Here is a 52,973-nt window from a genome sequence, read left to right on the forward strand (position 1 = left end):
CGTCTCCGGACCGCCTGTGGCCGGACATAAGCCGCCCACGATCGCGGCACGCTTCTCCCGTCTCAGCGTCTCCGGACCGTCTGTGGCCGGACATAAGCCGCCACCGGCCACCACGTGCTCCTGCCGTCCCAGCGTCCCCGGACCGTCTGTGGCCGGACATAAGCCACCACCGGCCACCACGTGCTCCTGCCGTCCCAGCGTCCCCGGACCGTCTGTGGCCGGACATAAGCCACCACCGGCCACCACGTGCTCCTGCCGTCCCAGCGTCCCCGGGTCGCCTGGGGCCGGACATAGGCCGCCCACGATCGCGGCGCGCTTCTCCCGTCTCAGCGACCACCACCCGTCTGTGGCCACCAAATGGCGCCCACATACGGGCAATTCGGGCGGCGTGCGCAGGCTTTGAGGTCTTGGTGGTCGCCTGTCGGGCTCTGACTTCCATCTCCCCGTCATTCAGCCGCCAAGACCACCCCGACCCGCCCCGAATCAGTGGCGTTCTATGCCCAACCTCGGTCGGTTCATCAGTCCCATAGACGAGAGGAGCCTGTTGTGGCCGGTGGCGGTCTACGTCCGGGCCCGACCGGTCGTCGGTCGCCGAGACGACAGGAGCGTGGGTGGCCGGTGGCGGTCTATGTCCAACCACAGGCGGTCGGTCTGCCGCCTGACGGCCTGCACTCGTGATGGCCGGTGGGCGGCCTATGTCCGGCCACAGACGGGACGGGGACGCTTGGCCGGGAGAAGCGCGTAGCGATCCGGTGCGCCCGGTCGTCCGGTCCTGCTGCCCGGGTCTGGTTTCGGGGAAGTGGAGCTGTCCGCCCGAAGGGCGGCCGGTCGGGCGGCAGCCGCCGCCCGACCTCCCGAGCATGGCCGCATGGGGTCCTGTCCCCCTGCCCTTCTTTCGGGGCTTCCCGTCAGTCCTTGTCTTTCCGGGGCCGGCCGACCTGTCAAGGGTGGAGCGCAGCGACATCGCGAAGCGACGCGACCGGAGGGAGCGCCCTTGACAGGGCGGACGGACACGGAATGACACTGGGACTGCCGGGAAGGCCCCCCGCCTGCTCCTTCGATTCCGTCCAGGCGAAGCCCTGGCCGTCCCCTGGCCCCGCCCAACCGACCAGCCCGGCCCGGTAGGGCCCGCCCCGGCCAGCCGACGCCCGGCAGTTGAGCGGGGTCGCGGCCCTGGCCCGCAACCCAACCCCCGCCGGGGCTGGAGAGCGAGGTCTCGGCCCGGCCCCGCAGCCGACCCCGCCGAGGCTGGAGAGCGGGGTCTCGGCTCGGCCCCGCGGCCCACCCCCGCTGAGGGGAAAAGCGGGGCTCCGCCCGGGCGGGGGGGCGGTACCGCACAGCCGGCCAGCGGGCCGGGCCGTGCGCCACGCAGCCCCGGCCCGCGTCCGGACTCCCGGCTGGGCGAAGCCCCCAGGGGTGGGTGGCACACCCCCGCCCGGGCCCGGCCCCGAGCGGGGGGCAAAGAAGTGCGCCCGCGCCATGCGCCCGTATCCCCCGTCGGGGCGGGAAGCGGGCCCGCGCCAGGCGCTGCGTACCCCCGGCACGAGGTCAGCGGGCCTTAGTGGTCCCTTCCGGTCCGGTACAGCACTTCGATCTCCGCTGCGTAGCGTTCTGCCACGGCCTTTCGGCGCAGTTTGAGGGTGGGAGTGAGTTCCCCTCCTGCGATCGTGAAGTCTCCGTCCAGGAGGTGGAACGCGCGGATGCGGGCCGGGCGGGAGACCTTCTCGTTCGCCTCCGCCACCGCCTGTTCGACGAGCGCGCGGACCTGCGGGTGGGATGCCGGGGACGGGCCCGGGTCGATGCCCTCACGGCTCGCCCATCCCGCCACCTCCTCCGCATCCAGGGTGATCAGTGCGACCGGGTGCGGGCGGCGGTCGCCGATCATGACGGCGCGGGACACGTACCGGCTGTGCTGGATGGCGAATTCGACCTCTGACGGGGTGATGTTCTTTCCCGCCGAGGTGATGATCAGATCTTTCTTCCGTCCGGTGATGGTGAGGTAGCCGTCCGCGTCGAGCGCGCCCAGGTCGCCGGTGTGCAGCCAGCCGTCCCCGTCCACCGTCTCCGCCGTCGCCGCGTCGTTCGCGTGGTAGCCGGGGAAGACCATCGGCCCGCGGGCCAGGACCTCCCCGTCGTCCGCGATGCGGACCTCGCAGCCCGCGATGGGCCGGCCGACCGTCCCGTGGCGGACGGCCCCCGGGTGGTTGAGGGAGATGACTCCGCCGGATTCGGTCATGCCGTACCCCTCGAACACCGCGATCCCGCAGGCCCGCAGGAAGTCCAGGGTGGCGGGGGCGATCGGGGCGCCGCCGGTGAGGGCCCAGCGGAGCCGGCCGCCGAGGGCGGCGCGGACCGGGGCGTAGAGGGATGCCTCCGCCGCCTCCCACGCGGCCCGCTCGGCCTCCGGAAGCCTGCCTTCCGACGCCAGTACGCCGAGCCGGACCGCCTCTTCGAAGCGCTCCCGGCCGCCCTCCGCCGATTCCGCCAGTGAAAGGACCATCGAGTGGATCTTCTCGAAGAGGCGGGGTACGGAGGGCAGGTGGGTGGGCCGGGCCTCCGCCAGTTCCGCGACCACGTCCTCGATCCGGCCGCCGAAGTAGCACAGTTCGCCGCCCTCCAGCAGGGTGGTGAACTGGATCAGCTGCGCGAGGAGGTGGGCCAGCGGCAGGTAGAGGTAGGTGGAGTCGCCGGGGCCGCCGGAGATCAGCGGCAGGGTCGCGTCCTGGATCGCGCCCAGGTTGCCGTGGGTCAGCCGGCAGCCCTTGGGCAGGCCGGTGGTGCCGGAGGTGTAGACGATCGCCGCGTCGTGGGAAGGGCGGACGGTGGCCGCACGGGCCTCGATCTTCCCCGCCGGGTCTGGAAGGGTGCAGCCGTCTTCGTGCTGTTGGGTGCACAGGTCGTCCATCTGGGCCAGCGCGCGTAGTTTGGGGAGTTGGTCCCGTAGGTTCGCCACCCGCGCGGCCTGCGCCGCGTCGTCGCACACGACGAGCACCGCCTCCGAGTCGGACAGCACCCAGGCGATCTCCTCCTCCCCCGCGGTCGGGTACACCGGGACGATCACCGCGCCCGCCGCGAGCACCCCGAAGTGGGTGTACGTCCACTCCGGGCGGGTCTCGGCCAGTACGGCGACCCGCTCGCCCGCCGCCACCCCCAGCCCGAGCAGGGCCGAGCCGACGGACCGTACCGCCGCGGCCAGTTGGTCGTACGTACGGGTCTCCCACGGGTCGTCGGCCGAACCGTCCCGACTGCCCGGACGGCCCGCGGCGCCCCGGCCGCCGCGGCGGTACCGGAGGGCGGTGCCCTGCCCGTACCGTTCCGCCGCCCATTGCGTGAACACCGCCAGCGTCTCCGGCCGGACGGCCCCCACCTGCCGTACGACGTCGTCGTCGCCCATCGCGTGCCTCCCTGAGTCGGGTGTCCCACGACGCTAGGCATCCGGCGGCGTCCGGCGGCATGACCGGAAGCGTCACCACCGCTGACCTCAGCGCTCATTCCGGCTACCGTCACAGGCATGGGGAGGCGGACGATCACCGTGCACCATGTGCGCGCCGTGCTCGCGGGGGCGCGGCGCAGCGGCATCGACACCGTGCCGCTGTTGCAGGCGGCGCAGATTCCGCCGCTGCTGCTCGGGGACGACCGGGCGCGGATCACCCCGGCCCAGTTCGCCCGCCTGTTCCGGGCCCTGTACCGGACCACCCAGGACGAGTTCCTGGGGCTCGGCAGCGGTCCGCCGAGCCGGCCCGGCACCTTCGCGATGATGTGTTACGCCTCCCTGGGCTGCCGGGACCTGGGCGCGGCGATCCGGCGCGGGGTGGCTTTCTACGGGCTGTTCCCGGGCGGCCCGGACCTGGCGCTGGAGGTGAGCGGGGACGAGGCGCGGTTCACCGTCCGCAATGACCTCGCCCTGGACGAGGAGCGGTTCCTGACGGAGTGCCTGCTGGCCATCTGGCACCGGCTGTGCAGTTGGCTGATCGGGCGGCGCATCCCCCTCGCGTACACCGATTTCGCGTATCCGCCGCCGCCGCACAAGGACGAGTACGCGGTGCTGTTCGACTGCCCGGTCCGGTTCGGGGAGGGCCGGACCGGCGCGGTCTTCGACGCGCACTGGCTGGCCGCGCCGCTGGTCCGCGACGAGCCGGCGCTCGATGCGATGCTGCGCCGGGCCCCGTTCGACCTGCTCTCCCGCCCGGAGTACGGAACCACGGTCGCGGAGCAGGTACGCCGGGCCCTGGCGCAGGAGTTGCGCGTCTCGCCGCGGCTGCCGGTGCTGGGGGAGGTGGCGGCCCGGCTGGCGGTGTCGCCGGCCACGCTGCGCCGTCGGCTTCAGCAGGAGGGGACGTCGTTCCAGCAGCTCAAGGACCATGTGCGGCGGGATGCGGCGATCGCCGGGCTGGCCGAGGGCGGGGAGCCGATCGCGGAGCTGGCGGCGCGGCTGGGGTTCTCCGAGGACACCGCGTTCCACCGGGCGTTCCGGCGGTGGACGGGGACGACTCCGGGGGCGTACCGGCTCCGCAGTCAGTAAAGGTGAGCTGCCCGGTCAGCGACCTTCCGACCGGTCGGTCACTACCTTCTCCTCACCTACCCCCGCACGGACCGTTGGGAGAGCCGCCCCATGCGCATCCGCAATACAGCCCTGGCCGCCGTGGCCACGCTGGCCGTCTCGGCCGCGATCCCCGCCGCCACCGCCACCGCCACCACCGCCACCGCCGGAACCGCCGGAACCGCCACCGCCGAGACCGGTACGACCGCCGCCGGTACGACCGCCGGTACGACCGCCGCCGCCTCGCCCGGCGACATCGTCGACTCCGCCCCGTCCGCCTTCCACCCGCTGCCCGGCCAGCCGACCAACACCAAGGCCTGGAAGATCCGCTACCGCTCCACCACCGCCGACGGCGCCCCCAACGTCGTCTCCGGCACGGTGATCGTCCCGCAGGACGGCCGGACCGGACCGCGCCCGCTGATCACCTACGCGGTGGGAACCGTCGGGCTCGGCGACTCCTGCGCGCCCAGCAACAACTTCCCGCACGGCACCGCCATGGAGGCCAATCTCATCCAGCAGCTGACCTGGCGCGGCTGGGCCGTGGTGGTCACCGACTACGAGGGCCTCGGCACCCCCGGCACGCACACCTACACCGTCGGCCGGTCGGCCGGCCACGCCATGCTCGACGCGGCGCGGGCCGCCCAGCGCCTGCCGGAGGCCGGGCTGTCGGCGGACGGTCCGGTCGGCATCATGGGCTACTCGCAGGGCGGGCAGGCGAGCAGCTGGGCCGCCGAGCTACAGGGCGGCTACGCACCGGAGCTGAAGGTGAAGGGCACGGCGACCGGCGGGGTCCCGGGCGACCTGCTGCGAGTGGCGGACTTCAACAACGGTTCGTACGGCTCCGGGCTGATCTTCATGGCGGCGGCCGGACAGGACGCGGCATTCCCCGAGTTGGACCTGGACTCGTACCTGAACCCGGCCGGCAAGGTGCTGGTCGACTTCATGCGGAACAACTGCGTGGCGATCGACGCGACGGTCGGATCGTTCAAGCGGATCTCCGACCTCACCACCTCCAACCCGCTGGACCGGCCGGACTGGCAGGCCCGGCTGAACCAGTCCAGGCTCGGGCGGACCGCCCCGGCCGCGCCGGTGTACCAGTACCACGCGCTCGCCGACGAGCTGATCCCGTACGGGGTGGGCAGGCAGCTGCGCAACGACTGGTGCGCGCGGGGCGCGAACGTGACGTGGGAGACCATCTGGGTCGGCGAGCACGTCAGCGGTGTGATCACGGAGGCCTTCGAGGCGCAGAACTGGCTGGCGGACCGGTTCGCGGGCCGCCCGACGGGCGGCAACTGCTGAGGCCACGGCTCCGGTTCGCCCGGGACCCCGCCGGCGCTCACTCGTCGGCGGGGCAGGACCGTGTTCCGTTCGGCAGCGTGCCGTCGACCAGGAAGGCGTTCACCCACTCGCGGACGCAGGCCGAGCTGGAGTAGGCGGTGTGGCCGTCGCCCTTGTAGTCCAGGACCACCGCCGAGCCCAGCCGTCGGGCGGTCTCCTCGGTCCACTGGTACGGCGTCGCCGGGTCGCCGCGGGTGCCGACGAGCAGCATGCGCGGGGCGCCGGGCCGGTCGATCTTCCGGATGAAGTCGGTGCCGGCCGGGCGGCCGTAGCAGGCGAGCACGGTCATCAGCTGGGCCGGGCCGAAGATCCGCGAGACCTTGCGGAACTCGCCTTCCAGGCTCTCGATCTCCCGCTCCACGACCGCCGGGCTCGCCTTGTCGTTGCCGCGGTCGGGGTCGTCGGCGCAGTTCACGGCGACCAGGGCGGCTTCGGGGTTGTCGGCGGGCACCGGCTCCGGGTCCGCCGGATCCGGCGGCTCGGGGTCGGCCGGGCCGCCGATCTCGAGGAGGCCGGCCGGGTCGCCTTCGCGTTCGGCCATGCCGAGCCCGCGGTTGAGACCCGGCCACCTGGCTTTGGAGTAGAGGGCGGCGGATATCGCCCCCACCGCGTCCTGGCCGGTGAAGTCCGAGCCGTCCTGGCCGATCAGCGGACCGGCGTCGAGCCGGGTCACCAGGGCGTCCACCTTCTCCTTCGCGGTGCGGGTGTTGGTCCCGTACACGCAGTCCTCCTGGTGGGCGCACCAGGACAGGAAGTTGTCCAGGGCCTGCTGCTGGCCCTTGGCAGAGACCAGGGCCTGCTCGGCGAGCGGCTCGCTGAGGGTGTCGACCCCGTCGAGGACCATCCGGCCGGTCCGCTGCGGGAACTGTGCCGCGTACACGGCGCCGATCCGGGTGCCGTACGAGAAGCCGAGGTAGTCGAGCTTCTTCTCGCCGAGGGCCTGCCGGATCAGATCCAGGTCGCGGGCGACGTGGATGGTGCCGACGTACGGGAGGACCGGGCCGGAGTTGCGGGCGCAGCGCTCGGCCACCGCGCGCAGGGCGGCCAGCTGGGACGCGGCGTCGCCCGCCGGGGCGGGTTCGTCCGGGCCGGTTGCGTCCGGCTGGAGCGAGCCGCCACAGCTGACCGGCTGGCTGTGGCCGACCCCGCGCGGGTCGAAGGCGACCAGGTCGTAGGACTCGGCGAGGTCGGCGAACTCGCGGGAGACGCCGGCGAGGGTGGCGATGCCGGGGGCGCCCGGCCCCCCGAAGTTGAGCAGCAGCGAGCCGCGCCGGTGGTGGCCGGTGGCGGGGATCTTGGCGAGGGCCAGCTCGAGGGTGCCCTTGGCGGGGGCGGCGTGGTCGATGGGGACGGTGAGGGTGCCGCAGCGCAGGCCGGCCGGGACGGGCCGCTCGGGGCAGTCGTCGCTCCAGCGGATCTGCGGGGCGGGGGTGGGCTCCGGTTGCGGGGCCGCGGCCCCGGCGCCCGGCGCGGGCGCGGACAGGGCGACCACGGCGGCTATCCCGGCCATTGCGGCCGCCGCAGACTTGCGTCGGGATCGGCTCACGGAGCCTCCTCGCAGGTGCCCCCCGGCCTCGAACCACGATAGACCCGCACCCACCACCACGCCCCTCGGGCCGAGGGCCGGGGCCGGGGCCCCCGCGCGGGGCCTCTCCCCCGCACCGGCGGCCGCGCCCGTCGCGCCGGGTGCCGGGCTCGGGGCTCGCTGCGAGGCGCCTTTCCCCGCACCCGCGGCCACGCCCCTCGAGGGCCGGTGAGCCGGGGCCGAGGGCCGGGCCGAGGGCCGGGAGCCGGGCCGGGGGGCCGGGGCCGCGGGGGCCGGCAGCCGGGCCGGGGGCCCCTGCGCGGGGCTTTCCCGCCCCGCCCCCCGCCCCTTCCCGCCGTACCCGATATGCGGCTTCGCCGCATGGGGGGGGACGCGCCCCGGATCCCCTCGGGGGCTCGCCCCGGGCTCCCGGGACGGCGCGCTTCGCGCCCGTCCGGGCGAAGCCCGGTGCACGGGCTTCGCGCCCGTTCGGGCGAGGTCCGTGCATCCAGGGGGTGCACGGGCCCGGCCCCGCTCATGCCCCGGTTACGGCCGGCCGGGGCGGTACAGGGCTTCTATGTCCTTCTCGTGGTCGCGGGCGATCGCCGCCCGCCTGAGCTTGAGCGACGGTGTCAGATGACCCCGCTCCTCGGTGAAATCCCCCGGCAGGACCGCGAACCGGCGGATCGATTCCGCGCGCGAGACCAACCTGTTGGCCTCGTCGACGGCCCGTTGGAGGTCGGCGCGCAGCTCCTCGTCGTGGACGAGTTCGGCGATCGGGACGCGCTCCTTCTTCCGCATCTGCCGCCAGTGCGCGAGCCCGTCCGGTTCGAGGGTGACGAGCGCGGTGATGTAGGGGCGGTTGTCGCCGATGACCAGGCACTGGCCGACCAGCGGGTGGGCGCGCAGCCAGTCCTCCAGGGGGGCCGGGGCGACGTTCTTCCCCGCCGAGGTGATGATCAGGTCCTTCTTCCGCCCGGTGATGGTGAGGTAGCCGTCGGCGTCGAGCTCGCCGATGTCGCCGGTGGCGAACCAGTGCCCCGGGGGCATGGGGTGGGGGTCGTTCCAGTACCCGGCGAAGACGTGCCGGCCGTACAGCAGGACCTCCCCGTCGTCGGCGATCCGTACGGCGCTGCCGGGCAGCGGCCAGCCGACGGTGCCGAGGCGGGGGCGGAGCGGCGGGGTGACGGTGGTGGCGCCGGTGGTCTCGGTCAGCCCGTAGCCCTCGAAGACCTCGATGCCGGCCCCGGTGTAGAAGGCGGCGAGGCGCCGCCCCAGCGGGGACCCGCCGCTGATCACGTACCGGACGCGGCCGCCGAGTGCGGCGCGTATGCGGCGGTACACGAGCGGGTCGTACAGGGCGCGGGCGGCCCGGACCCCGAGGCCCGGGGTGCGGCCCTCCGCCATCTCGCCGACCCGCCGGGCGATGCGGGCGGCCCGGTCGAAGGAGGCGGCCCGGCCCATCTTCTCTGCGGTGGCGCGGGCGGTGTTGTAGACCTTCTCCAGGACGTACGGGATGGCCAGCAGGAAGGTCGGCCGGAATCCGGCCAGGTCCTCCAGCAGGTCCTCGGTCCGGATGCTGGGCGCGTGCCCGAGCTTCACCCGGGCGCGCAGGCAGCCGACGGCGACCATGCGCCCGAAGACGTGCGACAGCGGCAGGAAGAGCAGGGTGGAGGCCGGGTCCTTGCTGACCGCCTTGAAGACGGGGTGCAGCAGTTCGGTGGCGTTGTCCACTTCGGCGAAGAAGTTGCCGTGGGTGAGGACGCAGCCCTTGGGCCGGCCGGTGGTGCCGGAGGTGTAGACGAGGGTGGCGACGGATTCGGGGGTCCGGTTGCGGCGGCGCTCGTGCACCAGCGCGTCGGGCACCCGGGCGCCGGCCTTCACCAGCCTGCCGACGGCCCCGGTGTCGAATTCCCACAGGTGGGCGAGGCCGGGCAGGTGGGCGCGTTCGGCGCTGATGATGCGCGCCTGGACCTTTTCCTCGACGGCGCAGGCCACGGCGCCGGAGTCCTGGATGATCCAGCGCGCCTGGAGCGCGGAGGAGGTCGGGTAGATGGGTACGGTGACCAGCCCGGCGGCCCAGCCGGCGAAGTCGAGCAGGGTCCACTCGTAGGAGGTGCGGGCCATGATGGCGAGCCGGTCGCCGGGCTGCAGGCCCTCGGCGATCAGGCCCTTGGCGACGGCAAGCACTTCGGCCGCGAACTCGGCGGCGGTGACGTCCCGCCAGCTGCCGTCCGGCTGCTTGCGGGCGAGCACGGCCTCGCCGGGTGCCCGCTCGGCGTTCTCGAAGGGGATGTCGCCGAGCGATCCGGTCACCGGTACGGAGGCCAGCGCGGGGACGGCCACCTCCCGTACCGCCCCGTCCTGCACGGTCTTGACGGGCTGCACCAGCTGCGGACCGGCTTCCACGGTGACCTCCTCGCCCACGACGTCGAGTTACCGCCGGTAATCTACGCACGGGCCGGCCCGCCTGGCCACCCTCCGAACCGAACCCTCACGAACACACCACAGCCCCCGCCCGGACGGGGGCGGGGGCTGTGACGAGCCGAAGGGCGTCGCGGATCGGAGCCGGATCAGGCGGTGGCGGCGGCCGGGGCCGGAGTCCGCTCGTCCAGCGGGGAGCCGGAGGCCGAGTCGTACGCCTCCTTGTCCAGGATCCCCTCACGGGCGGCGACCACGACCGGCACCAGGGCCTGGCCGGCCACGTTGGTGGCAGTGCGGACCATGTCCAGGATCGGGTCGATCGCCATCAGCAGGCCGACACCGGCCAGCGGCAGGCCCAGTGTGGACAGGGTCAGGGTCAGCATGACCGTGGCGCCGGTGAGGCCGGCGGTGGCGGCGGAGCCGACCACCGAGACGAACGCGATGAGCAGGTACTCCTTGATGCCGAGCTGCACGTCGAAGATGTTCGCGATGAAGATCGCGGCGAGTGCCGGGTAGATCGCGGCGCAGCCGTCCATCTTGGTGGTCGCGCCGAACGGCACGGCGAAGGAGGCGTACTCCTTCGGGACGCCGAGGCGCTCGGTGACCTTCTGGGTGACCGGCATGGTGCCGACCGAGGAGCGGGAGACGAAGGCCAGCTGGATGGCGGGCCAGGCGCCCTTGAAGAACTGCAGCGGGTTGACCTTGGCGACGGTCGCGAGCAGCAGCGGGTAGACGCCGAACATCACGAGCGCCGAGCCGATGTACACGTCGGCGGTGAAGGTCGCGTACTTGCCTATCAGGTCCCAGCCGTAGGAGGCGATGGCGGTGCCGATGAGGCCGACCGTACCGATCGGGGCGAGGCGGATGACCCACCACAGGGCCTTCTGGAGCAGCTCCAGGATGGACTGGGCGAGGGTGAGGACCGGCTGGGCCTTCTCGCCGAGCTGCAGGGCGGCGATGCCGGCGACGGCGGCCATGAAGACGATCTGCAGGACGTTCAGTTCGGTGAACGGGGTGATGACGTCCGTCGGCACGATGCCGGTCAGGAAGTCGATCCAGGAGCCTTCGCGCTTGGGCAGCTTGCCGTCGGCCGGGGTGAGGCCGGTGCCGGCGCCCGGGTTGGTGAGCAGGCCGATGGCGAGGCCGATGGCCACCGCGATCAGTGAGGTGATCATGAACCAGAGCAGCGTGCGGGTGGCCAGCCGGGCGGCGTTGTTGACCTTCCGCAGGTTGGTGATCGACACCAGGATCGCGAAGAAGACGAGCGGGGCGACGGCGAGCTTCAGCAGCTGGACGAAGATGTCGCCGACGTGCCCGAGCGTGGTGGTGAGCCAGCTGATGTCCTGGGCGCGGGCGAGCCAGCCGAGCAGGACGCCGAGCACCAGACCGGTGACGATCTGGGCCCAGAAGGGGAACTTGAACGAGGTTTTCGGGTTCGTGGTCGCGGTCGCGGACACGGGCACACTCCGGGGGTGGCGCACAAGAGGGGGGACGTTTCTGCGGGCTACTGCGAAGTGCTTACGGACAGCAACGGGCCGCGGACCCGCGGCGGCAGAAATCGACGTGCAGGCGCACCACGAGCGGGAGGCTCGTGGCCATGGGAGGCGCAACTGGCGTCAACATGTTTAAGACGCTAACACTTCTGCTTTGAGATTCTCAAAGGCTTACTTTGAGCCGGACCGACACCGGGTCCCCGCGGAAACGCCGCCGCCCCAGCGCCCGGGCGGAATCCCGGTGCTGGGGCGGTTGGGTGTGTGAGGAAGCTAACTGGGTGCAGGGGCCCCTAGGAGCCGGCGCGGGCGACGTCGTCGGCCGCGTCCTCCTGGTTGCGATTCGCGGCGAGCCGCTCCTTCGCACCCTCGACGCGTCCGGCGATCTGCTGGGACATGTCCTCGCGCTGCTTGCGGAGCAGTACGAAGGACAGCGGCGCCGACAGCACCAGCGCGAGCAGTACGACCCAGGCGAGGTTCGCGTCCCCGAGCCCGGCGGGCACCCACCGGAGCCTGACGAGGGCGAAGACGACGAGGAAGCACCCGACGAAGATGCCCAGCCGCATCGCGGTGTACCGGATGGCTGCGTTCGACTTCCCGGTCACGGTGACCCCTTCTCTCTGCGTCGGTCCTGCCGGTCCAGTGAAGCACGTCCGGGTCCGGATCAGTTCAGCGGGAGGAGGAGGGTGATGTCGTCGCGGTCCTCGCCGGGGGCCACGCGGATGGCGTCCGGGACGCGGCCGACCTCCTTGTAGCCGCAGGACTCGTAGAAGCGCTCCAGGCCGAGGCCGCCGCGGCAGCCGAGGCGGACCGCCTCGATGCCGTCGATGGTGCGGGCCGCGTCGGCCACGGCTGCCATCAGGTCGCGGCCGTGGCCGCGGCCTTGGAGGTCGGGGTGGACCATGACCGTGTACGCCCACAGCCAGTGCGTCATCAGGCGGTGGGTGTTGAGGGTGAGGAAGGCGGTGGCGGCGACCCGGCCCGTGTCGTCGCGGCCGACGAGCAGGCGGCTACCGCCGTCCGCGACGGCGGTGAGCTGCTTGATTAGCGCCGGACGGATGTCGTCCCGTACGACCGGCGGGACGAAGCCCACGGCGCCGCCGGCGTTGGAGACGTCCGTCCACAGGTCGAGGATGCCCTCGTGCAGGGCGGGGTCGATCGACGGATCCAGGGTGAACGTAAGGGTCATTGGCCGAGAGTATCCATTACGGCTGTGGCGGCGCCAGCAAAAACGCCCCGGTCCGGCATGCGGACCAGGGCGCTCGGGGCACAGCGGGGGTGAGGGTGTCAGAGGCGCATCGGCTGCGGCGACTCCCGCAGCGAGGCGTCCGGACCCGGGTACTCGCGAATGATCTCGTACCGCGTGTTCCGCTCGACCGGGCGGAAGCCGGCCTCGCGGATCAGCTCCAGGAGGTCGTCCCGGGTGAGCTTGTTGGGGGTGCCGTAGTTGTCGGCGTCGTGCGTGATCTTGTACTCGACCACCGAGCCGTCCATGTCGTCCGCACCGTGCTGCAGCGCCAGCTGGGCGGTCTGCACGCCGTGCATCACCCAGAAGACCTTCACGTGCGGGACGTTGTCGAAGAGGAGGCGGGAGACCGCGAAGGTCTTCAGCGCCTCGGCCCCGGTGGCCATGGTCGTGCGGGCCTGCAGCCTGTTGCGGACCTTGCCGTCCTTCATGTCCACGAAGTCGTGCTGGTAGCGCAGCGGGATGAAGACCTGGAAGCCGCCCGTCTCGTCCTGGAGCTCGCGCAGCCGCAGTACGTGGTCCACGCGGTGGCGCGGCTCCTCGATGTGGCCGTAGAGCATCGTCGACGGGGTCTTGAGGCCCTTCTCGTGCGCGAGGCGGTGGATGCGGGACCAGTCTTCCCAGTGGGTGCGGTGGTCGACGATGTGCTGCCGGACCTCCCAGTCGAAGATCTCCGCGCCGCCGCCGGTCAGCGACTCCAGGCCCGCCTCGATCAGCTCGTCCAGGATGTCGGACGCCGAGAGGCCGGAGATGGTTTCGAAGTGGTGGATCTCGGTGGCCGTGAAGGCCTTCAGCGAGACGTTCGGCAGCGCCTTCTTCAGCTCGGAGAGCGAGCGCGGGTAGTAGCGCCACGGCAGGTTCGGGTGCAGACCGTTGACGATGTGCAGCTCGGTGAGGTTCTCGTTCTCCATGGCCTTGGCCAGGCGGACGGCCTCCTCGATGCGCATCGTGTACGCGTCCTTCTCGCCCGGCTTCCGCTGGAACGAGCAGTACGCGCAGGACGCGGTGCACACGTTCGTCATGTTGAGGTGGCGGTTGACGTTGAAGTGGACGACGTCACCGTTCTTGCGCGTGCGCACCTCGTGGGCGAGGCCGCCGAGCCAGGCCAGATCGTCCGACGCGTAGAGGGCGATGCCGTCCTCGCGCGTCAGCCGCTCGCCGGAGCGGACCTTCTCCTCCAGCTCACGCTTGAGCCCAGCATCCATGCGCCGGTCGCCTCCTGTCGTCATGTCCTGCAACCCTGCCCCACCGTACGCCTAACCCTCTTCGGGCAGTTCCCCGACCCGGTTCTCCCACTTGGTGGAGAGCACGATGGTGGTACGGGTCCGGGAGACGCCCTTGGTGCCGGACAGCTTGCGGATGATCTTCTCCAGGCCGTCCACGTCGCTGGCGCGCACCTTGAGCATGAAGGAGTCGTCGCCGGCGATGAACCAGCAGTCCTCGATCTCGGCGAGGTCGCGCAGCCTGCGGGCCACGTCCTCGTGGTCGGCGGCGTCGGAGAGCGAGATGCCGATGAGTGCCGTGACGCCGAGGCCGAGCGAGGCCGAGTCGACGGTTGCGCGATAGCCGGTGATCACACCGGCCGTCTCCAGCCGGTTGATCCGGTCGGTGACGCTGGGGCCGGAGAGGCCCACGAGCCGGCCCAGCTCCGCGTACGAGGCACGTCCGTTTTCCCGGAGTGCCTGGATGAGCTGCCTGTCCACCGCGTCCATGTATCTGGACCCTTCTATTATTCGGCGATCCTGCAAGTTTACGTATAGAATCGAAGGCGCACAGGGTCGACACCCTGTGAATCTTTCAACAGATCAATGACGATCTTCAGGAGTGGTTCACCGTGTACACGATCGAGATGGCCTACGCCCAGATGCGACAGCTTCAGGAGCAGGCCAACCGATCCCGTGCCCACCAGCGACTCGTTGCCGCGCAGCGCGCCGACAAGGCCGCCAAGCCGCGCAACGCCAAGAAGCGCTAGCCCCGACGCCGGCACTAGACCTGGGTGCGAGAGCCCCCAAGCTCTCCCTCCCAACGGCGGTACAGCCGGTGCGGCACCCCTGCCGCGTCCAGCACCCGCCCCGCGACGAAGTCCACCAGATCCTGGATGTGCGTCGCACCCGCATAGAACGCCGGAGAGGCGGGCAGCACCACGGCGCCCGCCTCGTCCAGCGCCACCAGATGCTTCAGCGTCTGACCGTTCAGCGGGGTCTCCCGCACCGCGACCACCAGCCGGCGCCGCTCCTTGAGCGTCACGCTCGCCGCCCGCTGCAGCAGGTCCTTCGACAGGCCGAGCGCCACCCCCGCCACACAGGCCGTACTGGCCGGCACGATCAGCATCCCCTTGACGGCGTACGAGCCCGAACTCGGTCCGGCGGCCAGGTCCCCCGCACCCCAGTACCGCACCCCGTCGAGCGGCACGTCCCGGAAGGTACCGGGCTTCCCGTCGGCCCCCCGGCCCAGCCACTCGGCGAGATCCCCGCGCCAGTGGGCGTCCCGGAAGGCGATGCCGGTCTCGTCCAGCAGGGTCAGCCGCGATGCCCGGCTGACCACCAGGTCCACGCTCTCCCCGGCCGCGAGCAGCCCACGGAGCACCGCCGCCGCGTACGGAGTCCCCGAAGCCCCGGAAACCCCGACCACCCACGGGGTGCGCTTGCGCTCAGTCATGCCTCCGAGACTATCCGGCCACCCCGTGCGGGCACTCGCCACGGTGTGCCGTACGTTCTCCCGCTACGGGACCCGAGCGCAGGGGGCAGCGATGAACCCGAGGAACATCCGGCACACCCGCAATGCCCGGAACACCGGGACCGGACCGATGACCGACGGCGAACGCGCCAGGACCGCCGGCTTCCTGATGCTCGGCTGGGTGGCCCTGCTCTGGCTGCTCGAAGCGGTCGACGCGGCCACCGGCCATGCGCTCGACGCGTACGGGATCACCGCGCGGGAGGTCGGCGACCTGCCGTCGGTGCTGTCCGCACCGTTCATCCACTTCGGCTGGGAGCACGTGGCCGGGAACAGCCTCCCGCTGCTGGTCCTCGGCTTCCTCACCGCGCTGGGCGGCATACGCCGCTTCCTGCTCGTCTGCGCCGTGGTCATCGTCGCGGACGGGCTCGGGGTGTGGCTGCTCTCCCCCGCCGACAGCAATACGGCGGGCGCCTCGGGCCTGGTCTTCGGCCTGTTCGGCTATCTGGTGGTCCGCGGCTTCGTGGAGCGCCGCCCCACCGGCATCATCGTGGGCCTGCTCGTCGCCGCCATCTGGGGCAGCACCATCCTGGCCGGCCTGGGCCCGACGGACTCCTCGGTCAGCTGGCAGGGCCACCTGATCGGCCTGACGGCGGGCGCGGCCACCGCCTTCCTGCTGCCGAAGGCCCCGGCCGGCCGCGCCGGGGTCTACGGCTGAGCCCGCGGCCGCCCGGAAAGCACCGCCTCGAGCCGTTACCGTCCCAGACCGCGCACGAGGAGATCGGCCAGCGCGAAGACGAAGAGGCAGATGCCGATCGCCCCGTTCACCGTGAAGAACGCACGGTTCAGGCGGGACAGGTCGTGCGGCCGCACGATCGTGTGCTCGTACACGAACGCGGCCGCGACCACCGCGAGGCCCAGCCAGAACAGCACACCGGCGTCGGTGGCCAGGGCGTACCAGGCCAGCAGCACCGTGGTGACGGCATGGCAGGAGCGGGCGCCCCGGATGGCCGCCGGGATGCCGAAGCGGGCGGGGACCGACTTCACGCCCTCGGCACGGTCCGACTCCACGTCCTGGCAGGCGTAGATCAGGTCGAAGCCGCCGATCCAGATGCCGATGGCCAGACCGAGGATCACCGCGTCCCAGGACCAGGCCCCGGTGACCGCGAGCCAGGCGCCGACCGGGCCCATCGCCTGGGCCAGGCCCAGGATGGCCTGCGGGAAGTTCGTGAACCGCTTGCCGTACGGGTAGACCACCATCGGGACCACCGCGACCGGCGCGAGCGCCAGGCACAGCGGGTTGAGCAGGGCCGCGGCGCCCAGGAACACGGCGAGGGCGATCCCGGCTCCGGTCCAGGCGGACCGGACCGACACGGCGCCGGTCACCAGCTCGCGGCCGGCGGTGCGCGGGTTCCGCGCGTCGAGCTCCCGGTCGATGATCCGGTTGGCGGCCATCGCGAAGGTCCGCAGCCCCACCATGCAGACGGTGACCAGCAGCAGCTCCACCCAGTGGATGCTCGCGGTCTCCTGGAACATGGCCGTGAGCGCGGCGATGTAGGCGAAGGGCAGCGCGAAGACCGAGTGCTCGATCATCACCAGCCGCAGGAAGGCCTTGACCTTGTTGGTGGCCTCGGGCGCGGGCCCGGGTCCGATCACGCCGTCGGCGGTGGTCATCATGCGAGGCCCCTCCGGAACTCCTCCGCGTCGGCGCGGAGCTCCGCGACCGGCAGCGTGCCGAGCTCGACGTCCAGCGGCTCGGTCTCGTCGGCGCCGGCGCCGGCGTCGGCGGGCGGCACGACCCGCGCGGCCAGCGAGACCCGGTCGTCGCCGGCGGTCCGGCCGGTCACGGCGAGCGCGCCCCCGGCCAGGTCCAGCTCGAAGTCGGTGCCGGCGTCCAGGGCGGCGAGCAGTGCGGCCGCGAACGCAGCCGCTTCCGCGTCGGCGAGCTCCGGCAGTTCGAAGCCGCGGCCCTCCCCGTCCGTACGGTCGGCGAACACCTGCCAGGTGCCGGAGGTCCCGGCGAACTCCTGCGGGGTGACCCCGGCCTGTTCGGCGGCGAACCGCAGCCCGGGGTCGGTCGGGTCGAGTTCGGGGCGGATCAGCGCCACGCAGGGGGTGTCGGCCCCGAGGAAGAGGGCGGAACCGCCCATGGCAAGGGGGCTCACAGCCCGTACTCCTTCCAGCGGCGGTCCACCAGGGCCGCCGTCGCCGGGTCGGACTCCACCATGTCGGGCCAGCCGCCGTCGCGGGTGTAGCCCTCCTCGGGAAGCTTCTTCGTCGCGTCGATGCCCGCCTTGCCGCCCCAGAACTGCTGGTAGGAGGCGTGGTCCAGGTGGTCCACCGGGCCCTCGACGACGGTGAGGTCGCGGGAGTAGTCGGTGTTGCCCAGGGCCCGCCAGGACACCTCGTGCAGGTCGTGGACGTCGCAGTCCTTGTCCACCACGATGATCAGCTTGGTCAGGGACATCATGTGCGCGCCCCAGATGGCGTGCATGACCTTCTGCGCGTGCTTGGGGTACTTCTTGTCGATCGAGACGATCGCGCAGTTGTGGAACCCGCCCGACTCGGGCAGGTGGTAGTCCACGATGTCCGGGACGATGATCTTCAGCAGCGGCAGGAAGAAGCGTTCCGTCGCGCGGCCCAGCGGCCCGTCCTCGGTCGGCGGCCGGCCGACCACGATCGACTGGAGCAGCGGACGCCTGCGCATCGTGATGCAGTCGATCTTCAGCGCGGGGAAGGGCTCCTGCGGAGTGTAGAAGCCGGTGTGGTCGCCGAACGGGCCCTCGGGGAGCATCTCGCCCGGCTCCAGCCAGCCCTCGACCACGACCTCCGCGTTCGCCGGGACCTGAAGCGGGACGGTCTTGCAGTCGACCATCTCGATCCGCTTGCCCGCGACGAAGCCGGCGAAGAGGTACTCGTCGATGTCTCCCGGCAGCGGGGCGGTCGAGGCGTACGTGACGGCGGGCGGGCAGCCGAAGGCGATGGCGACGGGCAGCCGCTCGCCGCGGGCCGCAGCCACGGCGTAGTGGTTGCGGCTGTCCTTGTGGATCTGCCAGTGCATGCCGATGGTGCGCTTGTCGTGGCGCTGCAGCCGGTAGAGGCCGAGGTTGCGGACGCCCGTCTCCGGGTGCTTGGTGTGGGTGAGCCCCAGGTTGAAGAAGGAGCCGCCGTCCTTCGGCCAGGTGAACAGCGCGGGCAGCCGGTCGAGGTCCACGTCCTCGCCGGTCAGCACGACCTCCTGGACGGGTGCGGCATCGCCCTTCACCTTCTTCGGCGGGACGTGCACCATCGAGCCGAGCTTGCCGAAGGCCTCGCGTACGCCGATGAAGCCCTGCGGGAGCTCCGGCTTCAGCAGCCCGCCGATCTTCTCGCTGATCTCGCCGTACGACTTCAGGCCCAGCGCCTTGAGCAGGCGGCGGTCGGTACCGAAGACGTTCATGGCGAGGGGCATGTCCGAGCCCTTGACGTTCTCGAAGAGAAGCGCCGGCCCGCCCGCCTTGTTCACTCTGTCGACGATCTCCCCGACCTCGAGGTACGGGTCAACTTCGGCCTTGATGCGCTTGAGGTCGCCCTCCCGCTCCAGAGCCCGGAGCAGCGAGCGGAGATCGTCGTAAGCCATACGGGCAAGTATCCGCCACGGACTACCCTGGAAGCGTCACCGGGGCCCGTCGGGGCCCGCCGCGAACGCCTGGGGGTCGGTCCCACACCGTGCTGCGCTATCTGCCGTTCCTGCTGCTCATCGGGCTGACCATCTATGCCTTCATCGACTGCCTGAACACGCCCGAGGAAGAGGTCAAGCACCTCCCCAAGGTGGTGTGGGTGATCATCATCCTGCTGTTCTCGATCGTCGGCCCGGTGGTGTGGCTGTTCACCGGGAAGAAGCGCTCCGCGGCAGGTGGCGGCCGGTCCGGCGGCCGGCGCACCCAGTGGGTGGCACCCGACGACAACCCGGACTTCCTCAACCGGCTCCGCGACGAGCAGGACCGCAGGCGCCAGGATCCGAAGCCGGACCCGAAGCAGGACCCGAAGCAGGACCCGGACGCCGACAAGAGCGACTCCTGAGCCGCTGGCCGGTTCCGTCCGTAGACGGCTGACCGGCGGGCCGGGCACGGTGTGCCGCGGCGCCCCCACAGGCAATCCCTGGGGGCGCCGTCACGTGTCCGACCACAAGCAACGGAGTGAGCCGTGAAGAAGTCCGTCGGGGCGGCCGGAGCCCTGTTCTGTTCCGTCGCCCTCGCCGTGGGCCTGGCGACGCCCGCGGCCGCCGACAACCCGTCGAACGGCCGGTACAACACCATCCGGGCGACGCACACCGGCATGTGCGCAGCCGTCGGCAACAACTCGACCAGCGCCGGCGCCGGGCTGATCCAGTTCCCGTGCGACTACAAGTACAACAAGCAGTTCCTCGCCCAGGGGGCCGGCACGGACGCCTACTTCCTGCGCGTACGGTCCACCAACATGTGTGTGACCCCGCAGAGCGGCGCCGAGCACGCCATCCTCGTCCAGGCGCCGTGCGTCAACGTGGACTCGCAGGTGTGGGTGGCCGAGTACGCCGGCAGCGACAGCTGGCGGCTGCGGAACCGGGCCACGGGCTTCTGCATGGGAGTCGCCTGGGGCACCACCAACAGCGGCCAGCCGCTGGACCAGTCGACCTGCGGCGCGTTCAACGGCCAGACCTGGCGGTTCATCGTGGCGTAGCGACCCGCGCCCGCGGCCGACCGGCACGCTCCCGGCGCTACCGGGGGGCGTCGCCGGCGGCACCGGCAGGACCGGCGGCACCGGCGGCTGCACCGGCCGCGACGCGTTCCGCCGCCCGCGCGAAGGCCCGTACCGCGCCCGTGTTGTCGGCGGCCCGCCAGACCAGGCCGTAGCCGACCGGCGCCGCGTCCTCGAAGGGCACGTACACCACGCCCGGGCGGGAGTAGTACGTCGCGGTGTGGGCCGCCGACAGCAGCGCGCCCCGGCCGGCCGCCACCAGCATCAGCGCCTCCTGAAGGTTCGTGACCTCGGGTCCGCGCGCGATGGGGCGGCCGCCCGGGGTCCGGGCCGGGGTCTGGCGCTCGCGCCGGTACGGGGGGAGGGCGCCGGCGATGGACAGCAGCGGTACGTCGGCCAGGTCCTCCAGGCTCAGCGAGGTGCGGCCGGCCAGCGGGTGGCCGGCGGCGACGGCGAGCACCCGGTCCTCGGTGAGGAGTTCGGGTCCCTCGCCCAGGTCGGCCTCGCGGACCGGGAACTCGGCGAAGGCGAGGTCGAAATCGCCGCTGCGGAGCTGCCCGTACGGGTCGGACAGCGGGACCTCGCAGACCTCCACGGCCAGGCCGGGATGGCTGGCACGCAGCGCGGCCGCGGTCTTGAGGACGAGTTCCCCGGCGGGCGGGGTGGAGAAGCCGACGTGCAGCACTCCGTCGGCGGCCCGGGCGGTGGCGGCGGCCCGGTCCAGGGCGGCCTCGATGCCGCGGTGGTGGGGTTCGAGGTCCTCGCGCAGTTGCCGGCCCAGCGCGGTGAGGGCCACGCGGCGGCTGGTCCGCAGGAAGAGGGGGGCTCCGACGCGGCGCTCCAGACGCTGCGTCAGCTGGCTGATCCGGGCGCGGGAGAGGAGCATCCGCTCGGCGGTGCGGCCGAAGTGCAGTTCCTCGGCCAGGATCAGGAAGCACTCCAGTTCATCGCGATCGGTAAGCATGGCTGAACGAACGTTGCGTTCTTCGGCGTTGTTCCCGCGGGACGGGCGGACGAGGGTGGTCGAGCCGGCAATCGACCCCTTGACCCTTCGCCCGAGATGCGGATTCCCATGGAAACGGACAACACGATTCGCGGACGCCAGTGGGGCGTCCTGCTCGTCCTCTGCGGCGCGATCTTCCTGGAAGGCATCGACGTCGCGATGCTGAATGTGGCCCTGCCGTCCATCCGGGCGGACCTCGGCCTGTCCACCGGGGAGCTCCAGTGGGTGATGAGCGCCTACGTCCTCGGCTACGGCGGGTTCATGCTGCTGGGCGGCCGGGCCGCCGACCTGTTCGGGCGCCGGCAGATGTTCACCGGCTGGCTGGCCGTCTTCCTGCTCTTCTCCGGGCTCGGCGGGCTCGCCACCGAGGGCTGGATGCTGATCACCGCCCGCTTCGTCACCGGAGTCGCCGCGGCCTTCATGACCCCGGCCGGCCTGTCGGTCATCACCACCGGGTTCGCGGAGGGGCCGCAGCGGGACAAGGCCCTGCTCGTCTACTCCGGCACCGCGGCCGGCGGGTTCTCCATCGGCCTGGTCGTCGGCGGACTGCTGACCTCCGTGGGCTGGCGCTGGGTGTTCTTCGCGCCGGTGGCGCTGTCCGCGCTGATCCTGGTGGCCGCACTGGCCCTCGTACCGAAGTCGCCGCGGCCCGAGCGGGCGCCCGGGGAGCGGATCGACCTCGCGGGCGGCGTCACCGTCACCGCCGCGATCGTGCTGCTGGTGCTCGGGGTGGAGCGGGCGGCGCATGCGGCGGCCGGCTGGACCGCGGCGACGGTCGGGGCCGGGCTGGCGCTGCTGCTGGTCTTCGCGGCCGTCGAGCGGCGGGCCGCCGTCCCGCTGGTGAAGCCGGGCGTCCTGCGCTCGGGCTCGCTGCTGCGCACCAATGTCGCGGCGCTGCTCTTCTCCGGCGGCTTCTTCGGCTTCCAGTTCCTGGTGGTGCTCTACCTGCAGGAACTGCGCGGCTGGTCCACGCTCCAGACCAGCTTCGCGATGATCGTCATCGGCATCGACGCGATCCTCTCCCCCACCCTGGTGCCGAAGCTGGTGGCCCGGTTCGGCAACCCCCGGCTGATCTTCGGCGGGCTGCTGCTGGCCGCACTGTCCTACGGGCTGTTCCTGCCGCTGGGCGCGGACTGGTCGTACGCGGTGATGCTGCCCGGCCTGGTGCTGCTGGGGCTGGCCTTCGCGCTGGTCTACGGCCCGCTGACGATCGTGGCCACGGAGGGCGTCGCGGAGGAGGACCAGGGCCTGGCCGGCGGGCTGCTCTACACCTCCTTCCAGTTCGGCGCGGCGCTCGGCCTGTCCGCGGTCACCGCGGTGTCCGCCGCCGTGTCCGGCTCGACGCTGGACGGCTACCGGGCGGCGCTGTTCGTCCCCTTCGCGGCGGTCCTGGTGGCGGCGGCGGTCGGCGCGGCCGGGCTGCGCTCCCGGGCCGGCCGGGTGGTGGCCGCGGGGGAGCCGGCCCCGGCGGAACAGCCGGCCCGGGCCTGAGCGCCTGAGCCCGGCCTGGCAGAGCCCCCGGCCCGGGCCCGGGCCGGGGCCCGGAGGGGTCAGGCCGGGGCGTGGGCCGCGTACTGCGCGCGGAGGGTGGACCAGCGGGTGTCCGTCCAGGCGGGCCAGTCCGCCGGGGTGCCGGACAGGTACGACTCCAGCAGGAGGAAGTGCTCGTGCCAGCCCGCCAGGCAGTCCAGCCGGTCGGCCTCGGAGCCGTGCCGCTCGTTCAGGAAGCGGATCAGGGTGGAGTCGGTGCCGAGCGGCTCCAGGTGGAAGCGGATCCGGCCGTGTTCCGTGACCGTGTACTCGGCGACCCGCTCCACGTCCCAGGCGGTGACGTGCCCGGTGACGGCGGTCCCCGGCCCGTTCAGCCAGCGCAGGGCGACCGCCCCGCCCAGGTGGCGTTCCAGGACCTCCGCCTCGGCCAGCCAGCCGCGCAGCCCGTCCGCCGTGGTCAGGGCCGGCCAGACCGCTTCGTACGCATGGGCGAGGTGCGGTGCGAAGTGCAGCCGCCAGGTGTCGCCGTCGCGCCGTTCGCTGGTGCCATGGCTCACAGGAGACATGGCACCAGCGTCCCACTCCGGGCGGTCAGACGCCCGCGTAGGAGTGCTTGCCGTTGAGCAGGATGTTCACGCCGTAGTAGTTCCAGATCCAGCAGGCGAAGGCGAAGAGCGCCAGATAGGCCGCCTTGCGGCCCTTCCAGCCCGCGGTGGCCCGCGCGTGCAGGTAGCAGGCGTACGCCACCCAGGTCACGAAGGACCAGACCTCCTTGGGGTCCCAGCCCCAGAACCGGCCCCAGGCGTCGCCCGCCCAGATCGCTCCGGCCACGATCGTGAAGGTCCACAGCGGGAACACGGCCGCGTTGATCCGGTACGAGAACTTGTCCAGCGAGGCCGCGGAGGGGAAGCGCTCCAGGACCGAGGAGGCGAAGCCGCCCGGCTTGCCGCCGCGCGCGAGCTTGGCCTCGTACGCGTCGCGGAACAGGTACAGGACCGTGCCGGCCGCGCCGATGTAGAAGACCGCGCCGCAGAAGATCGCGGTGGAGACGTGGATCCACAGCCAGTACGAGTCCAGGGCGGGCACCAGCTGGTCGCTGTCGGTGTAGAGCCACTTGGTGGCGATGCCCAGGTCCAGCAGGACCGTGGTGACCAGGATCAGGCCGAGCCAGCGCACGTTCTTCTTGGCCGCCAGCAGGATCAGGTACGCGCCGACCGCCACCGTGGAGAAGGTGAGCGAGAACTCGTACATGTTGCCCCAGGGGGCCCGCTCCACCGATAGTGCGCGGGTGACGACGCCGGCCGCCTCGACGAGGAAGCCGAGCACGGTCAGCGACACCGCGATCCGCCCGTACAGGTCGCCCTGCTCGGTGCCGCCGGCCGCGCCGGGGCCGTCCGGGACCTCCCGGCTGCCGGCCGCCGCGCGGGTGACCACCTTCGGCCGGTCGAGGACGGCGGTACCGCCGCTCTTCGTCCGGACCTGTACCGCGGGCGCCTGGGCGCCGCCGGTGAGCGCGGACGCCGTACGGCCGACCTTGCTGCGGCTGCCGAAGACCCACTCGGCGATGTGCGCGAGGAAGGCGAGCGTGTACACCGCCATCGACGAATAGACCAGGTAGTTGCTGATCTGCGCCAGGTTCTCGTTGGCTGCGACTGCGAGCGGCGTCATCCGCGCTCCCCTTCAACGGTTTCTTCGACGGGATCGGGCGCCGTGGGCGCCTTGTCGTGCAGCGTGGCGGCCAGCTCCGCCAGTTCCTCGGGGAGCCGCGCGGACTCGCTGCGGCCGAGGCCGGCCAGCTCGACGACGGTCACTCCGTCCGGGCCGGCAGCCGCGCGGACCCAGATCCGGCGGCGCTGGATGAACAGCGAGCCGGCCAGGCCGGCGATGGCGGCGACGGCGCCGGCGAGGGCGAGCCCGTTGCCGGGCTGCTGGGACACCTGGAAGGTCGCCCACCGCTCGATGCCCTCGAACTTCACCGTGCCGGCCCCGTCCGGCAGGGTCATGGTCTCGCCGGGCAGCAGCTTCTGCTTGAACACCTCGCCGTTCTCGCCCGGGAACTTCTGCATCTTGCGGGTGTCGAGCTGGTACACGTTCTGCGGCAGGCCGGAGTCCACGCCGAGGCTGCCGTGGTAGGCGCTGAGCGCGAGCACCGGGAAGTCCAGCGCCGGGAACTGCGAGAACATCGTGCCCTTGCCCTCGCCGGCGTAGGTGGGCACGAACCAGGCGGCGAAGCCGAGCTGGGTCTTCCTGCCGTCCTTGCCGCGGTAGCCGTCGGGGACCTTGACCGCGCCGGAGGAGGTGAGGTTGGAGTCCTGCGGCAGCATCGGCACGGCGTCCTTGAAGATCACCTTGCCGTTGCGGTCGGTCACCGAGACGACGGGCGCGTAGCCGTGCCCCAGCAGGTAGACCTTGGCGCCGTCGACGTCGAGCGGCTCGTTGACCTCGATCTCGGCCTTGCGCGGGGCGCCGTCGGCACCTTCCCGGACCGTGACGTACGCCTTGAAGTCGCGCGGGGTGCCCTTCTGCGGGCCGGTCTTCTCGAAGGTCGCGTCGAACCGGTCCAGGGTGAAGCTGAACTTCGGCAGGTCGTCGACGTCGAAGAGGCTGCCGGACTTGAAGTCGTCGTACTGGGTGAGCGTGTTGGAGAAGCCCTTGCCGCGGAGGACCAGTTTGCCGCCCTCGGACTTGAAGAGCTGGCCCGCGGCGAAGGCCACCAGCATCACGATCAGGGCGATGTGGAAGACCAGGTTTCCGGCCTCGCGGAGGTAGCCCTTCTCCGCGGCGACCGCGTCCCCGGCGGTCTCGGTGCGGAAGCGGCGGCCGCCGAGGACGGCCCCGGCGTGGGCGAGGACCTCCTCGGGTGCGGTCTCGGTGCGCCAGGTCGCGTAGGCGGGGAGCCGCTTGAGCCGCTTGGGGGCGCCCGGCGGGCGGCCGCGCAGCTGGCCGACGAACTGCCAGGTGCGCGGCACGATGCAGCCGATGAGCGAGATGAAGAGCAGCAGGTAGATCGCGGAGAACCAGAACGAGGTGTAGACGTCGAAGAGCTGGAGCTTCTCGGCGGCCGGCACCCAGAACTCGTGGGTCCGCTTCCACTGGGCGACCTTCATCGGGTCGACCTGGGTCTGCGGGACCAGCGAGCCGGGGATGGATCCCAGGGAGAGCAGGAGCAGCAGGATCAGCGCCACCCGCATGGAGGTGAGCTGGCGCCAGAACCAGCGGGTCCAGCCGATGACTCCGATGCCGGCGGGGGCGGCGTCCTGGCCGCCGTCCTCGACGGGGGCGGTGGACAGCTGGGCCCCGGCTTCGCCGAGGCCTCCGTCGACGGTGTCCGCCGGGTCGGCCTTGGTGTTGTCCGTCGTACTCATATGCCTGTCGTCCTCAGATCCCGACGGTGAAGCCGTTGGTCCAGCTCTGCATTTCCCACACGATGCTGTCCCAGATTCCTGTGACGAGCAGCAGGCCGGTGACGATCAGCATGCCGCCGCCGATCCGCATCACCCACGCATAGTGCTTCTTCACCCAGCCGAACGCGCCGAGCGCCTTGCGGAAGGCGACGGCGGCCAGGATGAAGGGCAGGCCGAGGCCCAGGCAGTACACGGTGGTCAGCAGCGCGCCGCGGCCGGCGCTCGCCTCGTTGATGGAGAGGGAGGCGATGGCGCCGAGGGTGGGGCCGGTGCAGGGGGCCCAGCCGATGCCGAAGAGCGCTCCGAGGACGGGTGCTCCGAGCAGGCCGGCCGTGGGCTTCTTGTGGAAGCGGAACTCGCGCATCGTCAGGCCCGGGATGAGGCCCATGAAGAAGAGGCCGAGGAGGATCACCAGGCCGCCGAGGACCTTGGAGATGATCTCCTTGTTGCTCTGCAGGGTCAGGCCGAAGTGGCCGAAGAGCGCGCCGGTGGAGATGAACACCGCGCTGAAGCCGAGTACGAAGAGGCCCGCGCCGGCGAGCAGCCGGCCGCGGCGGGCCTCGGCGAGGTCGGCGCCGCTGGCCCCGGTGACGTAGGAGAGGTAGCCGGGGACGAGCGGCAGGACGCAGGGCGAGAAGAAGGAGACCAGCCCGGCGAGCAGCGCGATGGGCATGGCCAGCAGCAGGCCGCCGCCGAGGACGGTCTGGTTCACGCCGAGGTCTTCGGCGGCCAGCAGCATCACGGCGTCACTTCTCCGCGACTACGGGGTCGATCATCTTGCGCAGGGTCGATTCGCCGACCGCGACCAGGGTGCGGGCCGCGATCTTGCCGTCCTTGTCGATCACGATGGTGGACGGGATCGACTGCGGGTTGAGCGTGCCCTTGGGGAAGCGGAGGATCAGCTTGCCGTCGGGGTCGAAGAGGCTCGGGTAGGTGATCCCGGCGTCTTCCTCGAAGTTGACGGCGTTCTGCTTGCTGTTGTCGCGGGTGTTGATCCCGACGAAGGCAACGGGTTGGCCGGCCGCCTCCAGTTCCTTGGCGACCTTCGCGAAGTGCTTGGACTCCGCCCGGCACGGCGGGCACCAGGAGCCCCACACGTTGAGGACGACCACCTTGCCCTTGAGGGCGGCGGTGTCGAGGGTCGTGCCGTCGACGGTCTCGCCTTCGAGCTTGGGAGCCGGGACGCGGTCCGCCTTGGCGACCACGTCGACACCGGTCGGCCCGGAGACGTAGTTTCCGCCGCCGGAGCCGGCGGGCTTGCCGCCGTCGGTGCACGCCGTCAGGGTCAGGGCGCTCGCGAGGGCCACCGCGGTCAGCAGGATGGGGGCGCGGCCAATTCTCATGTGAAAAGTTTCGCATGGGCCCATTCGGGATCTTCCGCACCCCCCGCGGCATTGCTGCGCCGCTGATCAGGCGGGTGCGAGGAAGGTCTTCCAGCCTCCCGAGGGGGCCTGGCCGGGGGCCAGGGTGCGCATCTTGGCGAGGGTCTTCGGGTCCTGGACCTCGAGCCAGTCGACGAACTGCCGGAAGGATACGAGCCGTACGTCCTTTTTGTCCGACATGGCCTTGAGGGCTTCCTCGACGGCGTCCATGTAGATGCCGCCGTTCCACTCCTCGAAGTGGTTGCCGATGAAGAGCGGCGCCCGGTTCGTCTCGTAGGCCCGTTTGAAGCCGTTGAGGTAGGCGCCGGTGGCCTGGGTGCGCCAGCCCGGGTAGTTGGCGGGCACGCCCCGGGTGGTGTTCTTCGACTGGTTCGCCAGGATGTTGTAGTCCATGGACAGGACCTCGAAGGAGCGCCCGGGGAAGGGCACGGACTGCAGCGGCAGGTCCCAGACCCCGCCCTTCTTGACCGGCCACTGCTGGAGGCCGCCGGGCGAGCTGGCGTCGTAGCGCCAGCCGAGCTTCTGCGCGGTCGGCAGCAGTTTGTCCTGGCCGAGCAGGCAGGGGGTGCGGCCGCCCACCAGCTCCTTCGTGTAGTCGAAGGGGAGCGGCTCCAGGTCGGTGAAACCGGTGTTCGTCCGCCAGTTGGTGACGAAGGACACGGCCTGGTCTATCTCGCGCTGCCAGTCGGCCGGGGTCCACTTCCCGACGGAACCGGATCCGCCGCAGAAGTGGCCGTTGAAGTGGGTGCCTATCTCATGGCCGTCCAGCCAGGCCTGCCGGACGTTGCGCAGGGTCAGGCGGACGTTCTCGTCCTTGAGGTAGCCGATGTCGGAGGCCCCGACCGGGTTGTTCGGCGGCTTGTAGAGGCTCTTCTTCGACTCGGGGAGCAGGTAGATGCCGGAGAGGAAGAAGGTCATCGCCGCGTGGTGGTCCTTGGCGAGCTTGAGGAAGCGGGGGAAGAGGCCGTTGCCTATCTCCCCCGCACCGTCCCAGCTGAAGACCACGAACTGCGGCGGCGTCTCACCGGGCTGAAGCGGCACCGGCTTGGCCGGCTGGCCCGGCTGCGGCCCGGTGTCGGCGGTGGAGCCGTCCCCGATCGGCCTGCCCTGGGGCGGGCCGCCGCCCGGCTTGGTGGCGCCGCCGCCAGCGCCCTGACCGGGGGTGCCGGACCCCGACCCGGAGCCGGACTTGCCGCCGCCGCTGCCGCATCCCGTGAGGCCCACCGCGGCCGCGGCGCCAAGTCCCAGCCCGAGCACAGCCCTCCGACCGATACCACTGAAGTCGCGCATGTCACCCTCCCCGATGCCGTTCGCACACCACTCCTTGCCCATATAAACGGACAAATAGGTGGGGTTGCGGTTCTGACACGGGGATTCCCGCACGCGTGGGCTTTATTTAGCCGAAGCCGTAACAGCTACGCACCAAACGCCTTGGACTTGCCCTTCACAGCCCCTTGACCGAATCGACGCTGTGCGCCGGCGAGCAGATGCGCCGGAACCAGGTCCCGGGCCGGCTCGCTGTAGCCCACCGAAACGATCCTGTCGCCCTGGTACGTGAACGAGGTCAGCGAGGCCAGCGTGCACTGCCGCCGCCGCGGGTCGTGCCACAGCCGCCGCTTCTCCGCGAAGCTCCGCACGATCCAGATCGGCAGCTGGTGGCTGACGCACACCGCCTCGTGCCCGCGCGCCGCCTCGCGCGCCGCGTCCAGCGCGCCCATCATCCGGACGACCTGCTCGACGTACGGCTCGCCCCAGGACGGCCGGAACGGGTTCGTCAGGTGCTTCCAGTTCGCCGGCTTGCGCAGCGCCCCGTCGCCCACCCCGAAGGTCTTGCCCTCGAAGACGTTCTCCGCCTCCAGCAGCCGGGCGTCCGTGGCCAGGTCCAGGCCGTGGCTCTTGGCGATCGGCGCCGCCGTCTCCTGCGCCCGCTCCAGCGGGGAGGACACGACGTACGTGATGTCCCGGCCCTCCAGGTGCTCCGCCACTCGGTCGGCCATCTGCCGGCCGAGCTCGGAGAGGTGGTAGCCGGGCCGGCGGCCGTACAGCACGCCGTCCGGGTTCTCGACCTCGCCGTGCCGCATCAGGTGGACGACGGTGATGTCACTGCTGCTCATGCCGTGGCCTCCGCGGCGGCGCGGGCCGCGGCCGGCAGCGCCGCGGCGATCCGCTCGACCGCCTGCTCGTCGTGGGCGGTGGACACGAACCAGGACTCGAAGGCCGACGGCGGCAGGTACACGCCGTTCGCCAGCATCGAGTGGAAGAACGCGGTGAAGCGGAAGCTCTCCTGCCGCTTCGCGTCCTCGTAGTTCCGCACCTCGTCCGGGGTGAAGAAGACGGAGAACATGTTGGAGGCGGTCTGCAGGCGGTGCGCGACCCCCTCCTTGGTGAGCGCGGCGGTCACCAGCCCCTGGATCTCGGCCGACACCGCGTCGACCTTGTCGTACGCCGCCCCGTCGAGCAGCCGCAGCTGCGCCAGGCCGGCCGCGGTGGCGACCGGGTTACCGGAGAGGGTGCCCGCCTGGTAGACCGGCCCGGCCGGCGCCAGGTACGCCATCACCTCGGCCCGGCCGCCGAAGGCCGCGGCCGGGAAGCCGCCGCCCATGACCTTGCCGAAGGTCATCAGGTCGGGCTTGACGCCGTCCACCCCGTACCAGCCGGCCCGGCTGGTACGGAAGCCGGTCATGACCTCGTCGGAGATGTAGAGCGCGCCGTTCTCCCGGCACAGGTCGGCCAGACCCTGGTTGAACCCGGCCGCGGGCGTCACCACGCCCATGTTGCCGGGCGCCGCCTCGGTGATCACACAGGCGATCTCCCCGGGGTGCGCGGCGAACGCCGCCCGCACCGCTTCGAGGTCGTTGTAGGGGAGCACGATCGTGTCGCCGGCCTGCGCCCCGGTCACGCCCGGGGTGTCCGGCAGCGCGAAGGTCGCGAGACCGGAACCGGCCGCGGCCAGCAGCGCGTCCACGTGACCGTGGTAGCAGCCGGCGAACTTCACGACCTTGGCGCGGCCCGTGAAACCGCGGGCCAGGCGGATCGCCGACATGGTCGCCTCGGTGCCGGAGGAAACCAGCCGGACCTGCTCGACGGGCTCGATGCGGGCGACGATCTCCTCGGCCAGCGCGACCTCGCCCTCACCGGGCGTACCGAAGGAGGTGCCGCGCGCGACGGCCTCCTGCACGGCCGCGATCACTTCCGGGTGGGAATGACCGAGAATCATCGGCCCCCAGGAGCACACGAGGTCGACATACTCGCGCCCGTCGGCATCGGTGAGGTACGGACCGGTACCGGACACCATGAACCGGGGCGTACCGCCCACGGCGCGGAAGGCACGGACCGGAGAGTTCACGCCGCCGGGGGTCACGAGGGACGCGCGCTCGAAGAGCGTCTGCGAAACTGGGGCTTCATACGTGTACGGGTAGCTCACACCAGCCATGGTCTCAGAGGCGGCGACAGACTTGCGGGCGGGCGTTTCACCGCTGCGGCGCGGGGGAGGTCACTGCCATGATGATCGGGCTGCGTGGCGGGGGCCGCGGGGCCGGGGCAGGCGCAGGCAAAACCAGTCGGGTGGAGATATGCAACGCGGTGGTGGACCGGGCGAGGGTACGGACGGCCTGGATCCGCAGCGCGCCCGTGAAGCCCGGGAAGCCCGCCAGGCCCGCCGCCGCGGCGGCAAGCACCGGCGCGCCTCGGCGGAGCCCGCGGACGCGGCACCGAACCCCACCGCGGCCCCGGATGCCGGCGGCGCGGTCGGGGGCCGCGGCATGGGGGTGACGTACAAGTACTTCGGCGCCCCGGACGGCGCCACCGCCGCGCGCGTCCCGGTCACCATGCGTCCCGAGGAGCTCGGCGGCGACGAGCTCGGCATGGGCGGCCTGTTCACCAAGATCAAGCCGGAGACGGTGGCCGCGATGGTCCTGACCGGCATCGAAGGCATACCCCTGCACAAGGTGCCCCCGCTGGAGCTGGTCGTCCTGCACCCCGACTACGCGGTGGTGAAGCTCCCGATGACGGTGGTCGACCCGCTGCGCGGCATCGGCGAGGAATCGGTGGGGGCGGCGGCCTTCATCTGGTCCACGGTCCCGGACCGCGGCGGCCCGAGCGACGCGTTCAACGTCTACCAGCTGCTCCACGAATGGCAGGACTTCTCGCACCGCCTCCACGAGGCCGGGCACCAGCCGTATTGCCTGGTCTGGCCCTGACCGTCCGGGCGCCCGTCCGCCCGTCCGGCCGTCCCGCCGTCCCGCGTAGGGTCGGGTGCATGGACGCGACAGCTGTGCAGTTGACCCCGTGGGCCGAGGGCGAGGACTTCGTCCTGCTGCTGCGGCAGAAGAACTCGCCCGCGATGACCCGTTTCCTCGGGGGCCCGGAGAGCGACGAGAAGCTCGCCGACCGGCACCGCCGGTACCTGGCGCTCAGTGCCCGGGAGCCGGCCGCCGGGCGGATGTTCATGGTGACCCTGGCCGGCGCGGGCGAGGCCGTCGGCACGGTGGGGTTCTGGGAGCGGGACTGGCAGGGCGAGGCCGTGTACGAGACCGGCTGGGGCATCCTCCCCGAGTTCCAGGGCCGCGGCCTCGCGGTGGCGGCGGTGACCGCCGTGATCGCCCACGCCCGCACCCACGGCACCCGCCCGGACCTGCACGCCTACCCGAGCGTCGACCACGCCGCCTCGAACGCCGTCTGCCGCCGCGCAGGCTTCGAACTGCTGGGCGAATCGGACTTCGAGTACCCGCCGGGCTCGGTCCACCGCAGCAACGACTGGCGCTTCACCCTGACGTGAACCGCCCGGCTTCCACGGCGTGAGGACCAGGCGGCCGCGGGTGCCCGGCTCGGCGAGGCGGGCGTGGGCCTTGGCCGCGTCGGCGGACCGCCGCAGGAACCGCAGCACGAACCGCAGCAGGAAGCGCAGCGGGAACCACGGCACGGGCGGCCGCACGGACCGCGGCGGGGGCCGCCTGAAAACCCTGCCCGCCGGCCGGTCCCCCAATGGCATGCTGGGCCCGTGAACGGACCCGACATTCACCTCACCCTCGCCCCTGAGCTGCGCCTCTTCGCCCCGCCCAGCCGCCGCGCCGACCGCATCCCGACCCCGACCGACGGCGCCTCCAGCCTCGGCCACGTCGTCGAATCCGCCGGGGTGCCGCTCACCGAGGTCGGCCGGCTGCTGGTCGACGGCCACGAGGTGCCCGTCTCGTACGTCCCGCGGGCCGGCCAGCACATCGAGGTGGAGGGGGTCACCCGCCCCCAGGAGGTCCCCGGCGCACCCCTGCGCTTCCTGCTCGACGTCCACCTCGGCACCCTCGCCCGCCGCCTCCGCCTCCTCGGCGTCGACGCGGCCTACGAGAACGAGGACATCGGCGACCCCGCCCTCGCCACCCGCTCCGCCGCCGAACGCCGGGTGCTGCTCTCCCGCGACCGCGGGCTGCTGCGCCGCCGCGAGATCTGGGCCGGCGCCTACGTCTACAGCGACCGTCCGGACGAGCAACTCCGCGACGTCCTGGGCCGCTTCGCGCCCCGCCTGGACCCGTGGACCCGCTGCACCGCCTGCAACGGCCCGCTGCACAGGGCCGACAAGGACTCCGTCGGGGACCGCCTCGAAGGCGGCACGCACCGCTCCTACGACGTGTTCGCCCAGTGCTCCGACTGCGAGCGCGTCTACTGGCGCGGGGCACACCACGCCCGGCTGGAACGGATCGTTTCGGAAGCGGTCGAGGAATTCGGCAACGCGCCGGAAGCCTCCGTCTGACGTCCCGTCCGGCCGGTCCGACGGCTGGCAGACTCACCGTCCATGACCGCCACCCCCGCCGCCGACGGTGCACCCCTCGGTGTCGATGCCGATGTCGCCGTGGTGGGCGCCGGCCCCACCGGCCTGCTGCTCGCCGGCGACCTCGCCGCCGCCGGACTGTCCGTCACCCTCATCGAACGCCGGCCGCGCACCGCCGCCAACCTCACCCGCGCGTTCGCCGTGCACGCCCGCACCCTCGAACTCCTCGACGCCCGCGGCCTCGCCGACGAGTTGGTGGCAACCGGCCGGCAGGTGAGCCGACTGGGACTGGGAGGACGGCTCACCCTCAGCCTCGACGGGCTGGCCGCGCACACCCGCTTCCCCTACGTACTGATCACCCCGCAGTACGAGACCGAACGGCTGCTGGAGCGCCGCGCACTGTCCACAGGTGTGGACATCCGGTTCGGCACCGAACTCCTCGGCCTCCACCAGCACACCCCCGGAACCGTCGAACTGACCGTCCGCGGACCCGACGGCCGGCCGCGGACCCTGTCCGCCCGCCACCTCGTCGGCGCCGACGGCCACCGCTCCACCGTCCGCGAGGCCGTCGACCTGCCCTTCCCCGGCCGCGCAGCCCTCCGCTCCGTCGTCCTGGCCGACGTACGCCTGGCCGATCCGCCCGCCGGCGTCCTCGCGTTCAGCGGCAACGGACGCTCCTTCGCCTTCCTCGTCCCCTTCGGCGACGGCTGGTACCGCGCCATCGCCTGGGACCGCGACCACCAGCCCCCCGACGAGGACCCCGTCGACCTCGACGAGCTCCGCACCATCATGCGGAACGCCCTCGGCACCGACCACGGCGTGCACGACGCCCGCTGGATCTCCCGCTTCCACAGCGACGAACGCCAGGTCCCGCACTACCGCGTCGGCCGGGTCTTCCTCGCCGGGGACGCGGCACACGTCCACACCCCGGCCGGCGGCCAGGGCATGAACACCGGGATGCAGGACGCCGCCAACCTCTCCTGGAAACTCGCCGCCGCCCTGCACGGGCGCGCCCCCGACCCCGAGGCGCTCCTCGACAGCTACCACCGCGAACGCCACCCGGTCGGCCGGATGGTCCTCCGCAGCAGCGGCGCCCTGATCCGGATCGCGATCGCCGGCTCCCCCGCGGTGCGCGCCGCCCGCCAGGTCGGCGCCGTCGCGCTCGGCGGGCTGCCCGCCGTCCGGAACCGGGCCCTGGGCCTGATCACCGGGATCGGCATCGCGTACGCCGCCCCGCCCGGCGGCCGCCCGCCCGCCGGCCGGCGCGCCCCGGACGTCCCGCTCGCGCACGGCGGCCGGCTGTACGAGGAGCTGCGCGCGGGCGGCTTCGTCCTGCTCACCCCGGCGGGCACACCACCGCCCCCGCCGGGCCCGCCGTACTTCCGGCAGGCCCACTGGCGCGACCCGCACCGCACGGCCTGCGCCCTGATCCGCCCGGACGGCTACGTCGCCTGGTCGGCGGACCGTGAATCCCCGGCCGAGCTGACGGCGGCCGTCGCCCGTTGGATCCGGCCGTCGCCCGCGACACCACCGGGCGCCCCCTAGGAAGCCCGCGTTCTAGAAGGCGTAGACGTCGCCGGTGTCCAGGGCCAGCACCACGTGCTCGTTGTTGGCCGTGTTGCGGTCGGTCGCGCCGCCGTTCCACCAGGTGTCGATCCGCAGGGTCACCTCGGTCGGCCGCTCCTTCAGCCGGAGCCTCAGCCCGATGTGCCGGCCCTGCCCGTGCTCGGGCAGGGCGCCCGTCTCGCACACCATCTCGCGCAGGCCGGCCCGCGCACAGCCGTCGGCCCACTCCTGCCGGTCGGCGAGATCGGCCGACAGGCGCAGCCGGAGGGTGGCGGTGGGCAGGGCGGCGGGGCCCTCGTTCTCCGGGATCAGCAGGATGCCGAGCCGGCCCGCGGCCAGGGACACCCTGCCGTGGTAGGCCACATCCGCCTCCGGTCCGGCCTCGGCCGCACCGGCCGTCGCCGCGGCCCCGGCCACGAGCACCACGGCCAGCGCGGCCGACCCGGCCGCCACTGCTCTCCGTACGACACCACGACGCACCACCGCCACCACCTCCACACGGCGGAGGCTAACCACGCACCCGATGGGACTGTCGGACCATCACACGAACGAGGGCGGGCCGACCCGCCATCTGCGCCCCGCCGGCCCCCGCCGTGCAACCCTTCCGGACATGCTGATCTTCCGCTCCGCCGCCCTGTTCGCCCTCGCCGCCCTCCTGGAGATCGGCGGCGCCTGGCTGGTCTGGCAGGGCGTACGCGAACACCGCGGCTGGATCTGGATCGGCGCCGGCGCCATCGCCCTCGGCCTCTACGGCTTCGCCGCCACCCTCCAGCCGGAGGGCGACTTCGCCCGCATCCTCGCAGCGTACGGAGGGGTCTTCGTCGCCGGATCCCTCGCCTGGGGCATGGTCGCGGACGGCTACCGACCCGACCGCTGGGACGTGATCGGCGCCCTGATCTGCCTCGCCGGCATGGCCGTGATCATGTATGCGCCGCGCGGCCGCTAGCAGCCTGCCTATGCTGGCCGGTACCGGACCGTACATACATACGACACACCCCACACGACGAGGAGCTCGGCACATGAGCACGGCCACCCGCACCGCAGTAGTCACGGGCGCCAGCAGCGGAATCGGCGCGGCCACCGCCCGGCAGCTCGCCGCGGCCGGCTACCACGTCGTCCTCACCGCCCGCCGCAAGGACCGCATCGAGGCCCTCGCGGAGGAGCTGCGCGCCGCCGGCCACTCCGCCGCCGCCCACGCCCTCGACGTCACCGACCGCGCAGCCGTCGACGCCCTCGCCGAATCCCTCGACCGCTGCGACGTACTGGTCAACAACGCGGGCGGCGCCATCGGCGCCGAGCCGGTCGCCACCGGCAACCCCGCCGACTGGCGCACCATGTACGAGGTCAACGTCATCGGCACGCTCCACATGACCCAGGCCCTGCTACCCGCCCTCGACGCCTCCGGCGACGGCACGGTCGTCGTCCTGTCCTCCACCGCCGGCCACGCCACCTACGAGGGCGGCGCCGGCTACGTCGCCGCCAAGAACGGCGCCCGCGTCCTCGCCGAAACCCTCCGCCTGGAGATCGTCGGCCGGCCCGTCCGGGTCATCGAGATCGCCCCCGGCATGGTGAAGACCGAGGAGTTCGCCACCACCCGCTTCCGCGGGGACACGGACAAGGCCGCCAAGGTCTACGCGGGCGTCGCCGAACCCCTCACCGCCGACGACGTGGCCGACACCATCACCTGGGCGGTCACCCGACCCAGCCACGTCAACATCGACCTCCTGGTGGTCCGCCCCCGCGCCCAGGCCTCCAACACCAAGGTCCACCGCGACCTCTAGGCGCTCAGGTCACGACGACCGGCTGGTCACCCCGCGGCCCGAACAGATGCAGGATCTCCACGGCGTCCGTGTCCGCCGGACCGAACCAGTGCGGCTGTCCCGTGTCGAACTCGGCCACCTCACCGGGGCGGAGGACGAGCTCGCTCTCGCCGAGGATGAGGCGCAGCTCGCCCGCGAGGACGTACAGCCACTCGTAGCCGTCGTGGGTCACCAGCTTCGGCTCGCGGGGCGCCAGCACCTGCTTGAACACCTGCACCCGGCCCGGGTACTGCGTCAAGGGCACCAGGATGCTGCCCTGGTCCTTGCGCAGGGGCTTCAGGTGCACCCGCGGGTCACCGCTGGCCGGCGCGGCCACCAGCTGGTCGAGTGCGACCCGGTGGGCACGCGCGAGCGGGATGAGCAGGTCCTCGTCGCCCACGCCTCGCGCCCGCAGCAGGACACCGCACCATAGGCGGGCCGCGGCCCCGTCAGACGAGACCCGCCGCCCTCAGGTGCGGCATCAGCACGGCCGGCTTCAGCCCGGCCGACCACATCGGCGTCAGCCTCGACCTGCCGGTCGACCGCCTCCTCGACGGCGACGAGGACTGAGCCGCCCTTCCCGACACGTCGCGCCACCCACATGAGTGAAGAGGCTGCGAACCTCCGTGCGGCCCGCACGCCAGACCTAACGTCGATCACAAGAACGGCCCTCGGCCGGGATGGCAGTCCCGGCCGAGGGCCTCACCGACGAAGGAAAGCGGACTTCCTCATGGCTGCACACGACCCTATCGAGCCGACCCGCTTCATGGACCTACAGGACCCGCGGTACGCGTACATGTTCGGCTTCATCCAGGCCGACGGGCACCTGTCCCAGCGAACTCGCCAGCGGGGGCAGCTCACCGTCGAACTCAGCGCACGCGACATCGACCTGCTGCACGAGTTCCAGCGGCTCACCCCGTACAACAGCTCGGTCAGGGAGCGCACCCGCTCCACCAACTTCGCCGAGTCGCACCACTCCGCAGTCTGGGGCCTGTCCTCCCTGGAGGCCCGCACCGTCATCAACGAACTCGGGCTGCCCTACGGCCGCAAGTCCAAAACGGTCGCCCCGCCCCGCGGCGAGATGTCCCGCCGCGACTACATCCGGGGACTGGTCGACGCTGACGGGTCCGTCGGCTACACGAGCCGGGGACTCCCCTTCATCTCCCTGACCACCGCAAGCACCGCTATCGGCGCGTACCTGTGCCACTACGCCCAAGAGACCACCGGAGCTGAACGCACCCTCCAGCGCAACGCGCGGGACGAGATCTACAACATCCTCTACACCAAGGAAGCAGCGATGCAGCTGGCCGCGGACCTCTACTACCCCGGCTGCCTCGCCCTGGAGCGCAAGAAGACGGCAGCCGCTTCTCTCGCAGCATGGGTCCGCCCGCCCGAGATGCGGTTCGCCCCTCCGCGCCGCCGGTGGACGTCTTCCGACGACCGCGAACTCCTGAAGCTGAACGACCCCGCAGCTGCCGCCAGAGCCCTCGACCGTACCGAGAAGAGCTGCTACATGCGCCTTTGGCGCCTACGCACGGGACAGATCTGACAGTCCCGGAACGCGGAGGAGCCCGGACCGTCACCGGTCCGGGCTCCTCCACTCCCCCGACAACTGCACCCCGGGCTCAGCCCTTGATGCAGATGAGCTGCTTCAGCTTGGCCACGACCTGCACCAGGTCCGTCTGCTGCTCCATGACCTGCTCGATCGGCTTGTAGGCGGCCGGAATCTCATCCACGACACCCGAGTCCTTCCGGCACTCCACACCCCGGGTCTGCTGCTCCAGGTCTCGTGCCGAGAACCGCTTCTTCGCAGCCGTCCGGCTCATGCGCCGGCCCGCTCCGTGCGAAGCCGAGTTGAAGGCCTTCTCATTCCCGAGACCCTTCACGATGTACGAGCCGGTGCCCATCGAACCCGGGATGATCCCGAACTCGCCACTGCCGGCGCGGATCGCGCCCTTCCTCGTGACCAGCAGGTCCATGCCCTCGTACCGCTCCTCCGCCACGTAGTTGTGGTGGCAGCTGATCTCCTGGTCGAAGGAGACCTTCGCCTTCCGGAACTCCCTCCGGATGACCTCCTTGAACAGGCCCATCATCACGGCGCGGTTGAACTTCGCGTACTCCTGGGCCCAGAAGAGGTCGCTCCGGTAGGCCTCCATCTCCGAGGTCGCGGCGAGGAACACCGCGAGGTCCCGGTCCACCAGGCCCTGGTTGTGCGAGAGACCCCTCGCAACGCCGATGTGGAAGTCCGCCAACTCCTTGCCGACATTTCGGGATCCCGAGTGCAGAGTGAGCCAAATCGCCCCCTCTTCATCGAACAAAAGTTCGATATAGTGGTTGCCGGCTCCGAGCGTCCCCATCTGCTTCATGGCCCGCTCCCGCCGGAACTTCACCGCATCCGCGACGTAGTCGAACCGCTCCCACAGGTCCCCGAACCCGCGCTCGCCGAACCCGTACAGCCGCGCCGGGTCGACCGGCTCCCGGTGCATCCCGGCCCCCACCGGGATCGCCTGCTCGATCTTCGACCGGAGCTTCGACAGGTCCCCCGGCAGGTCGTTCGCCGTCAGGGACGTCCTCACCGCCGACATGCCGCAGCCGATGTCCACGCCCACCGCCGCCGGGCAGACCGCGTCCTTCATCGCGATCACCGAGCCGACCGTCGCGCCCTTGCCGTAGTGAACGTCCGGCATGACCGCGAGGCCCTTGATCCACGGGAGGGTGGCGGCATTGCGGAGCTGCTGCATCGCGCTGTCTTCGACCGTCGCCGGGTCGGTCCACATGCGGATCGGGACCTTCGCCCCGGGCACCTCTACATACGACATATCGTCCCCACTACCCCGTAAACCAAAGAAAAGTCCCAATACGCAAAAAGCCTCGCTCTCAGCCCCAAACACGACAGGGGACCGGCGTCAGCGCCAGCGTGTGCGGTAGACATTGTGTCCATCCGCCGTCACACCACGGCAACGGATTTTCTGACCGAGGGAGCCACAGGACGTGCAGCGCAAGGCAGTACGGCTGGCCCTGCCGGGCATCGCGATGACCACCGCGCTCGTGGCCGGGTGCACCGGCGGTGGCGGAAACGGGGGCGGCGGCGGAGACGCCAAGGGCAGGATCAGCGCCCCCGCGCCCGCGCCGCCCGGCAAGTACCGGAGCCTGCCCATGCCCTGCAAGGCCGTCGACGGCAAGCGGCTCAAGGCCATGCTCCCCGTCGACACCGCCCTGCCCTCCGAGCAGAAGGACAAGCTGTACGCCGGGGTGGCCGACACCTCCTACGACGGGGACCGGCGCGTCGGCTGCCGCTGGAAGGCGCAGGACACCGACACCACCCGGCTGCTGTACGTCGGCTTCGAGCGGGTGGTGTCCTACGATCGCGCCGCCGACAGCGACGACGACAAGGCGCACCAGGTGTACGAGCGCCAGCTCGTCGGGGCCGGCCTGCCGGCCGCAGTCACGGCCACCTCCACGCCCACGCCCACCCCCACGCCCACCCCGAGCGGGAGCCCGGCCGGCGGCCCCGCCCCGGCCGGCAGCCCCGGTGCGAGCCCGAGCGGAAGCCCGGCCCCCGGCGGCAGCCCGAGCATCACCGGAGGTGGCAGCGGCAGTCCGGGCGGCACCCAGCAGCCCCCGTCCGCGCCCGGTTCGCGCCGGCTGGACGGGCTCGGCAGCGAGGCGTTCCTGGACGACCGGCTCAGCGCGGCCGGTGCCACCGCCCAGTCCCGGACGGTGCGCATTGTGTTCCGTACCTCGAACGTCATCGTCACCGTCGATTACAGCGTGCAGCCGTCGGTGCCGGGCACGGTCCCCTCGGCCGAGGAAACGCAGGACCGGGCAGTGGAGTTGGCGGAGGCGCTGGCGGAGCGGTTCAGCGACTGAGCGGGGCCGGCGGGCCCCGGCGTGACGGCGCGCACAGCAGGCTGTCTCCGGGTCGGGCTACCGTTGCTGGGTCCCGCCGACGAGTCATTGAAGGAAACATGCACCGATCAGCCTCGCGCCTCACCCGAGTTCTCGCCTGCGCAGCCGTCCCGGTGATCCTCACCGTGGCCGGGTGTTCGTCCGATTCCGGCAAGGGGGGCTCGGGCTCCGACAACAGCAAGAAGAAGTCCGATTCGTCCGCTTCTGCCGCGCCGAGTGCCGCGCCTTCGGCCCCCAAGCCGGAGAAGGCCGCGTTCGACAAGCTGCCCGACCCGTGCAAGGTGGTCCAGGCGAAGACCATCGAGACGCTGGTTCCGGAGGTCAAGGACAAGAACGGTACGGCGACCAAGTCGAACGACCTGGCCAACCGGGCGGGCTGCTCCTGGCACGGCCTGGACGAGAACGGGCTGAAGGGCTCGGACTACCGCTGGCTGGCGGTCTCGCTGGTCCGGTACGACTCGCACGCCTCGCTGGGCAGCGGCAACAAGCGCGCCGAGGAGCAGTACAACAAGCAGCTCGAGGCGGCGAAGGTGTCGGAGGGCGGCCAGAACGTGAAGGTGGAGGCCGCCGGCGGGGTCGGTGACCAGGCGACGAGCGTGACGTACAGCGTGAAGAAGGACGTCGACTTCTTCAACACGACGATCGTCGCCCGCACGCAGAACGTGGTGGTCACGCTCGACTACAACGGTGCCGCCTACGAGGGTGCGCAGGCCCCCGATCAGAAGAAGCTGCTGGAGGGTGCGATCGCGGCGGCGAAGGAGTCCGTGGGCTCGGTCGCGGCCGCTAACCAGCAGCCGCAGCAGTAACTCCCATCGGCCACCCGTACGCTGTGGCTGCCAGAGCTCGAATAGTGGGAGTGGGAGGGGATCGCGGGTGGCCGCGATGCAGCTGACTCGGACGCACCGCATACTCATCGGCGTCGTGGTGGCCGGAGCCGTCGTGATCGCGGCGATCGGTTTCGCGGGCTCGTACTCCGCGGTGCGCGAACTCGCGCTGAAGAAAGGCTTCGGCGACTTTTCGCTGGTGTTCCCGATCGGTATCGACGCGGGCATCTGCGTGCTGCTCGCGCTGGATCTGCTGCTGACGTGGATCCGGATCCCGTTCCCGCTGCTGCGGCAGACGGCGTGGCTGCTGACGGCGGCGACGATCGCGTTCAACGGTGCGGCGGCCTGGCCGGACCCGCTGGGTGTGGGCATGCACGCCGTGATCCCGATCCTGTTCGTGGTCACGGTCGAGGCGGCGCGGCATGCGGTGGGGCGGATCGCGGACATCACCGCGGACCGGCACATGGAGGGTGTGCGCATCACGCGCTGGCTGCTCTCGCCGATCCCGACGTTCAAGCTGTGGCGCCGGATGAAGCTGTGGGAGCTGCGGTCGTACGAGCAGGCGGTCGGCATGGAGCAGGACCGGCTGATCTACCAGGCGCGGCTTCAGGCCCGGTACGGGCGGGCGTGGCGCCGCAAGGCGCCGGTGGAGGCGTTGATGCCGCTGCGGCTGGCCCGTATCGGCGTTCCCCTCTCGCAGACCGCGCCGGACGGGCTGGCGGCGGCGGGCATCGACCCGGTGCTGCTCCCTCCGGCCGCTCAGGCGGTGGCCGGTACGGCGGCCTTCCCGGCCTCGTCGGCCAACCCGGCCCTGACCGCGGCTGCTGCGGCCATCGCCCCTCAGGCCGGTGCCGTCCCGTCCGAGGGGCCGCTCCCGGGCCGGGCCGGGGCCGACGGCCCGGCGGCCGGCGCCGCAGGCGGTGCCCCGGCGGAGGCCGCGGCCGCGGGCCAGGCCGCAGGCCAGGTTGCGCCGGGCGAAGCCCAAGCCTACGGGCCCCAGGGCCAGGTCCCGCAGGGCCAGCAGCAGGCGGGCTTCGCCGTCGACCCGACCGCCATGCCCGCCGCCCACAACAGCGCTTGGTTCGCCGCGCCGAAGGCGCCCCAGGCGGCTTACGAGGGCGGCTACAACCCGCAGTACGTGGAGGGCCTGGAGCCCACTCCGGTGCTCCCCCCGGCCGGCCCGTACGACGAGCCGCAGCCGCAGCCGGAGCCGCAGCCGCACCCGGAGCAGCGCCAGGTGCAGGAGCCGGAGCAGCAGCTTCCGATCCCCGGCCCCCGTACCGAGGAAGAGGCCGCCGCCGCGAACGCGGAGGCCGATTTCGCGGAGGCGGCGTACAAGGTGTTCCGCACCTTCATCGACGAGCACGGCAACTTCCCGACGCCCGAGGCGCTCGACATACACCTCGCGGACGGCTACGGCGTGACGCACCCGCGCAGCGCCTCGCTGCTCCGCCGGATGATGCCGCAGCTGCGGCAGCGCTACCAGCTGGAGGCCGAGGCCGAGCACATCGCCTGAGCCCCAAACCGCGATCGGCATGCATCGGCATGCATGAGGGCCCGCACCCCGTCCCGGGGTGCGGGCCCTCATCCGTCGGCTAGGCGGCCAGCAGCTTCCGTACCCGGTCGGCCCCCACTGCCAGCAGCAGCGTGGGCAGGCGCGGCCCGGTCTCCCGGGTCACCAGGAGGCGGTACAGCAGGGCGAAGAACTGCCGCTGGGCGACCTTCAGCTCCGGTGTCGGCTTGGCGTCGGGCTCCAGCCCGGCCATGACCTTCGGTACGCCGTAGACGAGGGTGGTCAGGCCGTCGAGCGACCAGTGCGAGTCCAGGCCCTCCAGCAGCAGCCGCAGCGACTCCCGGCCGGCGTCGTCCAGCGAGGAGAGCAGTTCGGCGTCGGCGGTGTCCCGTACCAGGGTTCGCTGGTCGGCCGGGACCTGGGTGCTGATCCAGTTCTCGGCGCGGTCGAGGCGCGGCCGTACCTCGTCGAGGGAGGCGAGCGGACGGTCCGGCTCCAGGTCGGACAGGATGCGCAGGGTCTGCTCGTCGTGGCCGGCGGTGATGTCGACGACCGAGGCGAGCGTGCGGTACGGCATCGGGCGCGGGGTGCGCGGCAGCTCGTGCGAGGCGACGCGGACGGCGCGGCTGTGGGCGGCGGCGTCGGCGGGCAGCGCGCTGCCGTCGGCGACCTTGGCCTCCAGCTTGTCCCACTCGTCGTAGAGCCGCTGGATCTCCTGGTCGAAGGCGATCTTGAAGGACTGGTTGGGGCGGCGGCGGGCGTACAGCCAGCGCAGCAGCTGCGGTTCCATGATCTTCAGGGCGTCGGCCGGGGTGGGGACTCCGCCCTTGCTCGACGACATCTTCGCCATGCCGCTGATTCCGACGAAGGCGTACATGGGGCCGATCGGCTGCTCGCCGCCGAAGATGTGGACGATCTGGCCGCCGACCTGGAAGGAGGAGCCGGGCGAGGAGTGGTCGACGCCGGAGGGCTCGAAGACCACGCCCTCGTAGGCCCAGCGCATGGGCCAGTCGACCTTCCAGACCAGCTTGCCTCGGTTGAACTCGGAGAGCTTGACCGTTTCGGTGTGCTCGTCCTCGGTGCAGACGTAGGTCATCTCCGTGGTCTCGTCGTTGTACGAGGTGACCTTGGTGAAGTCCTTGTTGCAGACGGCGCAGTACGGCTTGTACGGGAAGTACTCGGCGCCTTCCGCGCTGCCGTCGTCCTCGGCGGCCGCGCCCGAGCCTTCGGCCGCTTCCAGTTCCGCCTCGTCGACCTGCTTCTGCGAGGGCTTCTTGCCGCCCGGCTTCTGCTTGGTGCGGTACTGGTCGAGGACGGCGTCGATGTCGGCGCGGTGCTTCATCGCGAACAGCACCTGCTCGCGGTAGGCGCCGGAGGTGTACTGCTCGGTCTGGCTGATGCCGTCGTACTCGACGCCCAGCTCGGCCAGCGATTCGACCATGGCGGCCTTGAAGTGCTCGGCCCAGTTCGGGTACGCCGATCCGGCCGGGGCCGGTACGGCGGTCAGCGGGCGGCCGATGTGCTGCGCCCAGGCCTCGGGGTCGACGCCGGGGACGCCGGCCGGGACCTTGCGGTAGCGGTCGTAGTCGTCCCAGGAGATCAGGTGGCGGACCTCGTGCCCGCGGCGGCGGATTTCGTCCGCGACCAGGTGCGGGGTCATGACCTCGCGGAGGTTGCCCAGGTGGATGGGGCCGGAAGGGGAGAGTCCGGACGCGACGACGAGAGGTTTGCCGGGTGCTCGGCGCTCCGCCTCGGCGATGACCTCGTCCGCGAAACGGGAGACCCAGTCGGTCTCGGTGCTGCTCTGAGCCACGACACGTCCTTCTATCTCAAATGCTGGCTTCAGCCTTACCTTCGGCCATTCTCCCAGACGGAAGGAGCCGCTCCGGGGTTGCTTTATCCCGTGGGGTGCGTGGTTCTCGCGTGGGATACTCGTCTTTCGTAGGAACACCCCATGCTCAAACCCTCACAGGAACGGCAGCTCATGGCCTCGGTCCCTTCCCTCGCTTCGACCGTCAATCAGCGCGTCGCGGACGCACTCGTCTCCGCCCTGCCGGAGGCCGGTGCCGCCGACCCGCTGCTGCGACGAAGCGACCGGGCCGATTTCCAGGCCAACGGCATCCTGGCGCTCGCGAAGAAGGCGAAGTCCAACCCGCGTGAGCTGGCGACGTCGGTGGTCGAGGGCATCGTGACCGGTGACCTGATCCGGGAGATCGAGGTCTCGGGCCCGGGCTTCCTCAACATCACGATCACCGACCGGGCGATCATCGAGACCCTGTCGGCGCGGGCGCTCGACGACCGGCTCGGGGTCCCGCTCGCGGAGAACCCGGGCACCACGGTGATCGACTACGCCCAGCCGAACGTCGCCAAGGAGATGCACGTCGGGCACCTGCGGTCCGCCGTGATCGGCGCCGCGATGGTGGAGATCCTGGAGTTCACGGGCGAGAAGGTGGTCCGCCGCCACCACATCGGCGACTGGGGCACCCAGTTCGGCATGCTCATCCAGTACCTGCTGGAGCACCCGCACGAGCTGGACCACAAGTCCTCGCAGGAGTCCGTGGAGGCTTCCGGCGAGGAGGCCATGTCGAACCTCAACCGCCTCTACAAGGCCTCGCGCGCGCTCTTCGACTCCGACGAGGAGTTCAAGACGCGGGCCCGGGCCCGGGTGGTGGACCTGCAGGCGGGGGACGAGCAGACCCTCGCGCTGTGGCAGCGGTTCGTCGACGAGTCGAAGATCTACTTCTACTCGGTCTTCGACAAGCTGGACATGGACATCCAGGACCCCGACATCGTCGGCGAGTCCGGCTACAACGACATGCTGGTCGAGACGTGCAAGCTGCTGGAGGAGTCGGGCGTCGCCGTGCGCTCCAACGGCGCGCTGTGCGTGTTCTTCGACGAGTACAAGGGCCCGGACGGCAACCCGACCCCGCTGATCGTGCAGAAGTCGGACGGCGGCTTCGGCTACGCCGCGACGGACCTGTCCGCGATCCGCGACCGGGTGGGCAACCTGAAGGCGACCGAGCTGATCTACGTCGTGGACGCGCGGCAGTCCCTGCACTTCAAGATGGTCTTCGAGACGGCCCGGCGGGCGGGCTGGCTGAACGGCGGCCACAAGGCCGTGCAGCTGGCCTTCGGCACGGTCCTCGGCAAGGACGGCAAGCCGTTCAAGACCCGTGAGGGCGAGACGGTCCGGCTGGTGGACCTGCTGGACGAGGCCGTCGAGCGGGCCACGGCCGTCGTGCGGGAGAAGGCCGAGAAGGTGGGCCTGTCCGAGGAGGAGATCGTCGAGAACGGCCGGTACGTCGGCATCGGCGCGGTGAAGTACGCCGACCTGTCGACCTCGGCCTCCCGGGACTACAAGTTCGACCTGGACCAGATGGTCTCGCTGAACGGCGACACCTCCGTGTACCTCCAGTACGCGTACGCCCGGATCAAGTCGATCCTGCGCAGGGCGGGCGACCGCAAGCCGGTGGCGCACCCGGAGCTGGAGCTGGCGCCGGCCGAGCGTGCGCTGGGTCTGCACCTGGACCAGTTCGGCGAGCTGATCGCGGAGGCGGCCGCGGATCACGCCCCGCACAAGGTGGCCGCGTACCTGTACCAGCTGTCCTCGCTGTTCACGACGTTCTACGACCAGTGCCCGGTCGTGAAGCCGGAGCCGGAGCTCGTCGTGGGCGAGAACCGCCTGTTCCTGTGCGACCTGACGGCCCGCACCCTCACCAAGGGCATGTCCCTGCTGGGCATCCGGACGCCCGAGCGCCTCTGAGGCGCATTCGTCCCGGCCGCAGCCCCGCCCACAAGGGCGGGGCTGCGGCCGTTCACGGCCCGAAGACCTCGACTTTGCAACGTGTCGCCCCGGAGCGGGCGATCCGCGCGTCGCAGGTGATCAGCGGTACCTGCAGCCCCTCCGCGAGGGCGGCGTAGGCGGCGTCGTACGCCGAGAGGTTCGCGTGCAGCTCGCGGACCCGGGGTAGGACCGGCAGGTGTTCCATGCGCCGTACCGGTAGCGAGACGAAGTCGTCCCACGCGGTGTCCAGCTGCCGGTCGGAGAGCTTGCCGCCGCGGTGCCGCCCCAGCAGGGCATGGGCGACCTCGATGTCCAGCAGATGCGGTGTGGTCAGGCGCTCACCGAGCACGCGTTCGCGCACCGCATCGCCGACCGCTCCCGCGTCGGCGACCAGCATCACGACGGCGGAGGCGTCGATGACGATCATTCGCGCCGCCGGCCCGCGTCGAGGTCGCCGACCACCTCGTCGACGGTCAGCCGGGCCGAGACCCGTGAGCGGATGCGTGCGACGACGTCCTCGATCGCTGGTGTCGCGGCCTCCTCCTCCAGCAGGGTGCGCGCGTAGGCCTGGAGGGACTGGCGGTTGCGGGCCGCTCGTATCTTCAGCTCGGCGAGCGCCTCATCGGAAAGATCACGCACATAAAGAGTGGCCATGCAACAAGAGCAGTCGCAATGCCAGCATTTTGCTGGCAGGACGCTGAGCTACGAGCCACCTCGGCGGGGTCACTCGGGCGGGTGGATTGAGGGCAGTATGCCCGGGTAAGGGAGGGCACGTCCTTCCCGCGCTCCGCTACCGGAGGTCCCCGTGCCCGACAAGAACGGCCCCTACAAGGCCGGCACCCCCTGCTGGATCGACCTGATGGTCCCCGACCAGCAGGCTGCGATCGACTTCTACTGCGATCTGTTCGGCTGGCAGGGCGAGGTCGGACCGCCGGAGACCGGCGGGTATGCCGTCTGCGAGCTCAAGGGCAAGCCGGTGGCCGGGATCATGGCCGCCATGAACCCGGACGGGTCCACGCCCGACCCGATGCCCCCGGCGGTGTGGACGACGTACCTGGCCACGGACAGCGTGGACAGCGCCGTGGAGGCGAGCACGGCCGCCGGCGGGAAGACGGTCATGGGGCCCGTGGACGTCATGGACCTCGGGCGGATGGCCGTCCTCTCCGACCCGACCGGCGCGGTGTTCGGGCTGTGGGAGGCGAGGGAGTTCTTCGGCGCCGGCATCGTCAACGAGCACGGCGCGCTGATCTGGAACGAGCTCAGCACCGGTGACCCCGATGCCGCCGCGGCCTACTACCGCAAGGTGCTACCGATCACGACCGCCCCGTCCGCGATCGAAGGGGCGGAGGACTACACCGAGCTCAAGGTCGAGGGGCGCGGGGTGGGCGGGATGATGAACCTCGACAACCTGCCTCCCGGCACGCCTCCGAACTGGCTGGCGTACTTCAACGTGGACGATCCCGACAGTGTGGTCGCGGCGGCGGAGCGGGCCGGGGGCAATGTGCTGATGCCCGCGTTCGACATGGTGGCGGGCCGGATGGCGGTGCTGTCGGATCCGCAGGGCGGCGTGTTCGCGGTCATCCGCGCGACCGCCCCCGAGCAGCCGGTCTAGGTTCTGTCTTTCCGGTCGGCGTCGGGTCCGGATGAGGATGCCGACGAGGTGGGGTGCGGCCTGGCGGGCGATGACGGGTTGTCGGTCCGTGCGGCCAGGCCGCGCCACTGCTTGAGCGGATTCCCCCGGGAGGGGTTTCGCCGTCTACTTGAGAAGGCTGCCGAGGCCGACGCTCCTCGCCGGCGCCGGTGACAGGCCGGATGCGAGGCCGGAGATCTGACGCTTCGCGTCGCGGACCGTCGGAGCGAGGAAGCGGAGCGACAACAGGTTGTCGAGGCTGAGGGGTCCGGCGACGGCGCCGGTGCCGCCGCTCGGATGCTCGGCGGCCTGGACGGTGGGCATGGAGACGAGTCCGACGATGACGGTGAGAGCGGCCCCTGTGGCGATACGGGCAGCGGTGTGGTGAGCCATGAACCCCGTAACGCTGCCGGTGGCCGCGGAGTCACCGGACTTCCGGCCGATCGGGGGCCCGTTCCCCCAAGTGGCCTCGCCGCCTTCACGCACGGGGTTCGTGAGGGCGCCGTACTCGCCCTGCGCAAAAAAACAGCCCCCGGCCGCCTTCCTTCCGGATCCGCAGGGAGGTGCGCGTGTGACGGGGCGCACAGGGAACGTTTTGCCGGTGCGCCTCCTCCTTGGGGTGTCGGTTCACCAACACCCTGGGGGGCACCCGTGGTTGACCTCGTACGACAGCAGCACCGGACCGGGCGGGCGGTGGCCGCGCTGCTGGCCGCCGACGGTCTGGCGCACCTGTACTGGGCGACCGGTCTGACCTGGCCGGCCGCCGACGAGCGGGCCCTGTCGCGGGCGGTGCTGGGCTCGGAGGTGTCCTTCGGGCCGCAGGTGGTGCTGCCGCTGGCGGTGCTGCTGTTCACCGGCGCGGCGGCGGTGTGGGCCCGCTCCCGGGGGCGGGGCGGCCGGCTCGCAACCCTGGTGGTGTTCGGGGTCGCCGCCGGCCTGCTGGTCCGCGGAACGGCCGGCCTGGCCTGGGTGTGCGGGGCGGACAACGGGGGCGGCCCGGTCTTCTTCCGGCTGAACCTGTTCCTCTACACCCCGGTGTGCCTCGGCTTCGGCTGGGCCGCCGTCCGCCTGCTGGTCCGGGACCGCCGGGGCCGGGCGAACAGGGGTGTCCGGAGGGGGGAGTTGCTCGGTGACCACTGACGGCGGCCGGGATCGGGGGGTGGCGCTGGCGCGGGCGGCCCGGGCCGGCGACACCCTCGCCATGGACGAGTTGCTGGACCGGCTCACCCCGTACATCGCGCGGATCTGCACGCCGATCGCGCTCGCCGACGGCCCGGACGCCACTCAGGAGGCGCTGGTCGCGGTGTTCCGGTCGCTGAGGTCGTTGAAGGATCCGCAGGCGTTGTACGGGTGGGTGCGGGCGATCGCCGTGCGGGAGGCGGTGCGGGTCGCCCGGCGGGCCGCGCGGGCGCGCCCGGCCGAACTGGCCGACGTACCGGAGCGCGGTGATCCGCAGCTGGCCGCGGACATCGAGGACGTGCTGGCCCGGCTGTCCCCGTCCCACCGGGCCGTGCTGGTCCTGCGGGACGTGGAGGGGCTGGACGAGGAGGCCGTGGCCGCCCTGCTGGGCGTCCCGGCCGGCACCGCCAAGTCCCGGCTGCACCGGGCCCGGATGAGCTTCCGAAAGGCGTGGTCCGCATGAGCGGGATCGGTACGGTGCACAAGCTGCACGTCATGGCGGCCGGGGTGCGCGGCGCCCGGGTCGCCGAACGGGTGCTGCCCGCGCCCTTCGAGGAGGTGTGGGCGGTGATGGGCGATCTGGAGGGCGAGTTCGGGCGGTTCCAGCCGGACATGCGCGGGGTGCGGGTGCTGCGGGTGTCGGGCGACCGGGTGGAGGCGCTGGCCCGCAGCAGGCACGGGTTCCGGGCGCATCTGCGGGGGTTCGTGCGGCCGGGGTGGTGCTGGCTGCAGAGCCGCTTCCTGATCATCGGGATGGCGGCGGAGGAGGAGCCGGGGGGCGGAACCCGGGTGGCACTGACGGGCGGGGTCCGGGTGCCGGGCCGGGCGGCGGTCGTCCCGTTCGGCACGGCGTCGGAGCTGTCCCGCGCGATGGGCCGGCTGGAAGGGCGGCTGGAAGGGCGGTCGGAGGATCGCCTCGGCGGCCGGCTGGAAGGGCGGCTCGACGGGCGGTCGGAGGATCGGCTGGACGGCCGGCTGGACGGCTTGCCGTAGCCGGGGCCGGCGGGCGCGGGGTGGTCAGCCCTCCGCGCGGCGGCCGACCAGCACCGCCAGCCCGTCGAGCAGCCGTTCCAGGCCGAAGCGGAACTCGAAGTCGGGTTCGTCGGCGCCGGAGAGGATGCCGGAGTCGAGGAGCCGGGTGACGGCGGGGTGCCGGTCCGGGTCGGTCAGCACCCGCAGGGTCCGCTGGTACTGGCCGATCAGCTGGTCGGGCGAGATCCCGCTCTTGACGATGGCGTCGGTCATGTCGGCCATCAGGGTGGCCTCGTTGCGGACGAATCCGCCGACCAGCATCAGGGCGGAGAGCTTTTCGTCCTCGCCCAGCCCGGTGCCGGCGAGGGCGGCCAGACCGCGCTCCATCCAGGCCACCTGGTTGGGCGTGGCGGGCGGCCCGGTGATGGGGATCCGCAGGATCCAGGGGGCCGCCTGCAGGACCGCCCGCTGGGCGCGCGCCCATTCCGCGAGGAGCTCCCGCCAGTCCCAGTGCTCGGCGCCGTCCGGCAGGGGCGGCGGGGTTCCGACGCCGGCGTCGGACATCAGGATGTAGAGCTCTTCCTTGGCGGCCACGTAACGGTAGAGGGACATGGTGGAGGCGCCGAGTTCCTTGGCGACCCGGCCCATGGAGACGGCCTCGATGCCTTCCGCCGCGGCCAGCCGGACCGCCGCGTCGACGATCCGGTCGAGGGTGAGGGCGGGGCGGGGGCCCTTCGCCGGCCGCTCCCGCAGCCCCCAGGCCATTTCCAGGCTCGCCGGAAGCCCGGTCTCCGACTCCGCCATCTGTGCTGCTCCCTGCGCTCGGTTGACCCCATCCTAGTTCTGTGTATTACTTACACAGTAGAGCGTATGCCATACGCAGAAGAGGAGGGCAGCCGTGTCACCACCGTCATCGCCCCGGAGCGGCCTGGGAATCGAGGCTGCCGCAATCACCAAGACCTACGGCAGTCACCGCGTCCTCGACGGCATCGACCTCGCCGTCCCGCGCGGCAGCGTCTTCGCCCTCCTCGGCCCCAACGGCGCCGGCAAGACGACCACCGTCCGCATCCTCGCCACGCTCACCGCCCCCGAAAGCGGCTCCGCCCGGGTGGCCGGCCGGGACATCGCCGCCGAACGGGCCGCCGTACGCCGATCCATCAGCCTCACGGGCCAGTTCGCGGCCGTCGACGACCTCCAGACCGGCACCGAGACCCTCCGCATGATGGGCCGGCTCGCCGGTCTCAGCCGGCCCGCCGCCCGGGCCCGCGCCGCCGAACTCCTCGACCGCTTCGGCCTCGCCGAGGCGGCCGGCCGCATCACTCGTACCTACTCCGGGGGCATGCGCCGCCGCCTCGACCTCGCCGCGAGCCTGGTCTCCCGGCCCGCCGTGATCTTCCTGGACGAGCCGACCACCGGACTCGACCCCCGCAGCCGCCAGGACCTGTGGGACACCGTCCGGGACCTGCGGGCCGACGGCACCACGGTCCTCCTCACCACCCAGTACCTGGAGGAGGCCGACCGGCTCGCGGACCGCATCGCCGTCCTCGACTCCGGCCGGATCGCCGCCGAGGGCACCGCGACCGAGCTCAAGTCCAAGGTCGCCGGCCACCGCCTGGACCTGACCCTGGCCGACCGGGCCGCCTACGACCGGCTGGCCCGGCTCGCCCCGCAGGCCGTCCACCACTCCCCCGACGAACTCACCCTCGGCATCCCCACCGACGGCACCGCTCCGCACGTCCGCACCCTGCTCGACGCCCTCGACCCGGACCGCACCGCCGTCGACCGGTTCACCGTCCGCAGCGCCACCCTCGACGACGTCTTCCTCGCCCTCATCGACCGGACGGGAGCACCTCGATGACCTCGACCGCCCTCGCCTCGACCGCCCTCACCCTGACCGGCCGCCGGCTGCGCATCAGCCTCCGCAGCCCGGACGCGCTGATCACCGCCCTGATGCTGCCGATCATGCTGATGCTGATCTTCGTGTACTTCTTCGGCGGCGCCATCGACACCGGCACGCAGTACGTGACCTACGTCGTCCCCGGGGCCATGCTGCTGTGCGCCGGCTTCGGCGCGGCCGGCACCGCCGTCAGCGTCACCGAGGACATGAAGGACGGCATCATCGACCGCTTCCGCGCGGCCGACATCGGCGGCGTCCCCATCCTCGCGAGCCATGTCGCCGCATCCGTCCTGCGCAATCTGGTCTCCACCGCGCTGGTGCTGGCCGTCGCCCTCGCCATCGGCTTCCGCCCGCAGGCCGGCCCGCCCGCCCTCCTCGCCGCAGCCGGCCTGCTGCTCGCCTACATCACGGCGATCTCCTGGCTGGCGGCCGCCCTCGGCCTGCTCGCCAGGAACCCGGAGGCGGCAGGCGGGTTCACCTTCCTGATGATGTTCCTGCCCTACCCGTCCAGCGCGTTCGTCCCCATCGAGACGATGCCGTCCTGGCTGCACGGCTTCGCCGAGAACCAGCCGCTCACCCCGGTGATCGAATCCCTCCGCGCCCTGCTCCTGGCCCAACCGGCCGGCCACATCCCCTGGCTCGCCCTCACCTGGTGCACGGCCATCACCGCGGCCTCCGTGACCCTGACGTCGATCCTGTTCCGCCGCCGCACACGGTGACGCCCGCGGCAGCGAGTTCCACCCAACGCAACGTCAACTCGCCTGCCCGGAACGGAAGACAGGCGGGTGCGGCGGGCAACGCAACGGCGCCGTGCGGGACTTCGACTCCTACGCCCGCGCCAAGTGGGTCGCTGGTGACTTCAACGGTGACGGGCGGGCCGACATCGGCGCGGTCTACGGCTATGCCG

Annotated in this window: 53 protein-coding genes; 24 read left to right on the forward strand and 29 right to left on the reverse strand. The window is 71.7% G+C overall.

What is annotated here, in order from left to right:
* Window positions 1-1,558: 1,558 nt before the first annotated feature.
* Window positions 1,559-3,394, reverse strand: coding sequence for an AMP-dependent synthetase/ligase (locus tag AB0447_RS30790; protein WP_366480129.1), 1,836 nt, complete (start codon window positions 3,392-3,394; stop codon window positions 1,559-1,561).
* Window positions 3,395-3,511: 117 nt separating this feature from the next.
* Here AB0447_RS30790 and AB0447_RS30795 point away from each other — a divergent pair, with 117 nt between their 5' ends.
* Together AB0447_RS30795 and AB0447_RS30800 are read left to right on the forward strand one after the other, a co-directional pair.
* Window positions 3,512-4,522: an AraC family transcriptional regulator gene (locus AB0447_RS30795; RefSeq protein WP_366480130.1), complete on the forward strand. Its 1,011-nt coding sequence runs from the start codon at window positions 3,512-3,514 to the stop codon at window positions 4,520-4,522.
* A 90-nt stretch (window positions 4,523-4,612) separates the two neighbouring features.
* A complete protein-coding gene (locus tag AB0447_RS30800) occupies window positions 4,613-5,839 on the forward strand; it encodes a lipase family protein (protein ID WP_366480131.1) in 1,227 nt (408 codons plus the stop codon).
* 37 nt (window positions 5,840-5,876) lie between these two features.
* Here AB0447_RS30800 and AB0447_RS30805 read toward each other — a convergent pair whose 3' ends face one another.
* The 7 genes from AB0447_RS30805 to AB0447_RS30835 all read right to left on the reverse strand — a co-directional run bounded on the left by AB0447_RS30805 (window position 5,877) and on the right by AB0447_RS30835 (window position 14,275).
* On the reverse strand, window positions 5,877-7,424 hold the full coding sequence (locus AB0447_RS30805) for an alpha/beta hydrolase (protein WP_366480132.1): 1,548 nt from the start codon (window positions 7,422-7,424) through the stop codon (window positions 5,877-5,879).
* A gap of 525 nt (window positions 7,425-7,949) precedes the next feature.
* Complete coding sequence (locus tag AB0447_RS30810) at window positions 7,950-9,812, reverse strand: AMP-dependent synthetase/ligase (RefSeq protein WP_366480133.1); 1,863 nt, start codon at window positions 9,810-9,812, stop codon at window positions 7,950-7,952.
* Window positions 9,813-9,976: 164 nt separating this feature from the next.
* Window positions 9,977-11,284 (reverse strand): dicarboxylate/amino acid:cation symporter, encoded by a 1,308-nt coding sequence (locus AB0447_RS30815; RefSeq protein WP_366480134.1) that lies wholly within the window; start codon window positions 11,282-11,284, stop codon window positions 9,977-9,979.
* A 326-nt stretch (window positions 11,285-11,610) separates the two neighbouring features.
* Complete coding sequence (locus AB0447_RS30820) at window positions 11,611-11,922, reverse strand: DUF4229 domain-containing protein (protein WP_366480135.1); 312 nt, start codon at window positions 11,920-11,922, stop codon at window positions 11,611-11,613.
* 59 nt (window positions 11,923-11,981) lie between these two features.
* Window positions 11,982-12,506, reverse strand: a complete 525-nt coding sequence (locus tag AB0447_RS30825) for a GNAT family N-acetyltransferase (protein ID WP_366480136.1) — start codon at window positions 12,504-12,506, stop codon at window positions 11,982-11,984.
* A gap of 98 nt (window positions 12,507-12,604) precedes the next feature.
* A complete protein-coding gene (gene mqnE, locus AB0447_RS30830; RefSeq protein ID WP_366480137.1) occupies window positions 12,605-13,768 on the reverse strand; it encodes an aminofutalosine synthase MqnE in 1,164 nt (387 codons plus the stop codon).
* Window positions 13,769-13,819: 51 nt separating this feature from the next.
* Window positions 13,820-14,275, reverse strand: coding sequence for an Lrp/AsnC family transcriptional regulator (locus tag AB0447_RS30835; RefSeq protein ID WP_366480138.1), 456 nt, complete (start codon window positions 14,273-14,275; stop codon window positions 13,820-13,822).
* 122 nt (window positions 14,276-14,397) lie between these two features.
* Between AB0447_RS30835 and AB0447_RS30840 the strand changes: the two genes are divergently transcribed.
* On the forward strand, window positions 14,398-14,535 hold the full coding sequence (locus AB0447_RS30840) for a hypothetical protein (protein WP_366480184.1): 138 nt from the start codon (window positions 14,398-14,400) through the stop codon (window positions 14,533-14,535).
* A gap of 14 nt (window positions 14,536-14,549) precedes the next feature.
* Here AB0447_RS30840 and AB0447_RS30845 read toward each other — a convergent pair whose 3' ends face one another.
* Window positions 14,550-15,221 carry a UbiX family flavin prenyltransferase gene (locus AB0447_RS30845; protein WP_366480139.1) on the reverse strand — a complete coding sequence of 224 codons (672 nt, stop codon included), beginning with the start codon at window positions 15,219-15,221 and terminating at the stop codon, window positions 14,550-14,552.
* 148 nt (window positions 15,222-15,369) lie between these two features.
* Between AB0447_RS30845 and AB0447_RS30850 the strand changes: the two genes are divergently transcribed.
* Window positions 15,370-15,954, forward strand: a complete 585-nt coding sequence (locus AB0447_RS30850; protein WP_366480177.1) for a rhomboid family intramembrane serine protease — start codon at window positions 15,370-15,372, stop codon at window positions 15,952-15,954.
* Window positions 15,955-15,989: 35 nt separating this feature from the next.
* Here AB0447_RS30850 and mqnP read toward each other — a convergent pair whose 3' ends face one another.
* Genes mqnP through AB0447_RS30865 form a run of 3 tightly spaced genes read right to left on the reverse strand, consistent with a single transcriptional unit; the run spans window position 15,990 to window position 18,855 of the window.
* Entirely contained in the window at window positions 15,990-16,913 is a 924-nt protein-coding gene (gene mqnP / locus AB0447_RS30855; protein ID WP_366480140.1) for a menaquinone biosynthesis prenyltransferase MqnP, read from the reverse strand.
* Entirely contained in the window at window positions 16,910-17,401 is a 492-nt protein-coding gene (locus tag AB0447_RS30860) for a hypothetical protein (RefSeq protein WP_366480141.1), read from the reverse strand. Before AB0447_RS30860 ends, mqnP begins: the two co-directional genes overlap by 4 nt.
* Entirely contained in the window at window positions 17,398-18,855 is a 1,458-nt protein-coding gene (locus AB0447_RS30865; RefSeq protein WP_366480142.1) for a menaquinone biosynthesis decarboxylase, read from the reverse strand. The genes AB0447_RS30860 and AB0447_RS30865 overlap by 4 nt, the downstream gene beginning before the upstream one ends.
* Window positions 18,856-18,944: 89 nt before the next feature.
* Between AB0447_RS30865 and AB0447_RS30870 the strand changes: the two genes are divergently transcribed.
* Window positions 18,945-19,298: a PLD nuclease N-terminal domain-containing protein gene (locus AB0447_RS30870; RefSeq protein ID WP_366480143.1), complete on the forward strand. Its 354-nt coding sequence runs from the start codon at window positions 18,945-18,947 to the stop codon at window positions 19,296-19,298.
* A 123-nt stretch (window positions 19,299-19,421) separates the two neighbouring features.
* Window positions 19,422-19,934: an RICIN domain-containing protein gene (locus tag AB0447_RS30875; RefSeq protein ID WP_366480144.1), complete on the forward strand. Its 513-nt coding sequence runs from the start codon at window positions 19,422-19,424 to the stop codon at window positions 19,932-19,934.
* A gap of 37 nt (window positions 19,935-19,971) precedes the next feature.
* Here the strand turns inward: AB0447_RS30875 and AB0447_RS30880 are convergent, their stop codons facing one another.
* Complete coding sequence (locus tag AB0447_RS30880) at window positions 19,972-20,916, reverse strand: LysR family transcriptional regulator (RefSeq protein WP_366480145.1); 945 nt, start codon at window positions 20,914-20,916, stop codon at window positions 19,972-19,974.
* Window positions 20,917-21,024: 108 nt separating this feature from the next.
* On the opposite strand from AB0447_RS30880, the gene AB0447_RS30885 reads away from it, so the two are divergent.
* Complete coding sequence (locus tag AB0447_RS30885) at window positions 21,025-22,446, forward strand: MFS transporter (RefSeq protein WP_366480146.1); 1,422 nt, start codon at window positions 21,025-21,027, stop codon at window positions 22,444-22,446.
* 59 nt (window positions 22,447-22,505) lie between these two features.
* Here AB0447_RS30885 and AB0447_RS30890 read toward each other — a convergent pair whose 3' ends face one another.
* The 8 genes from AB0447_RS30890 to hemL all read right to left on the reverse strand — a co-directional run bounded on the left by AB0447_RS30890 (window position 22,506) and on the right by hemL (window position 30,665).
* Window positions 22,506-23,012, reverse strand: coding sequence for an SRPBCC domain-containing protein (locus tag AB0447_RS30890; protein WP_366480147.1), 507 nt, complete (start codon window positions 23,010-23,012; stop codon window positions 22,506-22,508).
* A 25-nt stretch (window positions 23,013-23,037) separates the two neighbouring features.
* Window positions 23,038-24,114, reverse strand: a complete 1,077-nt coding sequence (ccsB, locus tag AB0447_RS30895; RefSeq protein WP_366480148.1) for a c-type cytochrome biogenesis protein CcsB — start codon at window positions 24,112-24,114, stop codon at window positions 23,038-23,040.
* Complete coding sequence (locus AB0447_RS30900) at window positions 24,111-25,811, reverse strand: cytochrome c biogenesis protein ResB (RefSeq protein WP_366480149.1); 1,701 nt, start codon at window positions 25,809-25,811, stop codon at window positions 24,111-24,113. Before AB0447_RS30900 ends, ccsB begins: the two co-directional genes overlap by 4 nt.
* A gap of 13 nt (window positions 25,812-25,824) precedes the next feature.
* Window positions 25,825-26,589, reverse strand: a complete 765-nt coding sequence (locus tag AB0447_RS30905; RefSeq protein ID WP_366480179.1) for a cytochrome c biogenesis CcdA family protein — start codon at window positions 26,587-26,589, stop codon at window positions 25,825-25,827.
* A gap of 7 nt (window positions 26,590-26,596) precedes the next feature.
* Complete coding sequence (locus tag AB0447_RS30910) at window positions 26,597-27,193, reverse strand: TlpA disulfide reductase family protein (RefSeq protein ID WP_366480150.1); 597 nt, start codon at window positions 27,191-27,193, stop codon at window positions 26,597-26,599.
* Window positions 27,194-27,259: 66 nt separating this feature from the next.
* The gene (locus tag AB0447_RS30915) at window positions 27,260-28,522 is read right to left on the reverse strand and encodes a hypothetical protein (protein WP_366480151.1); all 1,263 of its coding nucleotides are present in this window, start codon (window positions 28,520-28,522) and stop codon (window positions 27,260-27,262) included.
* Between the two features lie 125 nt (window positions 28,523-28,647).
* A complete protein-coding gene (locus tag AB0447_RS30920) occupies window positions 28,648-29,346 on the reverse strand; it encodes a histidine phosphatase family protein (RefSeq protein WP_366480152.1) in 699 nt (232 codons plus the stop codon).
* On the reverse strand, window positions 29,343-30,665 hold the full coding sequence (gene hemL / locus AB0447_RS30925; protein ID WP_366480153.1) for a glutamate-1-semialdehyde 2,1-aminomutase: 1,323 nt from the start codon (window positions 30,663-30,665) through the stop codon (window positions 29,343-29,345). The genes AB0447_RS30920 and hemL overlap by 4 nt, the downstream gene beginning before the upstream one ends.
* Before the next feature lie 139 nt (window positions 30,666-30,804).
* On the opposite strand from hemL, the gene AB0447_RS30930 reads away from it, so the two are divergent.
* The 4 genes from AB0447_RS30930 to AB0447_RS30945 all read left to right on the forward strand — a co-directional run bounded on the left by AB0447_RS30930 (window position 30,805) and on the right by AB0447_RS30945 (window position 34,538).
* Window positions 30,805-31,431 (forward strand): hypothetical protein, encoded by a 627-nt coding sequence (locus AB0447_RS30930; protein WP_366480154.1) that lies wholly within the window; start codon window positions 30,805-30,807, stop codon window positions 31,429-31,431.
* 59 nt (window positions 31,432-31,490) lie between these two features.
* Entirely contained in the window at window positions 31,491-32,009 is a 519-nt protein-coding gene (locus AB0447_RS30935; RefSeq protein WP_366480155.1) for a GNAT family N-acetyltransferase, read from the forward strand.
* A 222-nt stretch (window positions 32,010-32,231) separates the two neighbouring features.
* Complete coding sequence (locus tag AB0447_RS30940) at window positions 32,232-32,975, forward strand: Mut7-C RNAse domain-containing protein (protein ID WP_366480156.1); 744 nt, start codon at window positions 32,232-32,234, stop codon at window positions 32,973-32,975.
* Window positions 32,976-33,017: 42 nt separating this feature from the next.
* Entirely contained in the window at window positions 33,018-34,538 is a 1,521-nt protein-coding gene (locus AB0447_RS30945; RefSeq protein ID WP_366480157.1) for an FAD-dependent monooxygenase, read from the forward strand.
* A gap of 12 nt (window positions 34,539-34,550) precedes the next feature.
* Here AB0447_RS30945 and AB0447_RS30950 read toward each other — a convergent pair whose 3' ends face one another.
* Window positions 34,551-35,057: a hypothetical protein gene (locus AB0447_RS30950; protein ID WP_366480159.1), complete on the reverse strand. Its 507-nt coding sequence runs from the start codon at window positions 35,055-35,057 to the stop codon at window positions 34,551-34,553.
* A gap of 112 nt (window positions 35,058-35,169) precedes the next feature.
* Here AB0447_RS30950 and AB0447_RS30955 point away from each other — a divergent pair, with 112 nt between their 5' ends.
* The gene (locus tag AB0447_RS30955; protein ID WP_366480160.1) at window positions 35,170-35,505 is read left to right on the forward strand and encodes a YnfA family protein; all 336 of its coding nucleotides are present in this window, start codon (window positions 35,170-35,172) and stop codon (window positions 35,503-35,505) included.
* Window positions 35,506-35,578: 73 nt separating this feature from the next.
* Window positions 35,579-36,340, forward strand: coding sequence for an SDR family NAD(P)-dependent oxidoreductase (locus tag AB0447_RS30960; protein WP_366480161.1), 762 nt, complete (start codon window positions 35,579-35,581; stop codon window positions 36,338-36,340).
* Between the two features lie 4 nt (window positions 36,341-36,344).
* Here the strand turns inward: AB0447_RS30960 and AB0447_RS30965 are convergent, their stop codons facing one another.
* Complete coding sequence (locus AB0447_RS30965) at window positions 36,345-36,758, reverse strand: cupin domain-containing protein (RefSeq protein WP_366480162.1); 414 nt, start codon at window positions 36,756-36,758, stop codon at window positions 36,345-36,347.
* Window positions 36,759-37,088: 330 nt separating this feature from the next.
* Between AB0447_RS30965 and AB0447_RS30970 the strand changes: the two genes are divergently transcribed.
* Entirely contained in the window at window positions 37,089-37,907 is an 819-nt protein-coding gene (locus tag AB0447_RS30970) for an LAGLIDADG family homing endonuclease (protein WP_366480163.1), read from the forward strand.
* Window positions 37,908-37,983: 76 nt separating this feature from the next.
* Here the strand turns inward: AB0447_RS30970 and AB0447_RS30975 are convergent, their stop codons facing one another.
* A complete protein-coding gene (locus AB0447_RS30975) occupies window positions 37,984-39,177 on the reverse strand; it encodes an RtcB family protein (RefSeq protein ID WP_366480164.1) in 1,194 nt (397 codons plus the stop codon).
* A 172-nt stretch (window positions 39,178-39,349) separates the two neighbouring features.
* On the opposite strand from AB0447_RS30975, the gene AB0447_RS30980 reads away from it, so the two are divergent.
* From AB0447_RS30980 to AB0447_RS30990, 3 genes are all read left to right on the forward strand, one after another.
* Complete coding sequence (locus AB0447_RS30980) at window positions 39,350-40,228, forward strand: DUF3558 domain-containing protein (protein WP_366480165.1); 879 nt, start codon at window positions 39,350-39,352, stop codon at window positions 40,226-40,228.
* Between the two features lie 98 nt (window positions 40,229-40,326).
* Window positions 40,327-41,073, forward strand: coding sequence for a DUF3558 family protein (locus tag AB0447_RS30985; RefSeq protein ID WP_366480166.1), 747 nt, complete (start codon window positions 40,327-40,329; stop codon window positions 41,071-41,073).
* A 67-nt stretch (window positions 41,074-41,140) separates the two neighbouring features.
* On the forward strand, window positions 41,141-42,607 hold the full coding sequence (locus AB0447_RS30990) for a DUF2637 domain-containing protein (RefSeq protein ID WP_366480167.1): 1,467 nt from the start codon (window positions 41,141-41,143) through the stop codon (window positions 42,605-42,607).
* A 79-nt stretch (window positions 42,608-42,686) separates the two neighbouring features.
* Here the strand turns inward: AB0447_RS30990 and lysS are convergent, their stop codons facing one another.
* Window positions 42,687-44,417: a lysine--tRNA ligase gene (gene lysS / locus AB0447_RS30995; protein WP_366480168.1), complete on the reverse strand. Its 1,731-nt coding sequence runs from the start codon at window positions 44,415-44,417 to the stop codon at window positions 42,687-42,689.
* A gap of 171 nt (window positions 44,418-44,588) precedes the next feature.
* Here lysS and argS point away from each other — a divergent pair, with 171 nt between their 5' ends.
* The gene (gene argS, locus AB0447_RS31000; protein ID WP_366480180.1) at window positions 44,589-46,367 is read left to right on the forward strand and encodes an arginine--tRNA ligase; all 1,779 of its coding nucleotides are present in this window, start codon (window positions 44,589-44,591) and stop codon (window positions 46,365-46,367) included.
* Between the two features lie 52 nt (window positions 46,368-46,419).
* Here the strand turns inward: argS and AB0447_RS31005 are convergent, their stop codons facing one another.
* Complete coding sequence (locus AB0447_RS31005) at window positions 46,420-46,815, reverse strand: PIN domain-containing protein (RefSeq protein WP_366480169.1); 396 nt, start codon at window positions 46,813-46,815, stop codon at window positions 46,420-46,422.
* On the reverse strand, window positions 46,812-47,042 hold the full coding sequence (locus AB0447_RS31010; RefSeq protein ID WP_366480170.1) for an antitoxin: 231 nt from the start codon (window positions 47,040-47,042) through the stop codon (window positions 46,812-46,814). Before AB0447_RS31010 ends, AB0447_RS31005 begins: the two co-directional genes overlap by 4 nt.
* Before the next feature lie 205 nt (window positions 47,043-47,247).
* Between AB0447_RS31010 and AB0447_RS31015 the strand changes: the two genes are divergently transcribed.
* Window positions 47,248-48,000, forward strand: coding sequence for a VOC family protein (locus AB0447_RS31015; RefSeq protein ID WP_366480182.1), 753 nt, complete (start codon window positions 47,248-47,250; stop codon window positions 47,998-48,000).
* A gap of 144 nt (window positions 48,001-48,144) precedes the next feature.
* On the opposite strand, the gene AB0447_RS31020 is transcribed toward AB0447_RS31015, so the two are convergent.
* On the reverse strand, window positions 48,145-48,411 hold the full coding sequence (locus AB0447_RS31020; protein WP_366480171.1) for a hypothetical protein: 267 nt from the start codon (window positions 48,409-48,411) through the stop codon (window positions 48,145-48,147).
* Between the two features lie 258 nt (window positions 48,412-48,669).
* Here AB0447_RS31020 and AB0447_RS31025 point away from each other — a divergent pair, with 258 nt between their 5' ends.
* The 3 genes from AB0447_RS31025 to AB0447_RS31035 all read left to right on the forward strand — a co-directional run bounded on the left by AB0447_RS31025 (window position 48,670) and on the right by AB0447_RS31035 (window position 50,190).
* On the forward strand, window positions 48,670-49,158 hold the full coding sequence (locus tag AB0447_RS31025; protein ID WP_366480172.1) for a DUF3995 domain-containing protein: 489 nt from the start codon (window positions 48,670-48,672) through the stop codon (window positions 49,156-49,158).
* 61 nt (window positions 49,159-49,219) lie between these two features.
* Window positions 49,220-49,660, forward strand: coding sequence for an RNA polymerase sigma factor (locus AB0447_RS31030; RefSeq protein ID WP_366480183.1), 441 nt, complete (start codon window positions 49,220-49,222; stop codon window positions 49,658-49,660).
* Window positions 49,657-50,190: a hypothetical protein gene (locus AB0447_RS31035; protein WP_366480173.1), complete on the forward strand. Its 534-nt coding sequence runs from the start codon at window positions 49,657-49,659 to the stop codon at window positions 50,188-50,190. Before AB0447_RS31030 ends, AB0447_RS31035 begins: the two co-directional genes overlap by 4 nt.
* 24 nt (window positions 50,191-50,214) lie before the next feature.
* On the opposite strand, the gene AB0447_RS31040 is transcribed toward AB0447_RS31035, so the two are convergent.
* Window positions 50,215-50,973 (reverse strand): TetR/AcrR family transcriptional regulator, encoded by a 759-nt coding sequence (locus tag AB0447_RS31040; protein WP_366480174.1) that lies wholly within the window; start codon window positions 50,971-50,973, stop codon window positions 50,215-50,217.
* Between the two features lie 94 nt (window positions 50,974-51,067).
* Between AB0447_RS31040 and AB0447_RS31045 the strand changes: the two genes are divergently transcribed.
* Both AB0447_RS31045 and AB0447_RS31050 read left to right on the forward strand, forming a co-directional pair.
* Window positions 51,068-52,027 carry an ATP-binding cassette domain-containing protein gene (locus AB0447_RS31045; protein WP_366480175.1) on the forward strand — a complete coding sequence of 320 codons (960 nt, stop codon included), beginning with the start codon at window positions 51,068-51,070 and terminating at the stop codon, window positions 52,025-52,027.
* Window positions 52,024-52,785 (forward strand): ABC transporter permease, encoded by a 762-nt coding sequence (locus AB0447_RS31050; protein WP_366480176.1) that lies wholly within the window; start codon window positions 52,024-52,026, stop codon window positions 52,783-52,785. Before AB0447_RS31045 ends, AB0447_RS31050 begins: the two co-directional genes overlap by 4 nt.
* The last annotated feature ends 188 nt before the right edge of the window (window positions 52,786-52,973 follow it).

It is taken from the genome of Streptomyces sp. NPDC051211 (genome assembly GCF_040689505.1).
Taxonomy (GTDB): Bacteria; Actinomycetota; Actinomycetes; order Streptomycetales; family Streptomycetaceae; genus Streptomyces.

Bases quoted from the DNA above. Each gene is read 5' to 3' on its own strand.
- AB0447_RS30790 (WP_366480129.1), bottom strand. From the start codon at position 3,394: ATGGGCGACGACGACGTCGTACGGCAGGTGGGGGCCGTCCGGCCGGAG.
- AB0447_RS30795 (WP_366480130.1), top strand. From the start codon at position 3,512: ATGGGGAGGCGGACGATCACCGTGCACCATGTGCGCGCCGTGCTCGCG.
- AB0447_RS30800 (WP_366480131.1), top strand. From the start codon at position 4,613: ATGCGCATCCGCAATACAGCCCTGGCCGCCGTGGCCACGCTGGCCGTC.
- AB0447_RS30825 (WP_366480136.1), bottom strand. From the start codon at position 12,506: ATGACCCTTACGTTCACCCTGGATCCGTCGATCGACCCCGCCCTGCAC.
- mqnE (WP_366480137.1), bottom strand. From the start codon at position 13,768: ATGGATGCTGGGCTCAAGCGTGAGCTGGAGGAGAAGGTCCGCTCCGGC.
- AB0447_RS30835 (WP_366480138.1), bottom strand. From the start codon at position 14,275: ATGGACGCGGTGGACAGGCAGCTCATCCAGGCACTCCGGGAAAACGGA.
- AB0447_RS30845 (WP_366480139.1), bottom strand. From the start codon at position 15,221: ATGACTGAGCGCAAGCGCACCCCGTGGGTGGTCGGGGTTTCCGGGGCT.
- AB0447_RS30850 (WP_366480177.1), top strand. From the start codon at position 15,370: ATGACCGACGGCGAACGCGCCAGGACCGCCGGCTTCCTGATGCTCGGC.
- mqnP (WP_366480140.1), bottom strand. From the start codon at position 16,913: ATGATGACCACCGCCGACGGCGTGATCGGACCCGGGCCCGCGCCCGAG.
- AB0447_RS30865 (WP_366480142.1), bottom strand. From the start codon at position 18,855: ATGGCTTACGACGATCTCCGCTCGCTGCTCCGGGCTCTGGAGCGGGAG.
- AB0447_RS30880 (WP_366480145.1), bottom strand. From the start codon at position 20,916: ATGCTTACCGATCGCGATGAACTGGAGTGCTTCCTGATCCTGGCCGAG.
- AB0447_RS30885 (WP_366480146.1), top strand. From the start codon at position 21,025: ATGGAAACGGACAACACGATTCGCGGACGCCAGTGGGGCGTCCTGCTC.
- AB0447_RS30890 (WP_366480147.1), bottom strand. From the start codon at position 23,012: ATGTCTCCTGTGAGCCATGGCACCAGCGAACGGCGCGACGGCGACACC.
- ccsB (WP_366480148.1), bottom strand. From the start codon at position 24,114: ATGACGCCGCTCGCAGTCGCAGCCAACGAGAACCTGGCGCAGATCAGC.
- AB0447_RS30900 (WP_366480149.1), bottom strand. From the start codon at position 25,811: ATGAGTACGACGGACAACACCAAGGCCGACCCGGCGGACACCGTCGAC.
- AB0447_RS30905 (WP_366480179.1), bottom strand. From the start codon at position 26,589: ATGCTGCTGGCCGCCGAAGACCTCGGCGTGAACCAGACCGTCCTCGGC.
- AB0447_RS30910 (WP_366480150.1), bottom strand. From the start codon at position 27,193: ATGAGAATTGGCCGCGCCCCCATCCTGCTGACCGCGGTGGCCCTCGCG.
- AB0447_RS30915 (WP_366480151.1), bottom strand. From the start codon at position 28,522: ATGCGCGACTTCAGTGGTATCGGTCGGAGGGCTGTGCTCGGGCTGGGA.
- AB0447_RS30920 (WP_366480152.1), bottom strand. From the start codon at position 29,346: ATGAGCAGCAGTGACATCACCGTCGTCCACCTGATGCGGCACGGCGAG.
- hemL (WP_366480153.1), bottom strand. From the start codon at position 30,665: ATGGCTGGTGTGAGCTACCCGTACACGTATGAAGCCCCAGTTTCGCAG.
- AB0447_RS30930 (WP_366480154.1), top strand. From the start codon at position 30,805: ATGCAACGCGGTGGTGGACCGGGCGAGGGTACGGACGGCCTGGATCCG.
- AB0447_RS30935 (WP_366480155.1), top strand. From the start codon at position 31,491: ATGGACGCGACAGCTGTGCAGTTGACCCCGTGGGCCGAGGGCGAGGAC.
- AB0447_RS30945 (WP_366480157.1), top strand. From the start codon at position 33,018: ATGACCGCCACCCCCGCCGCCGACGGTGCACCCCTCGGTGTCGATGCC.
- AB0447_RS30955 (WP_366480160.1), top strand. From the start codon at position 35,170: ATGCTGATCTTCCGCTCCGCCGCCCTGTTCGCCCTCGCCGCCCTCCTG.
- AB0447_RS30960 (WP_366480161.1), top strand. From the start codon at position 35,579: ATGAGCACGGCCACCCGCACCGCAGTAGTCACGGGCGCCAGCAGCGGA.
- AB0447_RS30970 (WP_366480163.1), top strand. From the start codon at position 37,089: ATGGCTGCACACGACCCTATCGAGCCGACCCGCTTCATGGACCTACAG.
- AB0447_RS30975 (WP_366480164.1), bottom strand. From the start codon at position 39,177: ATGTCGTATGTAGAGGTGCCCGGGGCGAAGGTCCCGATCCGCATGTGG.
- AB0447_RS30985 (WP_366480166.1), top strand. From the start codon at position 40,327: ATGCACCGATCAGCCTCGCGCCTCACCCGAGTTCTCGCCTGCGCAGCC.
- argS (WP_366480180.1), top strand. From the start codon at position 44,589: ATGGCCTCGGTCCCTTCCCTCGCTTCGACCGTCAATCAGCGCGTCGCG.
- AB0447_RS31005 (WP_366480169.1), bottom strand. From the start codon at position 46,815: ATGATCGTCATCGACGCCTCCGCCGTCGTGATGCTGGTCGCCGACGCG.
- AB0447_RS31010 (WP_366480170.1), bottom strand. From the start codon at position 47,042: ATGGCCACTCTTTATGTGCGTGATCTTTCCGATGAGGCGCTCGCCGAG.
- AB0447_RS31015 (WP_366480182.1), top strand. From the start codon at position 47,248: ATGGTCCCCGACCAGCAGGCTGCGATCGACTTCTACTGCGATCTGTTC.
- AB0447_RS31020 (WP_366480171.1), bottom strand. From the start codon at position 48,411: ATGGCTCACCACACCGCTGCCCGTATCGCCACAGGGGCCGCTCTCACC.
- AB0447_RS31030 (WP_366480183.1), top strand. From the start codon at position 49,220: ATGGACGAGTTGCTGGACCGGCTCACCCCGTACATCGCGCGGATCTGC.
- AB0447_RS31035 (WP_366480173.1), top strand. From the start codon at position 49,657: ATGAGCGGGATCGGTACGGTGCACAAGCTGCACGTCATGGCGGCCGGG.
- AB0447_RS31040 (WP_366480174.1), bottom strand. From the start codon at position 50,973: ATGGCGGAGTCGGAGACCGGGCTTCCGGCGAGCCTGGAAATGGCCTGG.
- AB0447_RS31050 (WP_366480176.1), top strand. From the start codon at position 52,024: ATGACCTCGACCGCCCTCGCCTCGACCGCCCTCACCCTGACCGGCCGC.